Source organism: Sphingoaurantiacus capsulatus (genome assembly GCF_042648405.1).
GTDB classification, from domain to species: Bacteria; Pseudomonadota; Alphaproteobacteria; order Sphingomonadales; family Sphingomonadaceae; genus Sphingoaurantiacus; species Sphingoaurantiacus capsulatus.
In genome coordinates this window covers 54,899-111,418 of record NZ_JBHRXV010000004.1, presented here as the reverse complement: position 1 = coordinate 111,418, position 56,520 = coordinate 54,899, and the positions used below count along the sequence as shown (strand labels likewise).

Genomic DNA, 56,520 nt, shown 5'->3' with positions numbered 1-56,520 from the left:
GCCGCTTCCCCAAGGGCCGCCATTGCCGCCATTGTTATTCTGCCAAGGCATTCACTATCCCGTCGTTGCGACCTGCCGCACGCCTATATACGAAGCGCCCTGCGAGAATGCGAGGGCAGGTCCCCGAAAGGATAAGCATGGTCGATAAAGCGCGGCTGATCGAGGTGCTGGAACGCGCGGCACCGGGTCGCACCAGCGGCGTGACGGTCGGCGCCGACGGCAGTGTCGGCTTCGTGCTGGCGGTCGACGGCATGGAGCGCGGCGCGGCGACCACCCTGCAAGCGGAGGTCGAGCGCGCGGCGCGCAGCGTGCTGGGCGTAACCGGCGTCCGCGCCATCCTCACCGCCGAGCGCGGCGCGGCGCCCGCCGAGCCGGGGAAGTCGATCCGCCACATCCTCGCGGTGGCGAGCGGCAAGGGTGGGGTCGGCAAGTCGACTGTCGCGGCGAACCTCGCCGTATCGATCGCGGCGCAGGGCTACCGTGTCGGGCTGCTCGACGCCGACATCTACGGGCCGTCGGTGCCGACCCTGCTCGGGCTCGAGGGGCGGGCGATGCTCGAGAACAACCGGCTGCAGCCGATGGAAGCGCATGGCCTCAAAGCGTTGTCGATCGGCAACATGACCGACCCGGACAAGGCGGTGGTGTGGCGCGGGCCGATGGCCGCGTCGGCGATGACGCAGATGATCGACAATGCCGACTGGGGCGAACTCGACCTGCTGGTGATCGACCTGCCGCCGGGCACCGGCGATATCCAGCTGACGATGGCGCAGAAGATCAAGCCCGACGGCGCGGTCATCGTATCGACGCCGCAGGACCTCGCGCTGATCGACGCGCGGAAAGCCATCTCGATGTTTGCCCAAGTCGACGTGCAGGTGCTCGGTCTCGTCGAGAATATGAGCGTGTTCGTCTGCCCGCATTGCGGCGAGGCCTCGCACATCTTCGGGGCGCACGGGGCGGAGGAAGAGGCGGCACGGATCGGCGTGCCGTTCCTCGGCGCCATTCCGCTGCATGCCAGCATCCGCGAGGCATCCGACGCCGGCCGGCCGCCGGCGACGGCGATCAGCGAAATCTCGGCGCCCTATCGCGAGATCGCGACGCGGGTGGTGCAGCGATTGAACCTTGCCGCCGGCCGTGCGTCCTGAGCGGCAGGCTCATGACATAGGGAGCGGCCGATGCCCCTCGAAACCGACGACGAGATTCGCGAGCTGCTGAGCTCGACCCGCACCATCGCGCTGGTCGGCGCGTCGGACAATCCGGGCCGCGCCAGCTATGGCGTGATGGAGCGGCTGCAGGCGCACGGCTACCGGGTGATCCCGGTCAACCCGCGGATCACCGGCGAGCATGTCCACGGCGAATATGTGTGGCGCGAACTCGACCAGATCGGCGAGCCGATCGACATGGTCGATATCTTCCGGCGCTCGGAAGACGTCGGGCCGGTGGTCGAGGAAGCAATCAAGGCGGGCGCCAAGTCGATCTGGATGCAGATCGGCGTGGTCAATCACGACGCGGCGGCGCGCGCCGAGGCCGCCGGCCTCAAGGTCGTGATGGATCGCTGCCCGAAGATCGAGATCGCCCAGCTCCGGGTCCCCCCGGTCGCCTGAGCGCGTTGATCGCGGCGATGCCGCGCCCGACCCGCCGCAGCACCTCGCCGTGAATGGCGGGGACGGCGGCGATGACGCCGCGCAGGCGTGGCACCGGCTTGTTGAAACGCAGCGGCGCGCCCTCGCGGTCGGTGATGGTGCCGCCCGCTTCCGACAGAATCAGGGCAGCGGCGGCGATGTCCCATTCGCCCATCGGCCGCCCCTCGAAGAAGGCATCGGCCTCGTCGATGGCGAGCTTGGCGATGCGCAGCGCAAGGCCGTTGGGCTTCTCGACGGCTGCGGCGTCCCAGCGTTCGGGCCAGTAGGAGGCGCCGATGGTGCTGATGTCCGCCGGGATGCGGCAGCCGGCGACCGAATCGCAGCCGCCGATGCGGATGGGCGCGCCGTTGAGCGTGGCGCCCTTGCCGGCTTCGGCGACAAAGAACTGCTGGCGCGCCGGGGCGTAGAGTGCGGCGAGGATCGGCACGCCGTCCTCGACGAGCGCCACCGAGACGGCCCAGCCGGTGCGACCGCGCAGGAAGTCGCGGGTGCCGTCGATCGGATCGACCACCCACAGCCGGCGGCGACCCAGGCGCTCGGCGTCGTCGGCGGTTTCTTCCGACAGCCAGCCATAGGCGGGGCGGGCGCCGAGCAGCCGTTCGTGCAGCAGCCGGTCGAGCGCGAGGTCCGCCTCGCACACCGGATTGTTGGGGCCTTTTTCCCAGGTTTCGACCGCGCCGCCGAAATAGCCGAGCGCCAGCTCGCCGGCGGCTTGCGCCGCCTCTACCGCCAATGTGCGGTCGTCAGGCACCCGCGACCGTCAGGCCGTCGATGCGCAAGGTCGGCACGTCGATCGCGTGACGGAAGCGCAGGTCGTCGGCGGGGGTGAGGTTGAGGAACATGTCCTTGACGTTGCCGGCGATGGTTACCTCGGCGACCGCCGGGCCGAGCTGGCCGTTGTCGATCAGGAAGCCGGCGGCGCCGCGGCTGTAGTCGCCGGTCACCGGGTTGAGGCCCTGGCCGATCAGCTCGGTGACGTAGAAGCCTTGGCGGATATCGGCGAGCAGCGCGTCGCGGCTGAGGGTGCCGGCGGCGAGGTGCAGGTTGCTCGGGCCGGCGCCCGGCGGGCCGGAGATGCCGCGCGAGGCGTGGCCGGTCGGCGCGAGGCCGAGCTGGCGCGCCGAGGCGCTGTCGAGCAGCCAGGTGGTGAGCACGCCATCGTCGACGATCGCGGTCGGGCCGGTCGGCAGCCCCTCGCCGTCGAACGGCTTCGAGCGCAGGCCGCGGCGGCGCAGCGGGTCGTCGAGGATGTGGATGCCGTCGGCGAAGATCTTCTCGCCGAGCTTGCCGAGCAGGAAGCTGGTGCCGCGCGACACCGCGCTGCCGGTGATCGCGCCGATCAGATGGCCGAGCAGGCTTGAGCCGACGCGCGGGTCGAACACCACCGGCATCTGACCGGTGTCGATCTTGCGCGGATTGAGGCGAGCGACGGTGCGCTCGCCGGCGCGGGCGCCGATCTCAGCCGGCGTGTCGAGGTCCGACAGATAGCGCGCCGAATGATAGGCATAGTCGCGCTGCATGCCGGCGCCTTCGCCGCCGATGACGCTCGCCGACAGGCCGTTCGACGAGGTGGCATAACCGCCGCGAAAACCCGTCGAGGTGGCGATGGCGATGGTGGCGCGGCCGGCGCTCGCCGAGGCGCCTTCGGAATTGGTGATGCCCTTGACCGCGCGGGCGGCGTCCTCGGCCTCGATGGCGCGTGCCTTCAGCGCTTCGGCCGAAACATCGGCGGGGTCGCTGAGATCGAGGTCGGGGGCGGCGCCGCGGCTGAGGCGGTCTTCCGGCGCAAGGCCGGCGTAGGAATCCTCGGGTGCTTCGCGGGCCATCGCCATCGCGCGCTCGACGGCGGTTTCCAGCGCACGCGGCGACAGGTCGGAGGAGGAGACGCTGGCCGAACGGGTGCCCGAGAACAGGCGCAGGCCGATCTCCTCGCCCTCCGACCGGCCGATGTCCTCCAGCTCGCCGAGGCGGACCTGAACGCTCGTCGAGGCGTCGCCGACATAGATCGCATCGGCGGCATCGGCGCCGAGGCGCTTGGCGTGATCGAGAGCTTGGGAGAGGCGCGCCAGCGCCGCGTCGACGGTCAGCATGAGGGGCAGGTAAGGCGTCGATCCGCCCACGTCCAGTGGCGGCGTTCCCTCGGTGACCGGAGAGCCCCAGGCTCGATAGCGCAAGTTCAGGACAGATGAGGGGATCGCCCTGCTCGGCGTCGCCTGTCTTTGGCGGACCCTCCGATCGCGGCGGCGTCTAGCTTATGCTTCCGCGCCGGGGCAACGCCTAGATTGTCACTGCGACGAAACATGCCAGGGCGACGAGGAAACCGGTAACCGTGTTGGCGCGGAACAGCCGCAGCGCGCGCGCCGGATCGTCGGATGACAGGGTAGCGACCTGCCAACCGAAGTGCGCCGCTACGAGCGCCAGCGCGGGCCACGCCCAGGGCGACGCGCCGGCGAGGAAAAGCGCGGCAGCGAAGCAGGCGAGGGCGAGCATGTAGAAAATCGCGACGCCGGTGCGGACGCCCCCGCCGAGCCGCCGCGCGCTCGACCTTATGCCGGCGAGCGCATCGTCCTCGATGTCCTGCAGCGCGTAGATGGTGTCGTAGCCGAGCGTCCAGAACACACCGGCGGCATAGAGCAGCAGCACGGGCAGGCCGATCTCGCCGGTTACCGCCGCCCAAGCGACCAGCACGCCCCAGTTGAAGGTGAGGCCGAGCCACGCCTGCGGCCACCAGGTGATGCGCTTCATGAAGGGGTAGCCGGCGACCAGCGCAAGGCTGGCAAGGGCGATACCTTGTGCGATGGGTTGGAGCTGGATGAGCACGACCAGCCCGACGAGGCAGAGCGCGAACAGCCAGTTCCACGCGGCGCGCACCGAGACGCGGCCGCTGGCGACGGGACGGTCGCGCGTGCGTTCCACCTGCGCGTCGAGATCGCGGTCGACGATGTCGTTGTAGACGCAGCCGGCGCCGCGCATCGCGAGGCTGCCGAGCCCGAACAGCAGCAGCAGATATAGGTCGCGGGGCAGGCCGCCGGCGAGCGCCACGCCCCACACGCAGGGCCAGAACAGCAACCAGGTGCCGATCGGCCGGTCGAAGCGGGCGAGGCGGGCATAGGGGCGCCAGGCGTCGGGCAGCCACTCGACCCAGCTGCGCTTCAGCGCGTCGGGGGTGGCGCGGTCGGTCGGTTCCGCAGGGCCTGTGCTCATGCTAGTCGCAACACATGAGCGATGAACCTCTGTCAAGCAGCGGGCCCCGGCTGTTCGTGGACGAAGCCCTTGGCGGCGGCCGCGAGCTGAAGCTGCCGACCGCGCAGAGCCATTATCTGTCGGGCGTGATGCGGCTGAAGGCCGGCGACACGGTGCGACTGTTCGACGACCGCACCGGCGAATGGCTGGCGACGATCAGCGACGCCGGGCGCAAGTCGGTGACCGTCACCATCGGCGCGCAGATCGCGCCGCGCGAGGCGGTGCCCGACCTGTGGCTGTGCGCGGCGCCGATCAAGCGCGGGCGCATCGACTGGGTGGCGGAAAAGGCGTGCGAGCTGGGGGTGGCGAAGCTGCTGCCGGTCCTGACGCGGCGCACCGTCGTCGACAAGCTCAACCTCGACCGGTTGCGCGCCCACATGATCGAGGCGGCAGAACAGTGCGAACGCACCGCGCTCCCTGAAATGCAGGAGCCGGTGACCTTGGCGAAGCTGCTCGACAGCTGGCCCGCCGACCGCCAGCTGATCTTCTGCGACGAGGAGGGCGGCGTGCCGCTGGCGTCGGTGGCGAAGCCGGGCGCCGCGGCGATCCTGATCGGCCCGGAGGGCGGCTTCGACCCGGCCGAGCGGGAGCGAATCCGCGCATTGCCGCAGGCGGTTGGCGTCGGGCTGGGGCCGCGGGTGCTGCGCGCCGACACCGCGGCAGTGGCGGCGGTATCGCTGTGGCAGGCGGCGGCGGGCGACTGGCGCTGAGCGTCACTTGAAAGCGCTGGCGCGGGTCGCGCGGCGCGGCTATGGCGCGAACCATGAGCACGCATGTCGTTTCTTCGGGTGATGAGCAGATCATCGAGTCGCGCGCCGACCTGCTGAAGGTCTTCGAAAAAGGCGAGAAGCCGAAAGCCGACTGGCGCATCGGCACCGAGCACGAGAAGTTCGTTTACAAGACCGCCGACCACCGCGCGCCGTCTTATGACGAGCCCGGCGGCATCCGCGACCTGCTGATGGAAATGACCGCGTTCGGCTGGAAGCCGATCGAGGAGAAGGGCAAGGTCATCGCGCTCGAGGGCAGCGATGGCAATGTCAGCCTCGAGCCCGCCGGTCAGTTCGAGCTGTCGGGTGCGCCGCTCGACAACCTCCACCAGACCTGCGGCGAAACCGGGCGGCACCTCGAACAGGTGTCGGCGGTCGGCGAGAAGCTCGGCCTCGGCTTCCTCGGCTTGGGCATGTGGCCCGACAAGACCCGCGAAGAGCTGCCGATCATGCCGAAGGGCCGCTACGCGATCATGATGCGCCATATGCCGCGCGTCGGGTCGATGGGCCTCGATATGATGCTGCGCACCTGCACCATCCAGACCAACCTCGACTATTCGTCCGAGGCGGACATGGTGAAGAAATTCCGGGTGAGCCTGGCACTGCAGCCCCTCGCCACCGCGCTGTTCGCCAATTCGCCGTTCACGGAGGGCAAGCCCAACGGCTTCCTGTCGTACCGCAGCCATATCTGGACCGATACCGATCCGCATCGCACCGGCATGCTGCCCTTCGTGTTCGACGAGAGCTTCGGCTACGAGCGCTACGCCGACTATATGCTCGACGTGCCGATGTATTTCGCGGTGCGCGACGGCGGCTTCGTCGATGCCGCCGGGCTGTCGTTCCGCGACTTCCTCGACGGCAAGCTCTCCGTCCTGCCCGGCGAGCGGCCGAACCGCGGCGACTGGAAGGATCATCTGTCGACCGCCTTCCCCGAGGTGCGGCTGAAGTCCTTCCTCGAGATGCGCGGCGCCGACGGCGGGCCGTGGGCGCGCATCTGCGCGCTGCCGGCCTTCTGGGTCGGTATCCTCTACGACCAGACCGCGCTCGACGCGGCGTGGGACCTGGTGAAGGGCTGGGGCATCGAGCAGCAGCAGATTTTGCGCGACGAGGTGCCGAAGCTGGCGCTGAAGGCCGCGAACCCTGGCGGCGGCACCTTGCGTGACCTGGGCCGCGAGGTGCTGAAGATCGCCGACGCGGGGCTAAAGGCGCGCGCGCGGCTCGATGCCGCCGGCGACAGCGAACAGGGCTTCCTCAACACGCTGCACGAAATCGTCGATAGTGGCATGACGCCGGCGGATCGGTTGCTGGAGGCCTATCACGGCCGTTGGAACGGCGATCTGTCGCGCGTCTATGACGAGGCGAGCTTCTAAAGCATTCTTTCCCTCTCCCCTCAAGGGAGAGGGGAGTTAGCTCGCCCCGCCTCAAATCGTTACGCCCTGCACTTGATCTGAAGAATCTTATTGCCCTAGAAGCGCGCCAGCGTTGGTAAAGCTTTGGTTCACCGAACCGTAGCTATTGGCGACGCGGGGGGCTTTTTGCGGACGGGGCAGGGAGCGTGACGGTGAATGGTGAGTAGCAAGCAGGCCCCCGAGACCGGTCCCCGTCGTCATGCGACCACGGAAACCGTCGGCCGCCAGCTCCGCGCCGCCTTCGATCCCGTTCCGACCAAGGCCGACGATTTCGCCGACCTGCTGGCGCAACTCGACGCGATCGAGAGCGGCGACGAGCTTACGCCTGCCGAATAGGGCCTACAGCCGCCGCACCGCCGCGTAGAGCGCGATCGCCGCGGCATTCGAGACATTGAGGCTTTCCACCGCCGAGCTGATCGGCAGCTTCGCCAGCTCGTCGCAATGCGCCGCGGTGTTGGGGCGGATGCCTTCGCCCTCGGCGCCGAGCACCAGCGCCGGCCGCGTCTCGCCGAGTGCCTTGTCGAGCGTCAGGTCGACGCCGCCGGTCAGGCCGATGCGCCAGAAGCCGGCCTCGGCGATCTCGTCGAGCGCACGGGCGAGGTTCACCACGCGTACCCACGGCACGATCTCCAGCGTCCCCGACGCCGCCTTGGCGAGCGCGCCGCTCTCATTGGGCGCATGCCGGTCCTGCGTGACGATCGCCACCGCCTCGAACGCGGCGGCCGAGCGCAGGATGGCGCCGACATTGTGCGGATCGGTCACCTGGTCGAGCACCAGCAGCGGATGGCGCGAGCCTTCGGCACCGGCCAGGATGTCGCCAAGCCACGGGCTCTCCAGCGGCTCGACCTCCAGCACCATGCCCTGATGCGGCGAATCGGTCTGCGCCAGCCGGGCGAGATCATGGCCGTCGCCGTACTGCACCTCGAGGCCCTGCGGCACGTCGATGCTGTTCTTGGTCTCGTGGGTCAGCCACAGCTTGCGCTTCACCCGCTCCGGATTGTCGAGCGCGGCGAGCACCGCGTGGCGGCCGTAGAAACGCGGATTGCGCGCGTCGGGGCGGTTGGCGGTGCCATGCTGGCGGTGGGGTCTGCGAGCCATGCCGTCTCCATGACGGCAGCGGATGCGGATCGCAAGCGGCGAAGCCTTGTTGACAGCCCGCCGCCGCTTCGCCACATAGCCCGCCTTCGCGGTGAGCGCCTGTGGACGGGTGGCCGAGCGGTCAATGGCAGCAGACTGTAAATCTGCCGGGTTTTCCCTACGTTGGTTCAAATCCAACCCCGTCCACCACTCCCCGATCTGGCGGGCCTGCCCGCCGAAGCTCGAAGAGCGCAGGCGGGTATAGCTCAATGGTAGAGCACTAGCCTTCCAAGCTTGTGATGCGGGTTCGATCCCCGCTACCCGCTCCAGCCTCCAAGAAATTGGTTTTTTGAAGGCGATTAAATTCGTCTCAGTGGGCCAGTTGTGCTATATTCTTAAATGAGAGTGGTTGGGGATTACTTGGCATCCCAAAGCTCAATTCGGACCTCTGTCTCAGCATTGCTGAGCACGTCCTATATAAGAAGAAGATGCCGGTGTTCGCTAACCTAAGGTTAGCGAGGCCGCAGCTCTCCCTTGGGGACGGTGCGCGAATTCGCGTGCCGTCCTCATTGCAACAATCCCGGCTCCCTTTTTCGTTTCGGTGCGTTTCCCCGGTCTGTTGTCCGGGAGAGCCCTGTGAAACGAGCTTTGCTTGCCGCTGCCCTGATCGCCGCGCCGGCGGCTGCCGCGCCGCTGATGATGCCGGCGGTGCCCGACTATGTGCTGGGGCACACGCAGAAGAACGCCACCGGTGCGATCGCCGAATATGTGCCCAAGGGACAGACGGTGCAGAACTACACGCGGATGATCAGCACCAATCTGCTCGGCGGGTTCGGCAAGGTGCCGTCGCCCGAGCTGATCGCCGAGTTCGCCAAGCGCTATGTCGCGGGCTGCCCGGGCGCCAAGGTAGTGGCGGTGCCGATGGGCAAGGCCGCCGGCGCGCGGATCGACTGCACCCGGCACCCGAAAACGGGGAAGACCGAGACGGTGTTCGCCCGCGCCATTCCGGCGGGCGCCGACCAATATATCGCGCACGTCACCTATCGCTACACCCCGATGCCGAAGGAGACGCTGTGGGCGCGCGACTTCCTCGGCGCGATGAAGATCGGTTGAGGAGGGTTTCCCGATGAAGTTGCGTTTCGCTACTGCCGCCATCGCCGCTCTTGCTGCCTCCGCCGCCATCGCCGCGCCGGCGGCGTGGAACGGGAAGTACGTCTTCGAGGAGGCGCTGGGGCCGAACCTGACCAAGACGATCAACCTGTTCGTCACGCATGAGTTGACGCTCAGCCCGACCGACTGCCGGATCAAGGCGCAGGGCTATCAGACCGACGAGACCATCCTCTGTACGGCGGCGCCGAAGGGGCAGGGGCTCGAACTGCGGTTCAAGAGCTATGGCGACGGCAAGACCGTCAACAAGTACGGCACGAAGATCTATACGGTCGGCGAGCCGCTGCTGACGCTGTCGAAGCCGGGCGGCAAGCTCACCACGACGTGGCAGAGCTACACCCCCAACAAGAAGTCGCCGCCGGGCGCCTATTTCAAGAAGGCCTGATGGCGTCGAGTGGCGGCAGCGCGGCGGTTCCTGACGCGGCGGCAGCGGCGGCGCCCGAGTCCTGGGCGCCGACCGCGTGCCCCTATTGCGGCGAGCCGGGCACCGGGCGCTTCTGTTCGGCCTGCGGCAAGCCGATGGCGCTGCAGTCGACGTCGCGGGCGGAGCTGCGCGAGGTGCTGGGCGTCAAGCTGCCGCCCGTCGCCGCCATCCTCTACACCGCCTGGCTTGCCGTCAGCAGCCCGGCCTGCCTGTCGCGGCGCTGGGTGGAAGGCGACCGGCGCGGGCTGGTGTCGCCGGTGGCGATGATCTCGTCGGTGACCGCGCTCACCGCGCTGATCGGCTTCATCCTGTCGCGCTGGACCGGCAACCGCCCGGCGGGCGTCGACGATACCGAGACGGCGAAGGGCGTGCTCGGCGTCGCCGGCTTCCTTGTCGGCCTGTTTCCCGATGCCTTTGCCGCGGCCGCCGCCGACCCGGCCGCCTTCGCGCAACATTTCAAGTCGACGGGGCAGTTGCTCGTGCTGTTCTGGCCGGTGCTGTTCATCATCCCCGGCTTCGTGATGCTGGCGCCGTGGACGCGGGTGCCGCGGCACAGGGCGCTGGTGATGGCGGCGTTCGAGACGGTGTTCGTGATGCTGCTTGCGGGCCTCCACGGTGCGCTTCAGGCGGTGGAAAGCGTGCGGGGCCTCGGGCTCAGCACCTTGTTCTGGCTCGCGCTCTGGGCGCATTCGGCGGCGCATGTGCGCTTCGGCGCCGAGACCAGCTGGCGCTATGCGCTCTCGCGGCCGCCGCTCGCCGCCTTGATCTTCCTGCCCGTCGTCTACATCTGGGTCACGGGTGTGGCGGCGTTGGCGCTGACGAGCTGGTCGTTGACGGGGTGAATCCCTATTGCGGCCCCCGAAGGCGCCAACTATACACCCCCGTCTCCGGACCCGGAGGAGTGTAGCTCAGTTGGTAGAGCATCGGTCTCCAAAACCGAGGGCCGTGGGTTCGAGTCCCTCCACTCCTGCCACCTTTGCCGTTGCGGCCGAGATGGTTTTCGGGTTCTGAAGGTTCACCGCCAGCCGGCAGCCGCGAAGAGAATCGGCGGTTGCGGGCCGGCTGCTTTTGTTTGTTGGGGAAGGCCACGAGAATGGCGAAGGTTTCGCCCGGCGAGTTCGTCCGGCAGGTTCGGCAGGAGACCGCCAAGGTCACCTGGCCGACGCGCAAGGAGACGATGATCACCACCATCATGGTGCTGATCATGACCACCGTTCTCGCGATCTTCTTCCTCGGCGTCGATCAGATCCTGGGGCGGATCGTCCGCTTCCTTCTGTCGCTCGCGGGCTAAGGGGTAAGTTCGGTCATATGGCGCGCTGGTACATCATCCACGCCTACTCGGGCTTCGAGAACAAGGTCCGCGATTCCATCGTGTCGGAAGCGGCGCGCATGGGCCTCGACCGGCTGGTCGAGCAGGTCGAGGTTCCCGTCGAGAAGGTGACCGAGGTCCACCGCGGCAAGAAAAAGACCGTCGACCGGAAATTCTTCCCTGGCTACGTGCTGGCCAAGCTCGAGATGTCGGACGACGTCTATCACCTCGTGCGCAACACGCCGAAGGTGACCGGCTTCCTCGGCACCAACAACAAGCCGCAGCCGATCAGCGAGGCCGAGGCCGCGCGCATCCTCAACACCAAGGCGGACGAGAGCCTGTCGGCCACCGCCAAGGTGAAGCTGAAGGTCAATTTCGAGATCGGCGACCAGGTGAAGGTCCTCGACGGCCCGTTCGCGTCGTTCAACGGCCTGGTCGAGGAAATCGACTTCGACCGCGGCCGCGTGAAGGTGTCGGTGTCGATCTTCGGGCGTGCGACGCCGGTGGAATTGGACTTCGAGCAGGTTGAGAAGACGAAGTAAGGCGCGAGGCGCACCGAGCCAGCGACGCGAACGCGTAAGCGTTCGTTAGCTGGCGAGTGAGACGCTGACCGCCCGGCCGGCGGGGCGCGGAACTGAGCGAAGGCTGGTCTATACCCTTCGCGTTCGTCCGGAAGCGAAGTGGCGATTGTCTTGCTGCTCCTGCGAACCGCCAGTCGCGTCATGGAGGATGGCCTCCAGATACCCTTCGCCAGCGGCAGTAGCCTTGTCGGCAAAGGTTTGAAAAATCTGTGCCGTCATCACTTCGATATCGTAGCCAGTCGTATCGGCCACCTCTCGGAACGCCGTCTGGTAGACACGCAGGAGCAGTTCCGGCCCGACTGCGCTCCGCGTCAGGGAGCGGAACGCCGATTCACCCACGAGAACAACGACGCCGGGAGCAACCCGTTCGACGGCGGCGCGTGATCTATGCCCTCTTAGCGTATTGCCAATAAGGGCGTCGTAGTAAATTTCTCCCCCATAATAGCTGCGAAGCGCGGCCAGCTGCAGGCCGAGACGCTCGCCGTCACCGCCTTTGGCTGAACCCGTCTTGCTCTTGATCTGGTGGAACTTCGGCGCATCGCCATCCGCCAGCGGCACCTGCAGTAGATCTGCACCCGGGAACGGGTTGGTCAGGACGTTGAGGACGGCTTTATTGGCGCCCGTCGGCTCCGGAACCCGGACGTTACCCCTCATTTCGCCGAGTACATCCTCATGGAGGTGACCCATCAGGCCCTCAATAATCATGAGGGCTTTGTGGGAAACCGTCGCCGACACCGCCTTCTGAAAGTCGCCGGCGCAGACAAGATACTGGGTCGCGGCCAAGATATAGGGGTCGAGCACATCGCCTGGGTTGCGTCCGCATTCGATATCGGAGGCTTGAGTAGGAAAATCTCCTACGACTCCCAAGACCTTGTTCCTGATTTGGCTGACGACCCGATCTGGCTCCGCAAAGGCCCGCTGAAGGTGCAGCCGCTGCGCAACCGCGACGCTGGAGTGCTGCGCGGCATGCCGTGGGGATCCTTGAGATACCAGCAAGTCCAAGAGTATCTGCACCAACTCGGCGAAACTCCGGTCGGCTAGTTCCGAACTGGGCTGCTCATACCATGCCGGCTGAGGCGCGATGGCGAGCTTCGTGGCCTCGAAAACCGCTTCCGCCAAACTGCCGGCCGAACTCATGACCGGGTCTAGTGCCGCATTTTGCGCTGAGGCGATCTTGGTGCGGAAACTTTCAGACAGCCCGTGAAACGGATGGCCTGGCGGGACGAAGCGCATTTCCCTAGGCCACCATGTCAAAGAAGTTGCGGGGCTGAGGAGTTGATTTCTTGTTGGCGGCGGCAGCGCGGAGACGTTTCACCGCTGCTTCCAACATAATTTCGCGATCGTAGGTGATCGGTTTGCGCTGCTCCAGTATGGCGCGCCCAATGGCTGCTCCCAGGGCTACGGGAACAGCGTTGCCGATCTGTAGATATTGCTTGTTCATTGCTCCCGAGAACACCCAATCGTCCGGGAAGCCTTGGAGGCGAGCACATTCGCGAACGGAGAGCGGCCGTGTGCGCGATGGGTGGCACATCGATGTGCCTTTCCGATTTGCTTTTCCAGTAATGGTTGGTGAAGGGGCGTCCCAGGCAAGTCTTCTGAAGAAGCCAGTCTTGCCACCTCCAGCAGCAAAGGAGTTGCCAAGGGCCACGGGCTGAAGCTCCTTCGGGAGCGAGCGCCAATTACCGCCTTCCGGCACAAGGTCGAAGAATCTGGCGACATCGCCGGTGTAAGAAGAGTGAGCCCCCGGTTCGTCCTCAAGATCAGCGATAGCGTCGCGCACCGTGGCGTATGGCAATTCAGCGTAGGGGCCGTTCGTCGGGGTGGGCAACGCGGGGGCGGGGCCGTCGCGCGAACCGATGAGGACAAAGCGAAAGCGCTTCTGCGGGGCGCCATAGTCGGCTGAATCAACGATGCCGAAAGTGAAGCTATATCCCAGCTTCTCCACATCACACAGAATCTGTCGGATTGCCGACCCCCCCATTTCATCTTCCGAGAGGGGGGCATTTCCGTCGATGCCTACGTTGGCGGTGTCGTAGCGTTTCAGGCTCCAATGTTGACCTGGGCGGTCTTTAATCGGCCGATGCCGCAAGGCGGAAGTGGTGATGCTCGCAACGTTCTCCAGCACGAAATACTTGGGTCTTATGACGTTGATCTTGGATAGGAATTCGTAAAGCAGATTGCCTCGGGGGTCAGACAGGCCTGCCCGGTTCCCCCCAGTCGAAAAACTTTGGCACGGTGGACCGCCTACCAGCAGGAAAACATCATCAATGCCGCGAGAGGCGCGATAGCCCGGCCAATCAAACCTGGAGATATCCTGCTCTAGGACCTCGATATTCGGGCGGTTTTGCCGGATCGTTTCGCAACACCAACGGTCGATTTCCAAACATGCAAAAGCGCCCAAACCGACCCGCTCAAGGCCGAGGTCAAGGCCCATGCCTCCGCTGAAGAACGACAAGACGACAGGTCGTTCGGGCGTGCGGGAGTGCGTCATCTGAAACCAAAACTCGAATTGCCAACGGCGACACCCTTAGCACAGCGATCCGGAAGGAGTAGGGGGACGGCTGCCTTGCCCATGGGTCCAACGTGCATTTTGATGAGCAGCCTATCGTTCGGCAGCGAGGCCCGGCTGCACGGCGGTTTCGTCGCCCCCTAGCTTTCCCCCCGACTCCTCGCTATACGCGCCCGCTTCCACCGGCTCCGGCCATGGAATTGCGGGAGGTTGCCCTCGGGTGGCCGCTTGGACCGCTAAACTTGAAACAGAGTGAGTGAACCATGGCCAAGAAGATTACCGGCTATATCAAGCTGCAGGTGCCTGCGGGCAAAGCCAACCCGTCGCCGCCGATCGGGCCGGCGCTCGGTCAGCGTGGCGTGAACATCATGGAGTTCTGCAAGGCGTTCAACGCCAAGACGCAGGATCTCGAGAACGGCATGCCGATCCCGACCGTGATCACCGTCTATGCCGACCGGTCGTTCACGTTCGACACCAAGACGCCGCCGGCGTCCTACCTCATCAAGAAGGCCGCCAACCTGAAGTCGGGTTCGGCGACGCCGGGCAAGGGCTCGGTCGGCAAGATCGCGCGCTCCAAGCTGCGCGAGATCGCCGAGCTGAAGATGAAGGATCTGAACGCGAACGACATCGACATGGCAACGCGCACCATCGAGGGCTCGGCCCGTTCGATGGGCCTCGAAGTGGTGGAGGGCTAAGCCATGGCGAAGCTGACGAAGAAGCAGAAGTCGCAGGCCGGCTCGGTCGACCGCGAGAAGCTGTACGGCGTCGACGAGGCGCTGGCGCTGGTGAAGGCCAACGCCACCTCGAAGTTCGACGAGACCCTCGAGGTCGCGATCAACCTCAGCGTCGATCCGCGCCACGCCGACCAGATGGTCCGCGGCGTCGTGACGCTGCCGAAGGGCACCGGCAAGACCGTGCGCGTCGGCGTGTTCGCCCGCGGCCCGAAGGCCGATGAGGCGCGCGAGGCGGGTGCGGACGTCGTGGGCGCCGAGGACCTGCTCGAGATCGTCCAGGGCGGCACCATCGATTTCGACCGCTGCATCGCCACCCCGGACATGATGGGCCTCGTCGGCCGCCTCGGTAAGGTGCTGGGCCCCAAGGGCCTGATGCCGAACCCGAAGCTCGGCACCGTGACGATGAACGTCGGCGAAGCCGTGAAGGCGGCCAAGGGCGGCCAGGTGGAGTTCCGCGTCGAGAAGGCCGGCATCATCCACAGCGGCATCGGCAAGCTGTCGTTCCCCGCCGAGGACCTGAAGGCGAACTTCGACGCGTTCCTCGACGCGATCGTCAAGGCGAAGCCGTCGGGCGCCAAGGGCAAATATGTCGAGAAGATCGCCTTCTCCTCGACGATGGGCCCGGGCGTGAAGATCGACACCGCCGCGGCGCAGGGCCAGGCGGCGTAAAGCCGATCGTGCCGAAGCCTGCGCTTCGCCCGGAAGAACCAGGAAGAGGCCGGGGCGAAAGCTCCGGCCTTTTCGTTTGAGGATGTGTTGCGCGGCCTTCCCCTCGCCCGCTTGCGGGAGAGGGAGGGGCCCGCCGCGGAGAGCGGTGGGAGGGTGAGGGTGTGCCGGCCCCTCCGTTTCGTCGCTGCCGGCTGAGGCTCGCTGGCGCTCGCACACCCTCACCCAACCCTCTCCCGCAGGCGGGAGAGGGCTTTAGGCCTTGGCTTGCCTTCGCGGCGGCCTTCTACTATACGCGCCGCTCGCTACGGGCTTGCCCGTGGCTGCCGTCCGAGATTGCCGGTGTCCTGCTCCCCTGAGCTTGTCGAAGGGTCGGGACTTAATGTTCGCCAGCATGAGACGGGGAAAGGTTTTACCGGATTGCCGTGGCGCCCTGTGCCCCTCGGTACCTTCCGGGTCTGCTCAAGCGGTGTTCGCGCCGCGCTCGCAGTCATCCGACCCCTCGGACATTCAACCGCCTTGCCGGCTTGCCGGTGGGCATAGTCGTCGTTTCGTGCGTGCACGAAGCGACAAGAGGAGAGTGCATGGATCGAGCTGAAAAAGAACAGCTTGTCGCCAAGCTGAACGCAGTCTTCTCCGAGACGTCGGTTGTCGTGGTGACGCGCAACCTTGGCCTGACGGTTGCTCAGGTCAACGATCTTCGGGGCAAGATGCGCGACGCCGGCGCCAGCTACAAGGTGGCGAAGAACCGCCTTGCTCGCATCGCGCTCGAGGGCACGGACTATGGTGCGATCAGCGATCTGCTGGTCGGCCCGACCGCGCTCGCCACGTCGACCGATCCGGTCGCCGCGGCGAAGGCGGCCGTCGCATTTGCCAAGACGACCGACAAGTTCGAGATCGTCGGCGGCGCGATGGGTTCGCACGTCCTTGACGTGAACGGGGTCAAGGCCCTGGCCGAGCTGCCGTCGCTCGACGAACTGCGTGCGAAGATCATCGGGCTCGTCAATGCCCCGGCGACCAAGCTCGCGCAGCTCGCGACCGCCCCGGCTGCAAAGCTCGCCCGCGTGTTCGGCGCTTATGCGGCCAAGGACGCGGCGTAACTTTTCACATCGCTTGAGACAGGGGCCGATGCCCCGAATGGAGATACAAAATGGCTGACCTTCAGAAGATTGTTGACGACCTTTCGGCTCTGACCGTGCTCGAGGCCGCTGACCTCGCCAAGCTGCTCGAAGAGAAGTGGGGCGTTTCGGCCGCCGCGGCTGTCGCCGTTGCCGGCCCGGCTGCTGGCGGTGGCGCTGCCGCCCCGGCCGCCGAAGAGAAGACCGAGTTCGACGTGATCCTCACCGGCGACGGTGGCAAGAAAATCAACGTCATCAAGGAAGTCCGCGCCATCACCGGTCTCGGCCTGACCGAAGCCAAGACTCTCGTCGAGTCGGCTCCGAAGGCTGTCAAGGAAGGCGTGAACAAGGACGAGGCCGAGAAGCTCAAGAAGCAGCTCGAAGAGGCCGGCGCCACTGTCGAGCTGAAGTAAGCTCGCAGGCACGTCGCCGTCCGCCACGCGGACGGAAATGGTTAAGGGCGGTCCCGCAAGGGGCCGCCCTTTTCCGTTTCGGCGACTCGCGATGGTGCGAGTCGCGCGCGGCGCCGACGTTGACGGCGCACCCGCCAAAGCGCGGCGAATATCAACGGCTTGGCTTTACCAAAGCTTAGGAAAATTGCGTCCAGAAAGGGGCGGATCGAGGGGTCCAAAACGAAGTTACCGATTTGCTAACCTTTTTATGGGACCAAGGGCCTGAGAGCAGACAGATGAGCTCAGGCACCCCTTCTTCGCCCAAGGCGACTGGCAGCAACCGCCGCATGGTCTGGTTGTGGGCGGCGATCATCGGCCTCATCTTCGGCGTCATCGAATTCGGCCAGCCGCTCGAAGACGTGCTGCGCACCACCCGCAACGCCATGCACGCGCGCCAGGCGAGCGGCGACATCGTCATCGTCGCCATCGACAACAAGAGCCTCGAGGCCCACGCCGACTGGCCGTGGCCGCGCCAGCGCCACGCCGGGCTGATCGACGAGCTCAACGACCTCGGCGCCGCCGAGATCGCCTTCGACATCGGCTTCAGCACGCGCACCTCGCGCGCCGACGACCGCGAGCTGATCGACGCGATCAACCGCGCCAAGGGCAAGGTCGTGCTGCCGATCCGGTCGGTGAAGGACGCGATCACCGACCGCCGCGTCGACATCCTGCCCTCGCCCGAACTGCGGCGGCAGGCAGCGCTCGCCAACATCTACGTCCAGTATAATTTCCAGTCGAAGGTCTGGAAGCTGGAATATGCCGCCGACACCGATGGCGTGACCTACCCGTCGCTCGCCGCGCACCTCGCCGACCGGACGGGGCGCGCCGGCGAGAAATACACCATCGACTACTCGACCCGGCTCGACTCGATCCCGGTGATCAGCGCCGCCGACCTGCTCGCCGGCAAGGTCGAGCGCGGGCGCATCGCCGGCAAGCGCATCATCATCGGCGCGACCGCCACCGAGATCGCCAAGACCTACTTCGTCCCAGGCACCGGCCAGGCCCCCGAAGTCTATCTGCACGTGCTCGGCGCCGAGACGCTGCGCCGCGGCACGCCGGTCGAGCTTGGCTGGCTGATGCCGCTGGTGGCGACGCTCGGCCTGCTCGCCGTGTATCAGTTCGTCAGCAACCGCTGGATCGCGCGCGTCGCGGTGGCGGGCGGCTTCGCCATCGCCTTCATCCTGCCCTTCGCCGCCGAGGCGCGGCTGGTGTTCTTCGACAGCACGCCGGCGATGACCGCATTGCTGATCGTCGTCTGCAACCGCTGGTGGAGCGACTTCCGCCAGTCCTACAAGGCGCGCGGCCTCACCAACCCGGTATCGGGCCTGCCCAACCTCAACGCGCTGCGCGAGGTTGATACCGCCGACATGACGCTGGTGGTGACGCGCGTGCACAATTTCGCTGAGATTACCTCGGCGCTGGCCCACGAGGCGGAGAAGATTCTCGTCGAGCAGATCGTCGCGCGCCTCGGCATCGGCTTTGCCGGCGCCACCTTCTACCAGGGCGACGAGGGCATCTTCGCCTGGCTGGTCCGCCGCGAGGGCATGACCGAGCTCGGCGATCAGCTGGAGGCGCTGCACGCGCTCTGTCGCACGCCGGTGTCGGTAGCGGGCGTGCATGTCGACCTCGTCGTCACCTTCGGCGCCGACGCCGGCGACCGCGCGCTGTCCGCCCGTATCGGCTCGGCGCTGATCGCCGCCGACGAGGCCAAGGAAGAAGGGCTGCGCTGGAAGGAGTTCGACCCGGCGAAGCTGAAGGACGCCGCCTGGAAGCTGTCGCTGCTCGGCCGCATCGATTCCGCCATCGATTCCGGCGAGATGTGGGTCGCCTATCAGCCGAAGCTCGATCTCGCGACGCGACGGATCATCGGCGCCGAGGCGCTGGTGCGCTGGTCGCACCCGGAAAAGGGCGAGATCAGCCCCGCCGAATTCATCCCGGCCGCCGAGCAGGCCAACCGCATCGAGAAGCTGACCGCCCATGTTCTCGACGATGCGGTGCGCGCCGCCGCCGCGATAAACGGTCGCGGTGTCGACTTCGACATCGCCGTCAACCTGTCGGCGCGCCTGCTCGACGGCACCGACATCGTCGATCAGATCCGCGACCTGCTGGCGAAACACCGTCTGCCTGCCAACAAGCTGACCCTCGAGGTCACCGAATCCGCGGCGATGGTCAGCAGCAACCAGTCGTTCGAGGTGCTCGAGCAGTTGCGCGCCGTTGGCGTCAACATCGCCATTGACGACTATGGCACCGGCTTCTCGACGCTGGAATATCTGAAGAAAATCCCGGCGACCGAGATCAAGATCGATCGCGGCTTCGTGCGGATGATCGACCGCAGCCACTCCGACAAGCTGATGGTCAACTCGACGATCCAGCTCGCGCACTCGCTGGGCCGCAAGGTTGTCGCCGAAGGCGTCGAGTCGGAGGAAATACTCGAGGCGCTCGCGGCAATGGGCTGCGACGATGCGCAAGGCTACCTGATCGGAAGACCGATGAAACTGCGGGCGCTCATAAAGCAGTTGATTCTGGAATACCGTAAAATTGCTGCATAAGCCGAGTGAAGATTGGCTCGTAACTCCCTGTTAACCATTAAACTCTTGTTAACCACATTCGTTAAGCATAACTTTCGATTCGACTCCGGGGCGCGATTCGATCCCGGAGTCGGTCGAAAGGGAAACATATGGATCGCAAAGTTCTGCGCCCGGGTACGACCCGGTGGAGCTTCTGGGATTGGCTTCTGGGCGGCGGCGCCAACTAAGCGCCGTCGGCTAACAGCCGAGACTAGAGAGGGCCTCAGCCGCAAGGGTGAGGCCCTTTTTGCATCCGGGCAGATCGCCGCCGAAATCGTTACGCCGGCGTATTTTGAAGCCCCGCCGGCAATTGCCCTCTCGACGTGCGGGCCGGCGCCCCCTATATCGCCGTTTCCGATTTTGACGGCAGGCCGCGCGCGTTCGTGTGAGGCCGCCACCGCTTCGGCCCTACGAGAAACGATCCGCGTTGCGCACGGATCGAACGAATAGGGGGCCGGACTAGCGGACGAGACGACGCATTGAACTGTGGTTTCCCAGAGCCGGGGAGCCGCAGTTTTTCGCGTCGTTCGCTTTGTTTGCGTGCCTTTCAGGCGCGCGGGTGGTCCGGGGCGATGAACGCCGGATCGCAACAAATGGCTCCCGCCGGTGCAACGCCGGCAGGTGGAAATACAGCAGCGAGGCGCTATTTCATGGCAACCCAGGCGATGTCGTTCACGGGGCGCAAGCGCATCCGCAAGACCTTCGGGCATATCTCGGAAGTCGTGCAGATGCCGAACCTCATCGAGGTTCAGCGCGAATCCTACGAGCAGTTCCTTCGCTCGCGGCCCGAGGACAGCTATGTGTCGGGGCTGGAGAAGACGCTGCGGTCGGTGTTCCCGATCCGCGACTTCGCCGGCACCGCCGAGCTCGACTTCGTGCACTATGAGCTCGAAGAGCCGAAGTACGACATCGACGAGTGCCGCCAGCGCGGCATCACCTATGCCGCGCCGATGCGCGTCACGCTCCGCCTGATCGTGTTCGAGGTCGATCCCGATACCGAGGCCCGGTCGGTGCTCGATATCAAGGAGCAGGACGTCTACATGGGCGACATGCCGCTGATGACGCCGAACGGCACGTTCGTCGTCAACGGCACGGAGCGCGTGATCGTCAGCCAGATGCACCGGTCGCCGGGCGTGTTCTTCGACCACGACCGCGGCAAGACGCACGCGTCGGGCAAGTTCCTTTTCGCGGCGCGGGTGATCCCGTACCGCGGCTCGTGGCTCGACTTCGAATATGACGCCAAGGACATCGTCAACGTTCGCATCGACCGCAAGCGCAAGCTGCCGGTGACGACGCTGCTCTATGCGCTCGGCATGCATTCGGAAGAAATCCTGAACGCCTTCTACGGCCGCGTCGCCTGGGTGCGTGCCAAGGACGGCTGGAAGGTGCCCTTCGAGGCCGACCAGTGGCGCGGCAGCAAGCCGACGTTCGACGTCGTCAACGGCGAGAGCGGCGAGGTCGTGTTCCCGGCCGGCCAGAAGATCACGCCGCGCGCCGCGCGCAAGGCGCAGACCGACGGCCTCAAGGAGCTGCTGATCCCGACCGACGAGATCTTCGGCCGCTATGCCGCCTTCGACCTCATCAACGAGTCGACCGGCGAGATCTACATCGAGGCGGGCGACGAGCTGTCGGCCGCCAACCTCGAGAAGCTCGACAAGGCAGGCATCGACCGGATCGAGCTGCTCGACATCGACCACGTCAACGTGGGTCCGTGGATCCGCAACACGCTGATGGCCGACAAGGTCGAGGAGCGCGACCATGCGCTCGCCGAGATCTATCGCGTCATGCGCCCCGGCGAGCCGCCGACGCGTGAGACCGCCGAAGGCATGTTCTACGGCCTGTTCTTCGATCCGGAGCGCTACGACCTGTCGTCGGTGGGCCGCGTAAAGATGAACATGCGCCTCGACCTCGATGCCGAGGACACCGTCACCACGCTGCGCCAGGAGGATATCCTCGCCGTCGTGAAGACCCTCGTCGACCTGAAGGACGGCAAGGGCGAGATCGACGACATCGACAACCTCGGCAACCGCCGCGTCCGTTCGGTGGGCGAGCTGCTCGAGAACCAGTATCGCGTCGGCCTGCTCCGCATGGAGCGCGCCGTGAAGGAGCGCATGAGCTCGGTCGATATCTCGACCGTCATGCCGAACGACCTGATCAACGCGAAGCCGGCGGTTGCCGCGGTGCGCGAGTTCTTCGGCTCGTCGCAGCTCTCGCAGTTCATGGACCAGACCAACCCGCTCTCCGAAGTGACACACAAGCGTCGCGTCTCGGCGCTCGGGCCGGGCGGCCTCACCCGCGAGCGCGCGGGCTTCGAGGTCCGCGACGTCCATCCGACCCACTATGGCCGCATCTGCCCGATCGAGACGCCGGAAGGCCCGAACATCGGTCTGATCAACAGCCTCGCGACCTTCAGCCGCGTCAACAAGTACGGCTTCATCGAGACGCCGTACCGCAAGGTCGACGCCGGCCGCGTCACCGACGACGTCGTCTACCTGTCGGCGATGGAAGAGGCGAAGCACACGATCGCCCAGGCCAACGCCGAAGTCGACGGCAAGGGCGTGCTCGTCGAGGACCTGATCTCGGCCCGCGAGGCCGGCGAGTTCCTGATGGCGCCGCGCGATCACATCACGCTGATGGACGTGTCGCCGAAGCAGCTCGTGTCGGTCGCCGCGTCGCTGATTCCGTTCCTCGAGAACGACGACGCCAACCGCGCGCTGATGGGCTCTAACATGCAGCGCCAGGCCGTGCCGCTGATCCGCGCCGAGGCGCCGTTCGTCGGCACCGGCATGGAAGGCACCGTCGCCCGTGACTCGGGTGCCGCGATCGCCGCGCGCCGCACCGGCATCATCGACCAGGTGGACGCGACGCGTATCGTTATCCGCGCCACCGAGGACGTCGAATCCGGCAAGTCGGGCGTCGACATCTACACGCTGATGAAGTTCCAGCGCTCGAACCAGTCGACCTGCATCAACCAGCGTCCGCTGGTGAAGGTCGGCGATATCGTTCGCAAGGGCGACATCATCGCCGACGGCCCGTCGACGCAGCTCGGCGAGCTGGCGTTGGGGCGCAACGCGCTCGTCGCGTTCATGCCGTGGAACGGCTACAACTACGAGGATTCGATCCTCATCTCCGAACGCATCGTGAAGGACGACGTGTTCACCTCGATCCACATCGAGGAGTTCGAGGTGATGGCCCGCGACACCAAGCTCGGGCCGGAAGACATCACCCGCGACATCCCGAACGTCGGTGAAGAGGCGCTGCGCAACCTCGACGAGGCGGGCATCGTCTACATCGGCGCCGAGGTCGAGCCGGGCGACATCCTCGTCGGCAAGATCACGCCGAAGGGCGAATCGCCGATGACGCCGGAGGAAAAGCTCCTCCGCGCCATCTTCGGCGAAAAGGCCTCGGACGTGCGCGACACGTCGCTGAAGCTGCCGCCGGGCGTCTCGGGCACCATCGTCGGCGTGCGCGTGTTCAACCGCCACGGCATCGACAAGGACGAGCGCGCGCTCTCGATCGAGCGCGAGGAGATCGAGCGTCTCGCGAAGGATCGCGAGGACGAGCGGGCCATTCTTGACCGCGCCACCTATGCGCGTCTTCGTGAAGCGTTGCTCGGCAAGGAAGTCGCCGCCGCGCCGAAGGGCATCAAGAAGGGCACCGCCATCGATCAGGCGATGCTTGAGGACAACCCGCGTCGCGACTGGTGGAAGTTCGCCATCGCCGACGATGCCGGCCAGGCCGACATCGAGGCGTTGCAGGGCCAGTGGCAGGACGCGCAGAAGAGCCTCGAGAAGCGCTTCGAGGAGAAGGTCGAGAAGCTGCAGCGCGGTGACGAACTGCCGCCGGGCGTGCTGAAGATGGTCAAGGTCTTCGTCGCGGTGAAGCGCAAGCTGCAGCCGGGCGACAAGATGGCCGGCCGTCACGGCAACAAGGGCGTCATCTCGCGCATCCTGCCGATCGAGGACATGCCGTTCCTCGAGGACGGCACGCATGTCGACATCGTGCTCAACCCGCTGGGCGTGCCGTCGCGCATGAACGTCGGGCAGATCTTCGAGACCCACCTCGGCTGGGCCGCGCGCGGCCTTGGCCGGCAGATCTCGCAGATGCTCGAGGACATCCACGCCAAGGGCTTCGGCGACGGGCAGGCGAACACGCTGCGCTCGCGCCTGAAGACGATCTACGGCGAGCCGCACGAGGCGGAAATCGACGCGCTGTCGGACGAGCAGATGGCCGAAATGGCCTCGAACCTCGCTGCCGGCGTGCCGATGGCCACCCCGGTGTTCGACGGCGCCCGCGAAGCCGACGTGTCGGCGATGCTGGAGCTGGCGGGTCTCGACCCGTCGGGTCAGGTCGAGCTGTACGACGGTCGCACCGGCGAGCAGTTCGATCGCAAGGTGACCGTGGGCTACATCTACATGCTGAAGCTCCACCATCTCGTGGACGACAAGATCCACGCGCGTTCGATCGGGCCGTACAGCCTCGTCACCCAGCAGCCGCTGGGCGGTAAGGCGCAGTTCGGCGGCCAGCGCTTCGGTGAAATGGAAGTGTGGGCGCTGCAGGCGTACGGCGCGGCGTACACGCTCCAGGAAATGCTGACGGTGAAGTCCGACGACGTCGTCGGCCGCACCAAGGTCTACGAGGCGATCGTCAAGGGCGACGACACCTTCGAGGCCGGCATTCCGGAGTCGTTCAACGTGCTCGTCAAGGAAATGCGCTCGCTCGGCCTCAACGTCGAGTTGCAGAACACGCCCGCCGAGGACGCCGCCTGATCCGCTGTTCGCCCGGCGCGCCCTGAAAGGCGCGCCGGCGCGGACGGCCCTCCGCCATCCCGGCGGCTTGTGAATTCTGAGAAGTAAGGACTGGCCATGAACCAGGAACTGATGAACTTCTTCAACCCGGCGGCGAAGCCGGAGACGTTCGATCGCATCCAGATCTCGATCGCGTCGCCCGACCGCATCCGCTCGTGGTCCTTCGGCGAGATCAAGAAGCCGGAGACGATCAACTACCGGACCTTCAAGCCGGAGCGCGACGGCCTGTTTTGCGCCCGCATCTTTGGTCCGATCAAGGACTATGAATGCTTGTGCGGCAAGTACAAGCGCATGAAGTACAAGGGAATCGTCTGCGAGAAGTGCGGCGTCGAGGTGACCGTCTCGAAGGTCCGCCGCGAGCGCATGGGCCACATTGAGCTGGCCGCGCCGGTCGCGCACATCTGGTTCCTGAAGTCGCTGCCGAGCCGCATCGGCATGCTGCTCGACATGCCGCTCAAGGACCTCGAGCGCGTGCTGTACTTCGAACAATATGTCGTGATCGAGCCCGGCCTGACCGCGCTGAAGAAGTTCCAGCTCCTCACCGAAGACGAGCTGCTCGAGCAGCAGGAACTTAACGGCGAGGACGCCTTCACCGCCGGCATCGGCGCCGAGGCGATCCGCAAGCTGCTCGAGGATCTCGACCTCGAGGGCGAGATGGTCGTGCTCAAGGAAGAGCTGGCGACCACCAAGTCGGAGCTGAAGCCGAAGAAGATCATCAAGCGGATGAAGATCGTCGAGAGCTTCATCGAATCGGGCAACCGCCCCGAGTGGATGATCCTCCAGGTCGTCCCCGTGATCCCGCCCGAGCTGCGCCCGCTGGTGCCGCTCGACGGCGGCCGCTTCGCGACGTCGGACCTCAACGATCTCTATCGCCGCGTCATCAACCGCAACAACCGCCTGAAGCGGCTCATCGAGCTGCGCGCGCCGGACATCATCGTCCGCAACGAGAAGCGCATGCTTCAGGAAGCGGTCGACGCGCTGTTTGACAACGGCCGTCGCGGCCGGACGATCACCGGCGCCAACAAGCGTCCGCTGAAGTCGCTGTCCGACATGCTGAAGGGCAAGCAGGGCCGCTTCCGCCAGAACCTGCTCGGCAAGCGCGTCGACTATTCGGGCCGCTCGGTCATCGTGACCGGCCCGGAGCTGAAGCTGCATCAATGCGGCCTGCCGAAGAAGATGGCGCTCGAGCTGTTCAAGCCGTTCATCTATTCGCGCCTCGACGCCAAGGGTCTGTCGATGACCCTGAAGCAGGCGAAGAAGTGGGTCGAAAAGGAGCGCAAGGAAGTCTGGGACATCCTCGACGAGGTGATCCGCGAGCATCCGGTGCTGCTGAACCGCGCGCCGACGCTCCACCGCCTCGGCATCCAGGCGTTCGAGCCGGTGCTGATCGAGGGCAAGGCCATCCAGCTTCACCCGCTGGTCTGCGCCGCCTTCAATGCCGACTTCGACGGCGACCAGATGGCCGTTCACGTTCCGCTGAGCCTCGAGGCGCAGCTGGAAGCGCGCGTCCTGATGATGTCGACCAACAACATCCTGTCGCCCGCGAACGGCAAGCCGATCATCGTGCCGTCGCAGGACATGGTGCTCGGTCTCTACTACCTCTCGATGGAGCGGCAGGAGAAGGAGCCGGAGTTCATCGAGCTTCCGGACGGCACCAAGCAGGAGAAGCTGCAGCTGTTCTCGGACATCACCGAGGTACACCAGGCGCTCGCGGCGAAGGCCGTCACCCTGCACACGCGCATCGTCAGCCGCGTGCCGCAGACCGACGAGCAGGGCCGCAGCTACATGAAGCGCGCGGTGACCACGCCGGGCCGCATGCTGCTCGGCGAGACGCTGCCGAAGTCGCACAAGGTGCCGTTCGAGACCGTCAACCGCCTCCTGACCAAGAAGGAGATCGGCGACGTCATCGACACCGTCTATCGCCACACCGGCCAGAAGGAGACGGTGCTGTTCGCCGACGCCATCATGGCGCTCGGTTTCCGGCACGCGTTCCAGGCGGGCATCAGCTTCGGCAAGGATGACATGATCATCCCCGAGGAGAAGGTGGTGCTGGTCGACGAGACCAAGGCTCTCGTGAAGGACTATGAGCAGCAGTATCAGGACGGCCTGATCACGCAGGGCGAGAAATACAACAAGGTCGTCGACGCCTGGGCGCGTTGCGGTGACCGTGTCGCCGACGCGATGATGAAGCAGATCAGCGCCAAGCGGATCGACAAGGGCCACGAGCGGCAGATCAATTCGATCTACATGATGGCGCACTCGGGCGCCCGCGGTTCGCAGGCGCAGATGAAGCAGCTCGCCGGCATGCGCGGCCTCATGGCCAAGCCGTCGGGCGAGATCATCGAGACGCCGATCATCTCGAACTTCAAGGAGGGCCTGACCGTTCTTGAATACTTCAACTCGACCCACGGCGCCCGTAAGGGCCTCGCGGACACCGCGTTGAAGACCGCGAACTCGGGCTATCTGACGCGTCGCCTCGTCGATGTCAGCCAGGACTGCGTCGTTATCCAGGAGGATTGCGGCACGGAGAAGTTCCTGAAGATGGCGGCGATCGTCGAGGGCGGCACCACCATCGTGTCGCTCGGCGAGCGCATCCTGGGCCGCACCACGGCCGAGGACGTCGTCGACCCGAAGACCAACGAGATCATCGTTGAATCGGGCGCACTGCTCTCGGAAGCCGAGACGGCGCGCATCGAGAAGGCGGCGGTGGTGTCGGTGAACATCCGCTCGCCGCTGGTCTGCGAGACGGTGCAGGGCGTCTGCTCGAAGTGCTACGGCCGCGACCTCGCGCGCGGTACGCCGGTCAACGCCGGCGAGGCCGTGGGCGTCATCGCCGCCCAGTCGATCGGCGAGCCGGGCACCCAGCTCACCATGCGTACCTTCCACATCGGTGGCGCGGCGCAGGTGAGCGAGCAGTCGACCTTGGAATCGCCGGTCGACGGTGTCGTCAAGTACAAGGAAATGAACACGCTGAAGGACAGCCGTGGGCGCCTCATCGCGATGAGCCGCAACGGCGAACTCGCGATCGTCGACATGGACGGCCGCGAGCGTTCGGTTCATCGCCTGCCGTTCGGCGCCACGCTGCTCCACGAAGAGGGCGGCACGGTGTCGAAGGGCGATCGCCTCGCCGAGTGGGATCCGTACACGCTGCCGATCATCACCGAGAAGTCGGGTACGATTAAGTACCAGGACCTCATCGAAGGCGTCTCGCTCAGCGAGAACGTCGACGAGGCCACCGGCATCACCAACAAGGTGATCGTCGACTTCCGCTCGGGCGGCAAGAAGGAGCACGCCGACCTGCGTCCGCGCATCACCCTGCTCGACGAGAGCTCGGGCGAGAGCGGGCGTTACCTGCTGTCGGTCGACGCCATTCTGTCGGTCAACGATGGTGACAAGGTCCATGCCGGCGACGTGATCGCGCGTATTCCGCGCGAAGCCGCCAAGACCCGCGACATCACCGGCGGTCTGCCGCGCGTCGCCGAGCTGTTCGAGGCCCGCAAGCCGAAGGACAATGCGGTGATCGCCAAGATCGACGGCCGCGTCGAATTCGGCAAGGATTACAAGACCAAGCGTCGCGTGATCCTGCGTCCGGAAGACCCCTCGCTGGAGCCGGTCGAGTATATGGTGCCGAAGGGCAAGCATATCGCCGTCCAGGAAGGCGACTTCATCAAGCGCGGCGATTACCTGATCGACGGCAACCCGGATCCGCACGATATCCTCGACGTGCTCGGCATCGAGCCGCTCGCCGAATATCTCGTGGCGGAAATCCAGGAGGTCTATCGACTGCAGGGCGTGAAGATCAACGACAAGCACATCGAGGTGATCGTTCGCCAGATGCTGCAGAAGGTCGAGATCACCAAGTCGGGCGACACCACGCTGCTGGTCGGCGAACAGGTGGACCTCGAGGAGATGAACGAGATCAACGCCAAGACCGGCGGCGAGCCCGCCGAGGGCAAGCCGATCCTGCTCGGCATCACCAAGGCGTCGCTGCAGACCCGCAGCTTCATCTCGGCGGCGTCGTTCCAGGAGACCACCCGCGTCCTCACCGAGGCGGCGGTCCAGGGCAAGATCGACACGCTTAACGGCCTCAAGGAGAATGTGATCGTCGGTCGTCTCATCCCCGCCGGTACCGGCGCGGCGATGAACCGCCTGCGCGTGACCGCCAACTCGCGCGACGCGGCGATCCGCGCGGCGCAGAAGCCGGTGGTCGAAGAGAAGGTCGAGATCCCGGCCGAACTCGCCGCGCCGCAGAGCCCGCTCGCCGAGGTTCAGCCCGAGGAGTAAGGCTCGGCCGAAAGGCCGACAGAAAAGGCCCCGCCGGAGCGATCCGGCGGGGCTTTTTCGTTGGGGGTGATTTTCTCCCGGAAACGGGGAGGGGGACCCTGCGCAGCGGGGTGGAGGGGCAGCGGCGGCGGTTACCCCTCCACCGCCTGCGGCGGTCCCCCTCCCCTTGCAGGGGAGGATCAGGGGTTTGCCTTCTCCACCGCTTCCTCGGCCGCCATCCAGCGCGCTTCGGCGTCGGCGAGCAGCCGGTCGAGCGCGCCGCGCTCGCGCATCAGTTCGCTCGATGAGGCGTTTCGATCGGCACCGGTCGCCGTCTTCGGATCGAACAGCGCCTGGTCGATGGCGCTGCGGCGGGCGGTGAGGCGCGTCACTTCGGCTTCGGCATCCTTGGCCGCCTTGCGCAGGCCCTGGCTGCGCTCGCGCGCTTCGGCGGCGAGGCGGCGCTCTTCCTTCTTGTTGACGGCGGGGCCGCCGGACTTGCCGCCGCCGCCGCTAGTGCCGCCCTTGCCGAGCACCATGTCGGTATAGTCGTCGAGACTGCCGGCGAAGTCGGTGGCGGTGCCGCCGTCGACCAGCACCAGCCGGTCGGCCGCCGCCTCGACCATGTGACGGTCGTGGCTGACGATCACCACCGCGCCTTCATAGTCGTTGAGCGCGCGGACCAGCGCCTCGCGCGCGTCGACGTCGAGGTGGTTGGTCGGCTCGTCGAGGATGAGCAGGTGCGGCGCCTCGCGGGTGATCAGCGCCAGCGCGAGGCGGGCGCGCTCGCCGCCCGACATCTTGCCGACCTGCTGCGTGGCCATGTCGCCGCTGAAGCCGAAGCGCCCGAGTTGCGCGCGCACCGCCGCCGGGCTCGCGCCCTTCATCAGCCGGGTCATATGCTCCAAGGGCGTGTCGTCGCGCTGAAGCTCCTCGACCTGATACTGGGTGAAATAGCCGACGCGCATGCGGCCGGCGGTGGCGAAATGCCCCTCCATCGGCTTGATCTGCGCGGCGAGCAGGCGGGCGAGCGTGGTCTTGCCGTTGCCGTTGCGGCCCAACAGCGCGATGCGCTCGTCGGGGTCCATGCGCAGGTCGAGCCGCGACAGGATCACCTTGTCGCCATAGCCGGCGGCGGCCATGTCGAGCTGCACCAGCGGGGGTTTGAGCGGCGGCGGCGACGGGAAGTCGAACACCAGCGACGGGTCGTTCACCACCTCGGCGATCGGCTGCATCCGGGCCAGCGCCTTGGCGCGCGACTGCGCCTGCTTGGCGGTCGAGGCGCGCGCCGAGTTGCGGGCGATATAGTCCTGAAGCTTAGCGCGCTGCGCCTGCTGCGCTTCGCGGGCGGCGGCCAATTGCGCGGCGCGCTCGTTGCGCTGCCGCTCGAAGGCATCATAGCCGCCCGGGTAGAGGGTGATCTTGCCGCGCTCCAGATGAAGGATGTGATCGACGACGTTGTTCAGGAGGTCGCGCTCGTGGCTGATCACCACCATCATGCCGCGGTACGACTTGAGGAAGCTTTCGAGCCACAGGGTCGCTTCGAGGTCGAGGTGGTTGGACGGCTCGTCGAGCAGCAGCAGGTCGGGCTGTGAGAACAGCAGCGCGGCGAGCGCGACGCGCATCTTCCAGCCGCCCGAGAAGCTGTCGAGCGGCCGGTGCTGCATGTCCTCGTCGAAGCCGAGGCCCACGAGGATGCGCGCGGCGCGGGCCGGCGCGGTGTGCGCGTCGATCGCGGTCAGCCGCTCGTGGATGTCGGCGATGCGGTGCATCGCGTCCTCGTCCTCGCCCGAATGGTCGAGGCCCTCTTCCTCGGCGAGAAGCGCGGCGCGTTCGAGGTCCGCGGCGAGCACCGTTTCGAACGGCGTCGCGGTGCCGCTCGGCGCTTCCTGCGCGATATAGCCGATCCGCAGCGCCTTCGGCATCTCGATGCCGCCCTCGTCGGTCTCGCCGGAACCGGCGATGAGGCGCATGAGCGTCGACTTGCCGGCGCCGTTGCGGCCGATCAGGCCAATGCGCGAGCGACCGGGTAGCGCGGCGGTGGCGCGGTCGAGGATGGTGCGGCCGCCGAGGCGCACGGTGATGCCGTTCAGGTTGAGCATGGCGGGGCCTCTAGCACAGGGTTTCGCCTGGTTCGACCGCTGACCTGCCAAAAGCGCGATGTTGCCCAAAATGGGCGTGTTCAGAGCGCGCCGGCGGAACAGGCGCCGCTACACAGCGCATTCGATTACACCGGGGTAACGAGGTTGCGTTGCGTTGCGTCGCCAGCTTCCCGGCAAGTCCAACACAGGGCGAACGCCCGCTTTGAACCCCGGGGAATTCCATCGATGCTGAACCGCCGTCACCTGAAGCAGGCGCTCGTCGCCAGCGCGTCTTTCGCCGCGCTCGTCGCCGCCAACCCGTCGTTCGCGCAGGAAGCGGCCCCCGCCGCTGATGCCGCCGTCGTCGACGACAGCGGCATCGAGGAAATCGTCGTCACCGCGCAGCGGCAGGCGGAATCGCTTCAGGACGTGCCGATCGCCGTGACCGCCTTTACCGGCGAGACGCTGGCGGCGCAGCAGATCGAGAACACCGCCGACCTGCAGCTGTCGCTCCCCAACATCACCTTCACCAAGACCAACTTCACCTCGTCGAACTTCTCGATCCGCGGCATCGGTGAATCGGTGGTCTCGACCTCGGCCGACCAGGGCGTCGGCGTCCATATCAACGACATGCCGGTCAACAGCCCCCGCCTGTTCGAGATCGAGTTCTTCGACCTCGAGCGGCTGGAGGTGCTGCGCGGCCCGCAGGGCACGCTGTTCGGTCGCAACGCCACCGGCGGCGTGGTCAACCTGATCACCGCGCGCCCGAAGCGCGACTTCGGCGCCTCGGCGGATGTCGAATATGGCAACTACGACTCGCTGAAGCTCAACGGCATGATCAACGTGCCGGTCGGCGAGACGCTCGGCTTCCGCGTCGCGGGCATTTACACCAAGCGCGACGGCTACACGAAGAACCTGTTCGACGGATCGGACATCGACGGCCGTGACAGCTATGCGCTGCGCGGCACCGTGCGCTGGGAGCCGACCGACACGACCAGCATCGACCTGATCGGCCAGTATTTCCGCGAGGATTCGAACCGCTCGCGCATCCAGAAGCAGCTCTGCCGCCGCGACCCGAGCGGCGTGCTCGGCTGCTCGCCCGACCGCCTCGCCAACGAGACGGTCAACGGCAACTCGACGCTCGCCGGCATCGCCACCAGCGCCGAGTTCCTGCGCATCGCCGGCGCCGCGCCGCTGGCGCCGTTCGCGCTGGGCAGCGTCTATGGCGCTGACGCCTATGCGGGCGTCACGGTGCCGGGCGACCTGCGGACGGTGAATCTCGACTACAGCCCGACCTACAAGGCCGACGAGACCATCCTGATGGCGAAGCTGGAGCATGACTTCGGCAACATCACCTTGAACGTCACCGGCGGCTATCAGGACACCTCCGTCCGCTCGCGCACCGACTACAACCTCACCGTCGGTAACTCGCTCGCCACCAACCCCGGCTTCAACGCGTTCCGCGCGCTGTTCCCGACGGCGGGCCGCGTGACGCAGGGCGCCAACATCTGCGTGTCGGACGTGAACAGCGGCTTCGCCGGCTATATCGGCGGCTTTCAGGACCGCTGCTCGCCGAACCCGATCGAATATGACCAGTCGAACCTCGGCGCGCGCCAGTACAGCTTCGAGGCGCACATCGACTCGCAGTTCGACGGGCCGTTCAACTTCTTGTTGGGGGGCATCTATTTCGACACCAAGTCGGACAGCGATTACTATATCGCCGCCTCGGCGCTCGACTATGCCTCGGTGCTGCTCGGCGGCGGCGTCGGCGGCCAGGCTTCGCCGATCTATGACAACCAGGTCGGCGAATATCGCCTGAAGGCCTATGCGGCGTTCGGTGAAGGCTATTACGAGGTCAGCGACCAGGTGAAGCTGACGCTGGGTCTCCGATACACCGTCGACGACAAGTCGGTGAGCGACCGCCAGTCGCCGCTGCTGACCGCCGGCCGCGTGCCGTTCGGCACCACCACCATCCCGGCGGCGTTCCGCGAGAGCGACGTGAAGTTCGAGCGGCTCACGGGCCGCGCCGTCATCGACTGGAAGCCCAGCGACGACAGCCTGCTCTATGCGTCCTATTCGCGCGGCTACAAGGGCGGCGGCATCAACCCGCCGTTCAACCCGGCGCTGTTCGCCGCGCCGGTCAACTTCAAGCCCGAGACGATCAACGCCTTTGAAATCGGCAGCAAGAACGTGCTGCTCGACGGCACGCTGCGCGCCAACGTCACGGCCTTCTACTACGACTACAAGGACTATCAGGTCAGCCGGATCATCAACCGCACGTCGTTCAACGACAACACCGACGCGACGGTCTACGGCCTCGAGGGCGAGTTCATCGTGGCGCCGATCCGCGCGCTGCAGTTCAACATGAACGCGTCCTATCTGAAGACCAAGATCAAGGATCTGCAGCTGGTCGATGCGCGCGATCCGTCGGGTGGCCGGTCGGACGTGGTGATCATCAAGGACCTGACCAACGCGTCCAACTGCGCCGTCGTGCCGACCGCGGCCGGCGCGCCGCGTGCAGACGCGATCGTCAACGCGGTCAACGCGGCGATCGGCCTGCGCCCGACGCAGGCGATCCAGGGCACCAGCACCACCGGCGCCTTCTCGGTGTGCAGCGCGCTGCAGGGCGCGCTGGCGACCACCGGCGTCAACCCGGCGCTGGCGGTGAGTGCGGCCAATCCGGCGTTGTCGAACCTCTACACCGTCTCGGACGGCGTCGCGGTCGACCTCAGCGGTAACGAGCTGCAGAATTCGCCCGAGTTCAAGTTCGCGGTCGGCGCCCAGTACACGCACGACTTCGAGAACGACATGAGCCTCGTGGCGCGTGTCGATTACTCGTTCACCGGCGACTATTATGGCCGCAACTTCAACCGCAACATCGACCGGATCAGCAGCTACGACGTGATGAACGCGCAGCTGACGCTGAACGGACCCGACCAGCGCTGGTACCTGCGCGGCTTCGTGCAGAACCTGACCAAGAACGATGCGGTGACCGGCATGTACGTGACCGACCCGGCGACGGGCCTGTTCACCAACGTCTTCACCCTCGAGCCGCGCCGCTACGGCATCGCCGCCGGCGTGCGCTTCTAAAAGACCCCAGCCACCTTCACGATCCTCCCCAAGGGTTCAGAAAACGGCTGGCAAACTGGGCGGGCTTCCTCAACGGGAAGTCCGCCCATTCTTTTCCCGGCGATGATTGGGGGCGAGGCGGGAGCCTCAGGCGGCGCGCTTGTCGTCCTCGACGAGGGCCAGCGGCGCGCCGTTCATCGGCACCATGATGCCGGCTTCGCTGAACACGGTCGCGAGGCGCGCGATCTCGCCCGCCTGCTTGCGCAGCATCTGATAGACGATCGGCTTCTGGCCGATGCCGTTGACGAAGGTGAGCACGCCGCGGCGGTCGCGCTTCAGGATGCCCTCGCCGATCAGCGCGTTGACCTTGCGCCGCGCCGTCTCGCGCGGCAGGCCGGTAGCGATCGAGATCGACGCGACGTTGCACGGGCTCATCAGCTCGTCGGGCAGGGTCTGCCGCAGGTCGGCGATCTCGCCGGTCTCGTCGTTGCGGATGGCGCGTTCGAGCGTGCTGGCGACGACGGCGAGGATGATCATTACCCGGTCGTTGTCCTCGCCATAGACGCGGCGATACTCCTCGACGATGCGGAGGCCGGAAATGGCGAGCTGCAGCCCGATCTTGCGGAGCTGCATGTCGGCGCGGGCGTCATCGATCTGGAACTTCATCGTTTCGCCCCTAGCGTGCTGGGGGGCGAAGGCAAAGGGCGCGTAGTGACGCGCCCCCGCCGCAGGCCGTTTCAATTATAGTCGAGAGACACCCTGAGCACGCCGACATAGTCGCCGGCGCTGGCGGCATTCGCCACCGGCTGGTCGAGCGCGAGGCCGAGGCGGGCGCCGCCGCTCCCCGTTGAATGGACGACGGTGCGCACCGCCAGCTCATCGGCGCGGGCGAGGCCGTAGAGGCTCAAATGCGTCGGGACGGAAAGCGACAGGCTGCGGCCTTCGCGGTCGACACCGGCGGTCGGCAGGCCGACGAGCTTCGGCATCTCGGGCGCGGCGGTCGTCAGGCTATGCGTTGGCCCCATCGGCGAGGGGACGTACATTCCAGCATCGACCGCCTCCGGCCAGGCGAAGGCCAGCGCGAACGCGAGGGGCAGGGCATGCGTCAGGCGCACGGCGGAAGCATGAGACATCGGGGGCAAGGCTCGCTTCTTTCATCGTCATCATCTGCCGAACCACCGTGGCCGGCAACCACGGGGAATAACGGTGCCGTAACGGAAAGCTTGAGGGGCGGGGCTTTCGGAATCGCAACGATCGCGGGTAAAAGCCGCGAAATGCAGTCCTCAGAACTTCGAATTGCCCTGTTCACGGGCAACTACAATTACGTCCGCGACGGCGCCAACCAGGCGCTGAACCGCCTTGTGCGCTATGTCGAAAGCCAGGGCGCGACGGTGCGCGTCTATTCGCCGACGACCGACACGCCCGCCTTCGAGCCGGCGGGAACCTTGGTGTCGATCCCATCGGTGCCGCTACCCGGCCGCGGCGAATACCGGCTGGGCTTCGGCCTCGCCGGCGGCGCCAAGGCCGACGTGAAGCGCTTCGACCCGCATGTCGTGCACATCGCGTCGCCCGACATCGTCGGCCACCGCGCCGCGACTTGGGGCCGCCGCAACGGCGTGCCCGTCGTGGCGAGCGTCCACACGCGGTTCGAGACCTATTTCCGCTACTACCGCGGCGCCTGGCTGCAGACGGTGGGCGAGACAATCCTACGCCGGCTCTATCGCCGCTGCCACGAAATCTACGCGCCGAGCGAGAGCATGGCGGCGGTGCTGACCGACCAGCGCATGTCGCGCCGTGTCGCGATCTGGAGCCGGGGCATCGACAAGGTGATGTTCAACCCGGCGCGCCGCGACCTCGAATGGCGCCGGTCGATCGGTATCGGCGACGACGAGGTGGTTGTGCTGTTCGTCGCGCGGCTGGTGCTCGAAAAGGGCCTGGACGTGCTGGCGGCGACGCTGGCCAAGCTCGACGAGCGCGGCGTGCCCTACAAGGCGCTGGTGGTCGGCGAGGGACCGGCGCGGCCGTGGATCGAGGCGCAGGCGCCGCAGGCGATCTTCGCCGGCTACCAGACGGGCACCAATCTCGCCCGCGCCTATGCGTCGTCGGACCTGATGTTCAACCCGTCGTCGACCGAGACGTTCGGCAACGTGACCTTGGAAGCGATGGCGAGCGGCCTGCCGGTCGTCGCCGCGCGCGCCACCGGTTCGCTGAGCCTCGTTGCCGACGGCATCAACGGCATCCTGACCAGCCCCGACGATGTCGATGCCAGCGCCGATGCCATCGCTTATTATGTCGCCAATCCGGAAGCGCGCGCGACGGCGGGTGCGGCGGGGCTGGCGGCGGCGCAGCGCTATGACTGGGACCGCATCAATCAGGGCATGCTCGACCGCTATCTGCGCGTCGCCGAGGTGGGGCAGCGGCTGAAAAAGAGCTGATGCTGCCGACACCTAAGTGGAAATACAGGTCGTAGTTTCCCGCAATCGTGATCGTTACGCTGCTGGTGCATTCAGCGGTTGTCGGACGGGCCTTGACCCTGAAGACGCCTCGCACCGGCCTCCCCTGTTCCGGATTTCGACGAGGCTCCTTGTTGAGTAGCGTTTGCGTACCCAGCGGGATCCTGCACCTGACGGCTTAGTCCAAGCTTTCAGGTGCGGGGTCCCGCTTTTTTCGGGGCGCATGATTCTCGAACAGCCGCACCGCCGTCAGCAGCGCGACGCCAATCGCCGTCGTCGCCGCCACCAGCGCATATTGGCCGGCACCCGAGGCCACGCCGACGGCGGTCGCCAACCACAGGTTCGCCGCCGAGGTCATGTTCTTCACCCCGCCGCCGCGGTTCACGAAGATCATGCCGGCGGCGATGAAGCCGATCGCCTGCGCGAGGCCCTGCACGACGCGCAAAGGGTCGGTGGCCGGGTCACCCGCCGTCCAGAGCTGCACATGGATTTCCAGCGCCGAATAGGTGATCGCCGCCGAACTGAGGCTGACCAGCGCATGGGTGCGCAGGCCCGCCGGGATGCCCTTCAGCTCGCGGTCGAGGCCGAGGATGAGGCCGACGACGGCGGCGACGCCGAGGCGTAGCAGCATATCGGGGATCGACAGGTTCAGATCGGCGGCGGTCATGATGGGGAGACGGCTGCGCCGCCCCGACGGTTCCCGCTTTCTGTCATCAAAGTGTCATGGAGGTGCGTGGCACCGAGGGCGTGCGGCGGCGTTGACTCTTGCACCCTGAATCGAACAAAACAGGAACAAATGACCATGAGTCGAGTCGCCACGGAACCGACCTCGCTGTCCGATCTGCGCCAGGTGGTGGCGCGGATCGAGGGACATCCGCGGCTGCTCGCCGCCGAGGAAGCGGCGGGCGAGGCGGCATGGCGACTGGGCGTGGCCGAGGTGGATTTGGCGCTCGGCGGGCGGCTGGCGCGGACGCTGCACGCGCTGCGCGCCGCGGAGATCGGCGACGTGCCGGCGGCGCAGGGGTTCGCGCTGGCGATGGCCTCACAAAGCGCCAGCCGCGGCGGGCTGCTGTGGGTGTCGACGGCGAGGCACGCGCATGAATGGGGGCACCCTTATGCCCCCGGCCTCGTCCGCTACGGCTGCGACCCCGCGCAGCTGCTGGTGGTCGAGGCCAAGAAGGCGTCGGAGGGCGGCTGGGCGCTGGAGGAGGCGCTGAAGTGCGGTGCCTTCGGGCTGCTGATCGGCACCGGCCTCGCGCTCGACTTCACCGCCTCGCGGCGGCTGGCGCTGGCGGCGGCGGAGCGGGCGACGCCCTGCCTGCTCGTCGATGGGCCGGGGCAGGATCTGCCGTCCGCCGCCTCGACGATCTGGCGGGTCGCGGCGCGCCTGTCGGGCGGGGACATTTATGATGTCGAGGCGCCGGGGCTCCCGCGCTGGCGCGTCGAACTGGCACGGTCGCGGGGCAGCGCCCCGGCCGGCCCTTGGGAGCTTGACTGGGATGAGCAGACGCATCGTTTCGCTCTGGCTGCCGCACCTGCCGATCGAGCGGCTGCGCCGGAAACGGGGCCGCGCGCACCGGCCGTCGCGGGTGCCGTTCGCGCTGAGCGAGGCCGGGCCGCACGGGCTTGAGGTCGCGGCGCTGAACGCCCCCGCCACCGCGCTCGGCCTGTTCGCCGGGCAGCGGCTCGCCGACGCGCGCGCGATGGTGCCCGAGCTTCATATCGAGCCGATCGACCGCGAGGCCGATGCCGATTTCCTCGCGCGGCTCGCCGGCTGGTGCCTGCGCTTCACGCCGGTGGTGGCGATCGACGGCCGCGACGCGCTGTTCCTCGACATCGAGGGGGTGAGCCATCTGTTCGGCGGCGAGAAACGGCTGCTCGGCGAACTCACCGAGCGGCTGCGCACCATCGGCCTCAGCCCGCAGGCGGCGATCGCCGGCACGGCGGGGGCGGCCTGGGCGCTGGCACGCTTCGACAATGGCCGGATCGTCGCGTCCGATCGCGCGGCGACACGGGAGGCGCTGGCGCCGCTGCCGGTTGCCGGGCTGCGGCTGTCGGCGGCGAACGTCGATTTGCTCGCGCGCTTCGGGCTGCGGCGGATCGGCGAACTGCTGGGGATCGAGCGGCGGGCGCTGACCGCGCGGCTGCGCGACGACAGCGTGCTGCGGCTCGACCGCGCGCTCGGCGACGCGCCCGAGCCGCTCGACCCGATCGAGCCGCCGGCGCCGCACCGCGTCGTTCGCCGCTTCGCCGCCCCCATCCTCGAGGCGGCGCAGATCGAGAACTGGCTGGAGCTGCTGGCGAAGCAACTGGCGGCGAAGCTGCGGGCGGCGGGCCTCGGCGCGCGGCACATGCGTTTCGGCGCGACCTGCACCGACGGGGAATCGAGCGGCTTCGAGCTGCGCTTCGGGCTGCCGACCCGATCGGTCGCGCATGTCATGCGACTGGCGCGCGACCGCATCGAGACGATCGTCCCCGGCTTCGGTATCGACGCGCTGCGGCTGGAGGCGCTGCTGGTCGAGCCGCTGTCGGTCGAACAAGCCGGGCTGATGGCCAGCCGCGAGGCGCGCGACCGGCTGGCCTATGCCGATCTGGTGGCGAACCGGCTGGGGCGAGAGCGGGTGTTCGGGATCGCCGCGCACGGCAGCCATATTCCCGAGCGCGCCGCCCGCCATGTCGCGCCCGCCGAGGCCGAATGGAGCGACGCGCCGGGGCGCGGCAACCGCCCGCCGCAACTGCTCGATCCGCCCGAGGCCGTCGAGGTGGCGCTTGCCGAAGTCCCCGATGGCCCGCCGCAAGCGTTCACCTGGCGGCGTATCCGCCATGACGTCGCCCGGGCCATGGGCCCCGAGCGCATCGCCCCCGAATGGTGGCGCCGCGAGGAGCGGCCTCGGGATTATTTCATTGTCGAAGGCGACGCCGGCCGCCGCTTCTGGCTGTTCCGGCGCGGCGTCTTTGGCGACGAGCCGCCGCCGAGCTGGCACATGCACGGCCTGTTCCCGTGACCGGCTATGCCGAACTGCAGGTGGCGACGGGCTTCTCGTTTCTGGAGGGGGCGAGTCATGCAAACGAGCTGGTCCCTCGCGCCGTCGAACTGGGCCTCGCGGCGATCGGTGTTACCGATCGCAATACATTTGCGGGCGTCGTGCGCATGCACAAGGAAGCCCGGCTAATCCGCGATTACCCGCTGATCGTCGGCTGCCGGTTGGTGCTTCGGGACGGCGCCGAAATGTTGGCTTGGCCGACAGATCGCGATGCGTTCGGTCGCTTATGTCGGCTGCTTACGCGTGGTAAAATGCGGGCGCCCAAGAACAAATGCGATCTCGGTATTGATGATGTTGCCGAGTTTTCGCAGGGGACAGTTTTCGCGCATCTGCCACGCTTCGACATTGAGGCGGGCGTTGGCCCGGCGGCCCGTCAGCTTCACCTACTTCGTGAACGATTGCAGGGGCCGCTCTATCTGGTCGCCAATCACCTCTATCAAGGCGACGATCGTCGACGCATCGCCTTCCTCGACCGTACGGCGATCACGGCAGGTGTTCCCCTGCTCGCGACGAATGATATCCGCTACCACGATTCTTCGCGTCGCGAACTGGCTGATGTGGTCACCTGCATTCGGGAAAAATGCAAACTCATCGATGCCGGCTTTCATCTGGCGGCGAATGCCGAACGTCATCTGAAGCCACCCGCGGAGATGGCCCGATTGTTCAAAGGTTATGAGCATGCGCTGAGGGCAACGCTGAATATCGCCGAGGCGTGCCGCTTCGACATGCGTCAGGTTTCCTACCAATATCCAGACGAGCCGGTTCCTCCGGGTCTTTCACCTCAGGCTCACCTTGAGAATCTGGTTCGTGAGGGCGCGCAGCGTCTATTTCCGGCTGGCATTCCGGCCAAGGTGGAAAAGAGCATCAACGACGAATTGACCTTCGTCGCCAAGCGAAACTACGCCCCTTATTTTCTCACCGTCCACGATATCGTTCGATGGGCGCGCAACCCCGATAACGGTAATCCGCCCATTCTCTGCCAAGGGCGCGGGTCCGCTGCCAATTCGGTGATCTGCTTCTGCCTCGACATCACCAATGTGAACCCGGTCGAGGTCGACCTGCTGTTCGAACGTTTCCTGTCAGCGGATGAAAGCGGCACCGACCCGCCCGATATCGATGTCGATTTCGAGCATGAGCGCCGCGAAGAGGTCATCCAATATATCTACGGTCGCTATGGGCGCGACCGGGCCGGGATTGCCGCGACGGTCATCCATTTTCGGCCGCGCCTGGCGTTGCGCGAAGTAGGCAAGGTTCTGGGCCTGACTGAAGATGTCACCCGTGCTTTGGTCAGTACGATCTGGGGTTCCTATGGCAGCGGCCCCGACGAGGAGCGCCTCACCAAAATCGGCATGTCGCCTGACGATATGCGCATTGCCAAGACGTTGGAATTGGCGGGGTTATTGAACGGCATGCCGCGCCATCTGTCGCAGCATGTCGGGGGCTTCGTCATCACGCGCGGATTGCTCGAGGAAACTGTCCCCATCGGCAACGCAGCGATGGAAAACCGGACCTTTATCGAATGGGACAAGGACGACATCGATGTCTTGAACATCTTCAAGATCGATGTGCTCGCCTTGGGGATGCTGACCTGCATCCAGAAGAGCTTCGATCTGATCAAGGCGCACAAAGGGAAGCGCATCGATCTGAAGTCGCTCGAGCCGACCGACACCAAGGTCTACGACATGATCTGTGCGGCAGACACGATCGGCGTCTTCCAGATCGAGAGCCGGGCGCAGATGAACATGCTGCCGCGGCTGAAGCCGCGAAAATGGTATGATCTGGTGGTCGAAGTCGCAATCGTTCGCCCGGGACCGATCCAGGGCGATATGGTTCACCCCTATCTTCGCCGGCGTGATGGATTGGAAAAAGCGCTATATCCGCCGCGGAAAGATGGCGGCGATAACGAATTAGAGCCAATCCTCAACAAGACGCTCGGCGTGCCGCTGTTTCAGGAACAGGCAATGCGGATCGCCATGGTGGCGGCGGAGTTTTCGCACGAAGAAGCGCATGAGCTCCGCAAGGCGATGGCGACTTTCCGCAATCGCGGCATCATCAGCAACCATGAAGAACGGATGGTCGAGCACATGGTGAAGCGCGGCTACGACCGCGATTTTGCCCAGCGCTGCTTCAACCAGATCAAAGGTTTCGGGGAGTATGGCTTCCCCGAGAGCCACGCGGCCTCGTTTGCGCACCTGGTTTACATCTCGTCGTGGATCAAATGCTTCCACCCCGAGGTGTTCTGCGCCGCTCTCCTGAACTCGCAGCCGATGGGCTTTTACGCGCCGGCGCAGATCGTGCGGGATGCGGAGGAGCATGGGGTGGAGGTTCGGCCGCCGTGCATCAATGCATCGGACTGGGATTGCACGCTGGAGCCGCAGGGCGGCGGGCGGTTCGCGGTGCGGCTGGGGCTGCGGCAGATCGATGGGCTGGCGGAGACCGCCGGCGAATGGATCGCGGCGCATCGGGGTGACGGCTACCGTGACTTCGACGATTTCCTCCACCGTGCCGACCTCGGCATCAAGGCGCTGAACGCGCTGGCGAAGGCCGATGCCTTTCATTCGCTGGGGCTCGACCGGCGGCAGGGGCTGTGGGCGGCGAAGAAAGTGGTGACGTTGAAGCCGTTGCCGCTGTTTGCTGAACAAGGCGAGCGGCGGGCCGATCCGACGGTGGCGCTGCCGCTGCTCACCGCCAGCGAGAATGTCATCGACGATTATCGCGCCACGCGGCTGTCGCTGCGCGGGCATCCGATGGAGTTTCTGCGGCCGATCTATGCGCGCCAGGGGGTGATGACCTGCGCCGAGGTGGCCAAGGCGAAGCATGGCGCGCGCATCTGCGTGGCAGGCGTCGTGCTGATCCGGCAGCGGCCGGGCGGGTCGGGGGTCGTGTTCATCACCGTCGAGGACGAGACCGGCATCGCCAACATCGTCGTCTGGCCGCGGCTGTTCGAGCAGTTCCGCCCGGTGGTGATGGCGGCGCGGGTGATGGTGATCCAGGGGACGGTCGAGCGGCTCGACCGCGAGCGGGCGCCGAAGCCCTTGCACCCGGTGGAGGGCGAACATGGCCCGGCGGTGCCGATCGTCCATATCGTCGCGCGGTCGATGCGCGACGTGTCGCATGACCTGACCCGCCTGTCCGACCAGGAGGCGCCGATGCCGGTGGCGCCCGCCGACCATGTGAAGCGGCCGCTGCCCGGATCGTGGCAAACCGGCGGGCGGCACCCGCGCGATGTGCGGGTGGTGCCGAAGAGCCGGGATTTCCACTGAGATATCCTCCCCGGAACGGAGAGGGGGGCCCTGCGCAGCAGGGTGGAGGGGCCGGCGCTTCCACCCCTCCACCGCCTGCGGCGGTCCCCCTCCCCTTCCAGGGGAGGAGCGGGTGGCACCTTGTCCCCCGCGCTCAGCAGTCCTATATCAGAGGTGCCGGGCTTGCCCGGATATGGCGATAAATGGCGTCGTGAAATAGGCGCAGCGGACCCGGGGGCGGTACCCGGCGGCTCCACCAGTTTTCCAACGTTTGCCTGCCGGGTTGTCGCCCGCAGGCCGGCGGAACGAGGGGGCCGAACTAGGATCGACGTGTGTTGAAAGACGAATGCTTTCGCCCGGCCTGAATGAGCCGTTAAACCGTTCAAATCCACAAATGCCAACGACAACGAGGCATTCGCGATTGCAGCGTAACTAAGTCCTAACGGACGAAGTTAAACTGGCCAAAAGCGCGGTAGGGACCACACCGGGCAACAGAAGTGGAAACCGGCGGGCTGGGGAGCCCCGAGCAACAGAAGCTCCCCACCTTTCCCAAATTTTAAGCGTCCGCCGCCGGCTCGTCGTTGAGCTGGATGCCGCTCAGCTTCCACGACAGCAGCCCGCTGCGATGGAAGATCAGCTCAGGCGCGCGCGCGTCATTCTCGTTGACCAGCCGAAATTCGGAGAGGCCGCGCCAGTCGACGGTCGTGTTCTCGAACAGCTTCCTGATCGACGAGGGGTTGGACGGGTCGACGTCGCGCAGCGCCGAATCGCGCATGCGTTCGAAAATCAGCTTCAGCGCCTCAGGGCTGACCGCGCCGTCGACCATGCGGTCGGCGAGCAGCATGCCGAGCGCCATGCCCGCCGCGCCTGCGGTATCGCCGACATCGCCGCGCTCCTCGATCGCGCCGAGCATCTCCTCCTGCACCGAGGATTTCATGTCGTTCCGGATCGCTTCGAAATCGACGTAGGACGCGAATTTGGCGTCGTCGCGCTCGGCCACCGCCGCCGACATCTGCGCCAGCGTATAATAGGGCGAGGCGGCAAACAGCCCGCCGGCCAGCGCCGCGGCGATCACCAGCCAAACCATCAACCGGCCCATTCACTTCCTCCCCGCTTCGATTGCGGGCGCGACGCTACAGGACCGCGCCCGCCAGCCGAAGCCCTAATCTTCCCCGCGAGGCCCCTATCTTCCCCGCGAGGGTGGATGGGATTTTTCGTCGCTGCCGCTTGACCGGCCCCTCCCGCCGCGCCACCTAGGCGGCGACCGCTGGGAGCCCCTTCATGAACAGCGAAACGCCGCCCGAAAGCCTCATTCCGTACGACGAGATCGTGCAGGAAGCCTTGCGCTCGGTCGTGCGGCGCGTGCTGACCGACATCGAGGCGGCCGGCGGGCTGCCCGGCAATCATCATTTCTACATCGCGTTCAAGACGCGCGCGCCGGGCGTCGATCTGCCGAAGCATCTGTCGGAGCGCTATCCCGACGAGATGACCATCGTCATCCAGCACCGCTATTGGGATCTGCAGATCCTCGAGGACCAGTTCTCGATCGGCCTGTCGTTCAACCAGGTGCCGGCCAAGCTAACCATCCCCTATTCGGCGATCACCGGTTTCGTCGATCCGGCGGTCAATTTCGCGCTGCAGTTCCAGGCGCCGGTGATCGAGGACGAGGACGGCGAGGAGGCCGAGCCCGCGCCGGTGCCGCTGACCGCCGAAGAGGTCGCCGCCCGCGAGGACGGGTCGAACGTCGTCACGCTCGACGCGTTCCGGAAAAAATAGCTGGCCGGAAAAAGTGACGGGCACCCGCACCGAAACCGACAGCTTCGGCCCCATCGAGGTCGCCGACAACGCCTATTGGGGCGCACAGACCCAGCGATCGATCGAGAACTTCCCCATCGGCGGCGAGCGCATGCCGGTGCCGCTGATCCGCGCGCTCGGCGTCGTCAAGCAGGCAGCGGCGCGGGTGAACGCGCGCTCGGGCGCGCTCGGCGCCGACATCGCGCCGACGATCGAGCAGGCGGCGGGCGAGGTGGCCGCCGGCGCGCATGACGACCAGTTTCCGCTGGTGGTCTGGCAGACCGGGTCGGGCACCCAGACCAACATGAACGCCAACGAGGTGATCGCGGGGCGGGCCAACGAACTGCTCGCCGGCACGCGCGGCGGCAAGACGCCGGTGCATCCGAACGACCACGTCAACATGGCGCAATCGTCGAACGATACCTTCCCGACCGCGATGCACGTCGCGGCGGCGCGCGAGGTGGCCGACCGGCTGATCCCGGCGCTCAGGCATCTCCACGCGGCGCTCGATGCCAAGGCGAAGGCCTGGGCCGACCTCATCAAGATCGGCCGCACGCATATGCAGGACGCGACGCCGATGACGCTCGGCCAGGAGCTGTCCGGCTATGCCTGGCAGGTGAGCGACGGCATCGCGCGCGTCGAGGCGGTGCTGCCGCGGCTGCACCGGCTGGCGCAGGGTGGCACCGCGGTCGGCACCGGCATCAACGCGCCGGCGGGCTTCGGGAAGGACATCGCCGCCGAGATCGCGACGACTACCGGCCTGCCGTTCGAGACCGCGCCCAACAAGTTCGAGGCGCTGGCCAGCCACGACACGATGGTCGAGCTGTCGGGCGCGCTCAACGTGCTGGCGGTGAGCCTCAACAAGATCGCCAACGACCTGCGGCTGCTGGGCAGCGGTCCCCGCGCGGGTATCGGCGAGCTGGCGCTGCCGGAGAACGAGCCGGGCAGCTCGATCATGCCGGGGAAGGTCAATCCCACGCAGTGCGAGGCGCTGACGATGGTGGCGGCGCAGGTGATGGGCAATCACGTCGCCGTGACGGTCGGCGGCGCGCAAGGCCACCTCGAGCTCAACGTGTTCAAGCCGGTGATTGCCTACAATGTGCTGCAGTCGATCCGGCTGCTGGCGGATGCCGCTGTGTCGTTCGCCGACCGGGCGGTGGCGGGCATGGAGCCCAATCGCGACCGGCTGACCGAACTGGTCGAGCGCTCGCTGATGCTGGTGACGGCGCTCGCGCCCGAGATCGGTTACGACGCCGCCTCGAAGATCGCGCGGCATGCGCATGCCAAAGGCCTGTCGCTGCTCGAGGCGGGGCTGGAACTGGGCCTCGTCGACGAGGAGACGTTCCGGCGGGTGGTACGTCCCGAACAGATGCTCGGCGAGGCCTAGCGTTTCCGTCGTATCCTCCCCTGGAAGGGGAGGGGGACCGCCGGAGGCGGTGGTGGGGTGGAGACGGCGTGACCCCTCCACCCTGCTGCGCAGGGTCCCCCTCCCCGTGCCGGGGAGGATTATCAGCGAGCTACTGTAGGCTGCCGACGATCTCGGGCAGTTCTGCCGGCGAGGCGCACAGCACTGCCGCGCCGGCTTCTTGCAGTTCCTCGCGGCTGCCGTAGCCCCAGAGCACGCCGACGGTCGGGATGCCGTGGCGCCTGGCGGCGGTGACGTCCGAACCGCGGTCGCCGATCATCACGGCGTGCGCTGGATCGAAGCCTTCGACGTCGATCATGTGCGCGATGAGGTCGCCCTTGTCGTCGAGCCTACCCTCGAGATCGGGGCCGTAGATGCCGTCGAAGCGCGCCGACAGGTCGAAATGATCGAGGACGCGGGTGGCGAAATGCTGTGGCTTGGCGGTGCAGACCAGCAGCCGCGCGGGCCGCGCCCTCAGCACGGCGAGCGCGTCGAAGATGCCATCGTAGACCGCGGCGTCGAACAGGCCGCCGGCGCCATAATGCTCGCGGTAGGCGGCGACCGCCGCCTCGACGTCGCAGCCGTCGCCGAGCAGGCGCGGGAAGCTGTGGCGCAGCGGCGGGCCGATCACCCAGCGCAGCTCCTCGGGGGCGGGAGGTACTTGCCCGAGCGTCGTCAGGGCGTGGCGGACGGCGGCGATGATGCCGGCGGCGGGGTCGGTGAGGGTGCCGTCGAGGTCGACGAGAATCGTGTCCATGGCGCGCCTCATGGCATGGGTGAGCCGCCGCGTCAGCCTTGACCTTGGGCGTCGCGCACCGCATCACCGCGCCGTGACCGTCGACGACCCGCTCGAAACCCCGCCGCCGCCGCGCCGCGGCCTGATGTTCGTGCTCGCCTCGCCCTCGGGTGCCGGCAAGACCTCGATGGCGAAGCGAATCCTCGCCGAGGATGCCGACATTTCGCTGTCGGTTTCCGCCACCACGCGCGGGCCGCGCGTCGGCGAAAAGGACGGCGTCGACTATCATTTCATCGATGACGCGGCGTTTGACGGCCTCGTCGAATCCGGCGCGCTGCTCGAATGGGCGCATGTGTTCGGCAAGCGCTACGGCACGCCGCGCGAGCCGGTGCGCGAGGCGCTGTCGCACGGCAAGGACATATTGTTCGACATCGACTGGCAGGGCACACAGCAGCTGAAGGCGCGCGACAGCAAGGACGTGGTCAGCGTCTACATCCTGCCGCCGTCGTTGCCCGAGCTGGAGAAGCGGTTGCGTTCGCGCGGCACCGACAGCGAGCAGGTGATCACCGACCGGATGAGCCGCGCCGCCAGCGAGATCAGCCACTGGGGCGAGTATGACTATGTGCTGGTGAACGACGACTTCGATACCTGCCTCGACCAGATCAGGTCGATCCTGCGCGCCGAGCGGCTTCGCCGCAGCCGCTGCAAATCCTACCTCTCCGAATACGTCCGCGACATGCTTGCGCAGGGGCTTTGAACCGTCGCGCCCGTAACCAGATTAGACGCGCAGACGATTTGACGATCCGGAGACGACCAACGTGCTGAAGAAAGCCTGGCTGTTGCTGGTGGGCGGCGTTGCCGGCCTTGCCCTTGCCTTCACCATCGACGGGCACAGCCCGACCGCGACCGCGCAACAGGCGGCGGCACTTGCCGCGCAGGCCGCCGGGGCGCAACCCGAGCGCGCGGTGCCGGCCAACCCGGCGCAGCTGATGATGTCCTATTCGCCGGTGGCGAAGCGCGTCTCGCCCGCGGTGGTCAACATCTACACCGAGCGGGTGACGCAGCAGCGGCCCAACGCCTTCTACGACCTGTTCTTCGGACAGGGGCGCATGGCGCGGCCGCGCGTCGAGCAGTCGCTGGGCTCGGGCGTGATCGTCGAGGCAAGCGGCCTCGTCGTCACCAACAACCATGTCATCGAGGGCGCGACCGAGATCCTCGTCGCGCTTGCCGACCGCCGGCAATACAGCGCCAAGCTGCTGTTCGCCGACCCGCGCACCGATCTCGCGGTGCTGCAGATGGACATCAAGGGCGCGACCTTGCCCGTCGCGCGCCTCGGCGATTCGGATCGGGCCGAGGTCGGCGACGTCGTGCTCGCCATCGGCAATCCGTTCGGCGTCGGCCAGACGGTGACGCACGGCATCGTCTCCGCGGTGGCGCGCACCGGGGTCGGCATCTCCGACTATCAATTCTTCCTGCAGACCGACGCGCCGATCAATCCGGGCAATTCGGGCGGCGCGCTCGTCGCGATGGACGGCTCGATCGTCGGCATCAACACCGCGATCTTCTCACGCTCGGGCGGCTCGAACGGCGTCGGCTTCGCGATTCCCGCGAACATGGTGCGCAGCTTCCTGCAGCAGGCGAAGACCGGAAAGCTGGTCAGCGCCTGGATCGGCGTCGAGGGCGAGCCGGTGACGCCGGATACCGCGACGCGCGTCGGCCTCGACCGACCGATCGGCGTGCTGGTCACTGGTGTGACGGCGGGTTCCCCCGCGGCGGCGGCGGGCCTGCGCGCCGGTGACGTGATCTACGCGATCGACGGCAAGGAGGTCGGCGACCCCGGCATGCTACGCTACCGCATGGCGACGCAGACGGTCGGCGAGACGGTGACCGCGACCTTGGTGCGCGATGGTGCTGCGCGCAACGTGCCGCTGCGTCTTGCCGCGCCGCCCGAGACGCCGGCGCGCAGTCTGACGACGGTGGCTGGCAACAATCTGCTGGCGGGCGTGACGGTCGGCAATCTGTCGCCGGCGTTCGCGCAGGAACTCGGCGCGGGACTGCCCGAGCGCGGCGTGGTGGTGGTGCGCGTCGACCCCCGCGCGCCGGCGGCGCGGCTTAACTTCCTGCAGCCGGGCGACATCATCGATGCGCTCAACGGCCAGCGCGTGGCGACGGTCGGCGATGTGCAGCGGCTGGCGACCGATGGCAGCGGGCTGGTGGTGCGGCTGAGCCGCGGCGGGCGTCAGGCGGAATGCACCTTCCGGCCGCCGAGCCAGGTCTTCTGCCGGAGCTAAATCCCCTCTCCCTTGAGGGGAGAGGGAGGGGCCCAGCGAAGCTGGGAGGGTGAGGGTGATCTCCGGGCGGGCTCGATGGTGAGGTCGGCCGCAAGCCGCGGCATCACCCTCACCTTCCCACCGCTGTGCGGCGGGCCCCTTCCTCTCCCCTCAAGGGAGAGGAGAAACTAGTGCTTTTGCGCGTCCTTGGCGGCGGGCACGGCAGGCAGTGACACGACCAGTCTCTCGATCATCCGCGCGGCGCGGGCCGGGCGGCTGTCGCCGCTGACGATCAGGCGGTAGGGGCCGTCTTCGCCAAGCGGGGCGCCGTTGCACTGGGTGGCGACCAGCACCGGCGCCTTGCCGAGGCTCTTGTCGATCTCGCCCAATGAGAAGGTGACGCGGTAGCCGTCGCGGGCCATGGCGGTGACGGTGCCCGCCAGCAGCGGCCCGCGCAGCTTGTCGCCCGCCGGCGCACCGGCTTTCGCCAGCAGGTCGGCGAGCCAGACGCCGGTGCAGTCGAGCTTCTTGCCGTGGGCGTCGATGCCGGCGGTGGCGGCCGGAAGGGCTGCGAGTGCTGCGGCGTCGAACGGCTGCGGCGCGCCGAGGCCTTCGACGGTCAGCGTCGCGGCCTGCGCCGCCGCAGGCGCAGCGAGCGCGAGCAGCAGCGCCGCGCGGATCATTCGAACTCCATGATGACGGCGTCGACGGCGAGGCTTTCGCCCGCCTTGGCGCGCACCGCCTTCACCGTGGCGGTCTTCTCGGCGCGGAGGATGTTTTCCATCTTCATCGCCTCGACGATGGCGAGCGCCTGGCCGGCCTCGACTCGGTCGCCTTCCTGCGCCGAGATCGACACGACGAGGCCGGGCATCGGGCAGAGCAGGAACTTCGAGAGATCGGGCGGGATCTTCTCGATCATGTAGCCGGCGAGCTCGGCGGCGCGCGGCGTCATCACCCGCACGTCGTGGATCGCGCCACGCAGTGTCACGCGGTAGCCGACCGCGCGCCGTTCGACCTGCGCCGCGACGCGGCGGCCGTCGACGGTGGCGACGAAGCTGGCGGCGCCGGGTTTCCACGCGGTCTCGATCTCATGCTCATGGTCGCCGTGGCTGACGATGAAGCGGTCGCCCAAGGATTCGACCTTGACCGGCACCTTCTCCTTGCCGATCGCCACCACCCAATCCTCGCCATAGACGGCGCCGTGGCCGGCGAGCTGGTTGTCGATCATCGATTCCCGCTCGATGCGGATACCGTGGATCGCGGCGGCCAGCGCGATGAGGTCGTGGCGGGTCTCGTCGGAGACGGCGGCCCCGGTGAAGCCGTCGGGATATTCCTCGGCGATGAAGCCGGTGGTGATGTTGCCGCTGCGGAAGCGCGGATGCTGCATCACCGCCGACAGGAAGTCGATGTTGTGGCCGATGCCGCGCAGGACGTAATCGTCGAGCGCGCCGACCTGCTTGTCGATCGCCTCCTCGCGGGTCTTTCCGTGGGTGATGAGCTTAGCGATCATCGGATCGTAGAACATCGAGATCTCGCTGCCCTCGACGACGCCGGTATCGACGCGCACGCCATTTTCGGCGACGGGCGGCTGGTAGGCGGTGAGACGGCCGATCGACGGCAGGAAGCCGCGATAGGGGTCTTCGGCATAGACGCGCGTCTCGACGGCCCAGCCGTTCAGTTTCACGTCGTCCTGCGTGAAGGTCAGCTTCTCGCCATAGGCGACGCGGATCATCTGTTCGACGAGGTCGAGGCCGGTGATCGCCTCGGTGACCGGATGCTCCACCTGCAGGCGGGTGTTCATCTCGAGGAAGTAGAAGCCCTGGCCGGTGGTGTCGGTGCCCGACACGATCAGCTCGACGGTGCCGGCGCTGTAATAGCCCACGGCGGCGGCGAGGCGAACCGCCTGCTCGCCCATGTTCTTGCGCATCGCGGGCGTGACGAAGGGCGACGGCGCCTCCTCGACGACCTTCTGGTGACGGCGCTGAATCGAGCATTCGCGCTCGCCCAGATAGACGATGTTGCCGTGCTTATCGCCAAGCACCTGGATTTCGATGTGGCGCGGCTGCTCGACGAACTTCTCGATGAACACGCGGTCGTCGCCGAAGCTGGCGAGGCCTTCGCGCTTGGTCGCCTCGAAGCCTTCGCGAACGTCGGCTTCGGAGAAGGCGAGGCGCATGCCCTTGCCGCCGCCGTCGGCCGAGGCCTTCATCATCACCGGATAGCCGATGTCGTTGGCGATGCGGACGGCATGCTCGGTATCGTCGATCTCGCCGACATAGCCGGGGACGACGTTGACGCCGGCCTGCTTGGCCAGCTTCTTCGACTCGATCTTGTCGCCCATCGCGGCGATCGCGTTCGGCGGCGGGCCGATGAAGGCGATATTCTCTTCGGCCAGGCGCTTGGCGAACCATTCACGTTCGGAGAGAAAGCCATAGCCGGGGTGAACTGCTTCGGCGCCCGTCGCCTTGCACGCCGCGATGATCGCTTCGCCGAGCAGGTAGCTTTCGGCGGCGGGCGGGGGCCCCAAGCGGACGGCCTCGTCGGCCATCTGCACGTGCAGCGCCGCGGCGTCGGCATCGGAGTAGACCGCCACCGTCTGGATGCCCATGCGGCGGGCGGTCTTGATGACGCGGCAGGCGATCTCGCCCCGGTTGGCGATCAGGATCTTCTTGAACATCGTCGCAACGACCCTCCCTCAGGTCGCGCCCCTTCAAGCGGGCGGGGGCGGGTACGTCAAGCAATTGCGGACGCGGTTTCGACCGGCGGGTAGGGCAGGCTCCGCTTTTTGACGGGGCGCAACTTTCGTTCGCGCATCAAGGTGGACGCGATTCAAAGCTTGCGCGGCTATTCGGCCGCGAACGTCAGCGCCTCGACCTTGTTGCCGTCGGGATCGCGCAGGAAAGCGCCGAAGTAGTTCGCGTCATAGTCGGGGCGAACGCCGGGCTCGCCGGCATCACTTCCACCATTGGCGAGCCCGAGCCGATGGAACTCGCGCACCGCCGCCCGGTCGCGCGCCTGAAACGCGACATGGACGCCATTGCCGACCGACGCCGGATGGCCGTCGACCGGTGTCTCGACGCTAAACTGGATGTCGCCCGAGCCATAGTCGAGCGCGGTATCGCCCGCGGCCAGCAGCGGCATGCCGAGCAGCGCCATCAGCGGATCGTAGAAGGACCGCGCCCGGGCGATATCGTTCGAGCCGACGGAGACATGGTGGATCATGGCGTCGAAACCGGCCGATCGTCGCGGCGGTTCCGTGCTAGCCGTCGAGCGTGCTGCGGTAGCGGCGGCTGCCGGCAACGCGGGTGCCGTCGGCGAGGATGGCCTCGAAATCGCCCGAGGCGTTGGTTTCGATCGAGCGCACCGCGTCGCGCCGCACCAGCCGTGAGCGGTGGATGCGGACGAAGCCGTGCGGTGCCAGCTCCTGTTCGAGCGCGGCGAGTGTGATGCGGTGAAGCAGCGGGCCGGTTTCGGTGTGCAGCTCGACATAATTGCCGGCGGCTTCGGCCCAGCGGAGATCGGCGGGGGCGAGCCAGAGGGTGCGGCTGCCGTCGCGGACTTCGAGGCGGGTGGGTTCGGGGGCGGGCGTTGCCGCCACCGGCGTTTCGTCGGCGCGGTGCGCGAGCCAATGGATGACCGCCAGCGTCAGCGCGAGCGTCACATAGTCGACGGCATCCTTGCGCCACTCATAGAGCAGGATGGCCTGCACGCTGTCCGACGGGCGGTAGGGTGAGCCCATCGCCGCGTGGATGATCTGGCGCAGCCCCATCATGATGCCGACGTGGAGCAGCGATACGGGCAAGGTCATCAGCAGGTGCGTGGCGACGGTCGCCCGCCACGACAGCCACGGCGGGCGCAGGCGAAGAACGGCGACGGCGATCAGGGGCAGTACGGCCAGCCAGCCGACGACACTGGTCGCCTCCCAAGTCCACGGCATCCAGTCGGGAACGTCGCTGCCTTCGCGCGCGAGTTCGTCGATCAGGCTCGATGAATTGACGATCAGGTGAACGATCATGAAGCCGGCGATGATCGCCAAACCGATCAGCCAGACGCGGGGCGCGCCGCCGCTCATCCCGCGCCACCCGCCGTTCATCACTGGCCCGTCCGCCGACATCCCATGCCTGCCGCCACTCGCCCCTCTCGCCTCGTCATCCGGCGCGTGCCACGATTAGCCATCGCCGTGTCGGCTGCAAGGGATGAGGCGGAACATGGAACGGCATTACGGGCTCGACTGGCTGCGCATCGGCGCGTTCGGGCTGCTGATCTTCTATCATATCGGCATGTTCTTCGTGCCGTGGGACTGGCACGTAAAGACAGCCGAGCCGATGGACTGGGTGCAGATCCCGATGCTCGCCACCAACGCCTGGCGGCTGGCGCTGCTGTTCCTCGTCTCGGGCGTCGCGTCGCGCTTCCTGCTCGACAAGATGGCGGCGCCGGGCCGCTTCGCCTGGCAGCGATCGGGCCGTCTGCTGATCCCGCTCGCCGCCGGCATCATCCTGTTCGTGGCGCCGCAGCCCTGGGCGGAGATGCAGGCGAAGTTCGGTTACCGCCAAGACTTCTGGCATTTCTGGACGCACGACTATTTCACCTTCCGTATGGTCGGCGACGGCATCGCGCTGCCGACCTACAACCACCTATGGTTCGTCGCTTATCTGTGGCTCTACACGATCGTGCTGGCGCTGTTCGCGGCGCTGTTGCCGGCGGGCGCGAAGGCGGCGCTGCAGCGCGGGTTCGAGCGGCTGTTCAGCGGGGCGCGGCTGCTGTGGCTGCCGATCCTGCTGCTGTGGCTGGCGCGGGTGACGCTCTACCCGATCTTCGGCGATACCCATGCGCTGGTCGACGATTGGTATAATCACGTCGTTTACGGCGGGCTGTTCCTGTTCGGCGTGGGGTTGGCGAAGAGCGAGGCGCCGTGGCGGGCGATCGCGGCGCTGTGGAAGCCGGCGGCGCTGTTCGCGGTGGTGGGTTACTTCGCGATCGTCGCCTACGAGCTTTACTACGGCGACGGTGACGCGACCGAGCCGGGGCTGACGCTCGTCCGCCTGCTGCGCGCCGCGCATATGTGGGGCGCGATCGTCGGGCTGCTGGCGCTGGCGCAGCTCCGCCTCAACCGCGACGCGCCGATCCGGCGCTATCTGACCGAGGCGGTATTTCCCTATTACATCGCGCACCAGACGATCATCGTCGTCGTCGGCCACGCGCTGACGCCCTATCGCCTGAACCCCGGCACGGAGTTCGCGATCATCCTGGCGGCGACGGTGGCGGGGTGCTGGGCGACATATGCGGTGGCGCGGCGGGTGCCGATGCTGGGGCTGCTGCTCGGGTTGAAGTGGAAGGGGTCGGCGGCCAAGCCCGCGGCGGCTGCTGACTGACCTAGTCCGTCATCCCCGCGAAGGCGGGGACCCAGTACGCAGCAAAAGGCGCTCGCGGTAGCGAGCAGGTTGTTCGCCTGGACTGGGTCCCCGCCTTCGCGGGGATGACGTCAAAGGGATGGGTTGCAGCGCGACTACAACGGAATGTTGTCGTGCTTCTTCCAGGGGTTCTCGAGGCTCTTCGTCCGCAGCTTCCGCAGGCCGATGGCGATGCGGCGGCGGGTGGAATGCGGCATGATCACCTCGTCGACGAAGCCCTTCGAGGCGGCGACGAACGGGTTGGCGAAGCGGCGCTCATACTCGGCGGTGCGCTCGGCGATCTCTTCGGGGCTCTTGCCGCGGAAGATGATCTCCACCGCGCCCTTGGCGCCCATCACCGCGATCTCGGCGGTCGGCCACGCGTAGTTGAGGTCGCCGCGCAGGTGCTTCGACGCCATGACGTCGTAGGCGCCGCCATAGGCCTTACGGGTGATGACGGTGATCTTCGGCACGGTCGCCTCGGCATAGGCGAACAGCAGCTTGGCGCCGTTCTTGATGATGCCGTTGTGCTCCTGCGCGACGCCGGGGAGGAAGCCCGGCACGTCGACGAAGGTGACGATCGGAATGTTGAAGGCGTCGCAGAAGCGCACGAAGCGCCCGGCCTTCTTCGACGAGGCGATGTCGAGCACGCCCGCCAGCACCATCGGCTGGTTGGCGACGATGCCGACGGTCGAGCCCTCGATGCGCGCGAAGCCGATGATGATGTTGGCGGCGTGGCTCGGCTGAAGCTCGAAGAACTCGCCCTCGTCGGCGACCTTCCGGATCAGCTCGTGCATGTCGTAGGGCTTGTTCGCCGACGGCGGCACGAGGGTGTCGAGGCTGTGCTCGATCCGCTCCGGGTCGTCATGCGTCGGGCGGAACGGCGTCGCCTGCTTGTTGTTCAGCGGCAGGAAGTCGAAGAACTGGCGGGTGCGCATCAGCGCCTCGACGTCGTCTTCCAGCGCCAGGTCGGCGACGCCCGACTTGGTGGTGTGGGTGACGGCGCCGCCCAGCTCTTCCTGGGTGACGATCTCGTTGGTCACCGTCTTCACCACGTCGGGGCCGGTGACGAACATGTAGGACGAGTCCTTCACCATGAAGATGAAGTCGGTCATCGCCGGCGAATAGACCGCGCCGCCCGCGCACGGCCCCATGATGAGGCTGATCTGCGGGACGACGCCGGAGGCGAGCACGTTGCGCTGGAACACCTCGGCATAGCCGCCGAGCGACGCCACGCCTTCCTGGATGCGGGCGCCGCCCGAATCGTTGAGGCCGATGACCGGCGCGCCGACCTTCATCGCCATGTCCATGATCTTGCAGATCTTCTGCGCATGCCGCTCGGAGAGCGAGCCGCCGAACACGGTGAAGTCCTGGCTGAACACGAAGACGAGGCGGCCGTTGATGGTGCCTGAGCCGGTGACGACGCCGTCGCCCGGGATCTTGGTCGCCTCCATGCCGAAGTCGACGCAATTGTGCTCGACGTACATGTCGAGCTCCTCGAAGGAGCCGGGGTCGAGCAGCACTTCGAGCCGCTCGCGCGCGGTGAGGCGGCCCTTGGCATGCTGCGCGTCGATGCGCTTCTGCCCGCCGCCCATGCGCGCGGCTTCGCGCTTCGCCTCAAGCTGCTCAATCACTTTCAGCATCCGACCCTCCCATGGATGGAGAGCCGCTTAGCAGGCGTCCGGCGCGCCTGTCACCCCGTGACGGTTGTGAGCCTGACGCGGCTTCATGCTATGGCACGGCGATGTCGGAGGATCAGGGTACCGTCTATCGTCACCGGCTGCCGACGCGGCTGTGGCACTGGCTGAATGCGGTGGCGGTCTTCTGCCTGCTGATGAGCGGGCTGATGATCTTCAACGCGCACCCGATGCTTTACTGGGGACAGTATGGCGCCAACGCCGATACCCCGGCCTTGAAGATCGGGTCGGACGGCAAGCGCGGCTATCTGCGGATCGGCGGCTGGGAGGTGACGACCACCGGCGTGCTTGGCCTCTCGCGCGGGCAGGACGGGCGGCTGCAGCGGCTCGCCTTCCCGCACTGGGCAACGATCCCCAGCAATTACAATCTCGCCGATGGGCGGCGCTGGCACATCCTGTTTGCCTGGGTGCTCACGGTGGCGGGCATCGCCTATCTCGCGGTAAGCTTGGCCAACGGCCATGTGCGGCGCGACCTGCTGCCTCGGCGCGACGAGCTGCGGCCACGGCATCTGGCGCGCGAGATCGCCGACCATGCGCGGCTGCGCTTCCCGAAAGGCGAGGCGGCGGCGCGCTACAACAGCCTGCAGAAGCTGAGCTATGTCGGA

The 56,520-nt window shown here is 66.7% G+C and carries 46 protein-coding genes, 3 tRNA genes and 1 other RNA gene (2 of these 50 only partly in view); 32 read left to right on the top strand and 18 right to left on the bottom strand.

What is annotated here, in order from left to right; all coding sequences use genetic code 11:
• Window positions 1-51: the 5' end (the start) of an FtsH protease activity modulator HflK gene (gene hflK / locus ACFOMD_RS05720; protein ID WP_380858198.1), read on the bottom strand. 1,014 nt of this gene lie to the left of the window's left edge; 51 of the gene's 1,065 nt are visible here — the first part of the coding sequence; its start codon is at window positions 49-51; its stop codon lies off the left edge, out of view.
• Window positions 52-137: 86 nt separating this feature from the next.
• Here hflK and ACFOMD_RS05715 point away from each other — a divergent pair, with 86 nt between their 5' ends.
• Both ACFOMD_RS05715 and ACFOMD_RS05710 read left to right on the top strand, forming a co-directional pair.
• A complete protein-coding gene (locus ACFOMD_RS05715) occupies window positions 138-1,142 on the top strand; it encodes an Mrp/NBP35 family ATP-binding protein (RefSeq protein WP_380858195.1) in 1,005 nt (334 codons plus the stop codon).
• 30 nt (window positions 1,143-1,172) lie between these two features.
• Complete coding sequence (locus ACFOMD_RS05710) at window positions 1,173-1,601, top strand: CoA-binding protein (protein WP_380858192.1); 429 nt, start codon at window positions 1,173-1,175, stop codon at window positions 1,599-1,601.
• Here the strand turns inward: ACFOMD_RS05710 and ACFOMD_RS05705 are convergent.
• The 3 genes from ACFOMD_RS05705 to ubiA all read right to left on the bottom strand — a co-directional run bounded on the left by ACFOMD_RS05705 (window position 1,534) and on the right by ubiA (window position 4,844).
• Window positions 1,534-2,391 (bottom strand): 3'(2'),5'-bisphosphate nucleotidase CysQ, encoded by an 858-nt coding sequence (locus tag ACFOMD_RS05705; RefSeq protein WP_380858189.1) that lies wholly within the window; start codon window positions 2,389-2,391, stop codon window positions 1,534-1,536. The genes ACFOMD_RS05710 and ACFOMD_RS05705 overlap by 68 nt on opposite strands.
• Window positions 2,384-3,730, bottom strand: coding sequence for a TldD/PmbA family protein (locus ACFOMD_RS05700; protein WP_380858186.1), 1,347 nt, complete (start codon window positions 3,728-3,730; stop codon window positions 2,384-2,386). The genes ACFOMD_RS05705 and ACFOMD_RS05700 overlap by 8 nt, the downstream gene beginning before the upstream one ends.
• Before the next feature lie 187 nt (window positions 3,731-3,917).
• Window positions 3,918-4,844 carry a 4-hydroxybenzoate octaprenyltransferase gene (gene ubiA / locus ACFOMD_RS05695; protein WP_380858183.1) on the bottom strand — a complete coding sequence of 309 codons (927 nt, stop codon included), beginning with the start codon at window positions 4,842-4,844 and terminating at the stop codon, window positions 3,918-3,920.
• Between the two features lie 14 nt (window positions 4,845-4,858).
• Between ubiA and ACFOMD_RS05690 the strand changes: the two genes are divergently transcribed.
• From ACFOMD_RS05690 to ACFOMD_RS05680, 3 genes are all read left to right on the top strand, one after another.
• A complete protein-coding gene (locus ACFOMD_RS05690; protein WP_380858180.1) occupies window positions 4,859-5,593 on the top strand; it encodes a 16S rRNA (uracil(1498)-N(3))-methyltransferase in 735 nt (244 codons plus the stop codon).
• A 53-nt stretch (window positions 5,594-5,646) separates the two neighbouring features.
• Complete coding sequence (locus ACFOMD_RS05685; protein WP_380858177.1) at window positions 5,647-7,020, top strand: glutamate--cysteine ligase; 1,374 nt, start codon at window positions 5,647-5,649, stop codon at window positions 7,018-7,020.
• Between the two features lie 195 nt (window positions 7,021-7,215).
• Window positions 7,216-7,395 carry a hypothetical protein gene (locus ACFOMD_RS05680; RefSeq protein WP_380858174.1) on the top strand — a complete coding sequence of 60 codons (180 nt, stop codon included), beginning with the start codon at window positions 7,216-7,218 and terminating at the stop codon, window positions 7,393-7,395.
• A gap of 3 nt (window positions 7,396-7,398) precedes the next feature.
• On the opposite strand, the gene rlmB is transcribed toward ACFOMD_RS05680, so the two are convergent.
• Window positions 7,399-8,157 (bottom strand): 23S rRNA (guanosine(2251)-2'-O)-methyltransferase RlmB, encoded by a 759-nt coding sequence (gene rlmB / locus ACFOMD_RS05675; RefSeq protein WP_380858171.1) that lies wholly within the window; start codon window positions 8,155-8,157, stop codon window positions 7,399-7,401.
• A gap of 103 nt (window positions 8,158-8,260) precedes the next feature.
• Between rlmB and ACFOMD_RS05670 the strand changes: the two genes are divergently transcribed.
• The 8 genes from ACFOMD_RS05670 to nusG all read left to right on the top strand — a co-directional run bounded on the left by ACFOMD_RS05670 (window position 8,261) and on the right by nusG (window position 11,578).
• Window positions 8,261-8,346, top strand: a tRNA-Tyr gene (locus tag ACFOMD_RS05670).
• Window positions 8,347-8,391: 45 nt separating this feature from the next.
• Window positions 8,392-8,465 (top strand) — tRNA-Gly (locus ACFOMD_RS05665).
• A 307-nt stretch (window positions 8,466-8,772) separates the two neighbouring features.
• Complete coding sequence (locus tag ACFOMD_RS05660) at window positions 8,773-9,249, top strand: hypothetical protein (protein WP_380858168.1); 477 nt, start codon at window positions 8,773-8,775, stop codon at window positions 9,247-9,249.
• 13 nt (window positions 9,250-9,262) lie between these two features.
• The gene (locus ACFOMD_RS05655) at window positions 9,263-9,688 is read left to right on the top strand and encodes a DUF5991 domain-containing protein (protein WP_380858165.1); all 426 of its coding nucleotides are present in this window, start codon (window positions 9,263-9,265) and stop codon (window positions 9,686-9,688) included.
• Entirely contained in the window at window positions 9,688-10,569 is an 882-nt protein-coding gene (locus ACFOMD_RS05650; protein WP_380858162.1) for a hypothetical protein, read from the top strand. The genes ACFOMD_RS05655 and ACFOMD_RS05650 overlap by 1 nt, the downstream gene beginning before the upstream one ends.
• Before the next feature lie 55 nt (window positions 10,570-10,624).
• Window positions 10,625-10,700, top strand: a tRNA-Trp gene (locus ACFOMD_RS05645).
• Window positions 10,701-10,820: 120 nt separating this feature from the next.
• Entirely contained in the window at window positions 10,821-11,018 is a 198-nt protein-coding gene (gene secE, locus ACFOMD_RS05640) for a preprotein translocase subunit SecE (protein ID WP_380858159.1), read from the top strand.
• A gap of 17 nt (window positions 11,019-11,035) precedes the next feature.
• Window positions 11,036-11,578: a transcription termination/antitermination protein NusG gene (gene nusG / locus ACFOMD_RS05635; protein WP_380858156.1), complete on the top strand. Its 543-nt coding sequence runs from the start codon at window positions 11,036-11,038 to the stop codon at window positions 11,576-11,578.
• Window positions 11,579-11,686: 108 nt separating this feature from the next.
• Here the strand turns inward: nusG and ACFOMD_RS05630 are convergent, their stop codons facing one another.
• Both ACFOMD_RS05630 and ACFOMD_RS05625 read right to left on the bottom strand, forming a co-directional pair.
• The gene (locus ACFOMD_RS05630; protein WP_380858153.1) at window positions 11,687-12,850 is read right to left on the bottom strand and encodes a hypothetical protein; all 1,164 of its coding nucleotides are present in this window, start codon (window positions 12,848-12,850) and stop codon (window positions 11,687-11,689) included.
• 4 nt (window positions 12,851-12,854) lie between these two features.
• A complete protein-coding gene (locus ACFOMD_RS05625) occupies window positions 12,855-14,108 on the bottom strand; it encodes a DNA cytosine methyltransferase (RefSeq protein WP_380858150.1) in 1,254 nt (417 codons plus the stop codon).
• A gap of 281 nt (window positions 14,109-14,389) precedes the next feature.
• Between ACFOMD_RS05625 and rplK the strand changes: the two genes are divergently transcribed.
• From rplK to rpoC, 7 genes are all read left to right on the top strand, one after another.
• The gene (gene rplK / locus ACFOMD_RS05620; protein ID WP_380858147.1) at window positions 14,390-14,821 is read left to right on the top strand and encodes a 50S ribosomal protein L11; all 432 of its coding nucleotides are present in this window, start codon (window positions 14,390-14,392) and stop codon (window positions 14,819-14,821) included.
• 3 nt (window positions 14,822-14,824) lie between these two features.
• A complete protein-coding gene (gene rplA / locus ACFOMD_RS05615; protein ID WP_380858144.1) occupies window positions 14,825-15,529 on the top strand; it encodes a 50S ribosomal protein L1 in 705 nt (234 codons plus the stop codon).
• Window positions 15,530-16,110: 581 nt separating this feature from the next.
• Window positions 16,111-16,626, top strand: a complete 516-nt coding sequence (gene rplJ, locus ACFOMD_RS05610) for a 50S ribosomal protein L10 (RefSeq protein WP_380859577.1) — start codon at window positions 16,111-16,113, stop codon at window positions 16,624-16,626.
• Window positions 16,627-16,676: 50 nt separating this feature from the next.
• Window positions 16,677-17,057: a 50S ribosomal protein L7/L12 gene (rplL, locus tag ACFOMD_RS05605; protein WP_380858141.1), complete on the top strand. Its 381-nt coding sequence runs from the start codon at window positions 16,677-16,679 to the stop codon at window positions 17,055-17,057.
• Window positions 17,058-17,332: 275 nt separating this feature from the next.
• Window positions 17,333-19,645, top strand: coding sequence for an EAL domain-containing protein (locus ACFOMD_RS05600; protein WP_380858138.1), 2,313 nt, complete (start codon window positions 17,333-17,335; stop codon window positions 19,643-19,645).
• 668 nt (window positions 19,646-20,313) lie between these two features.
• Window positions 20,314-24,432 carry a DNA-directed RNA polymerase subunit beta gene (gene rpoB / locus ACFOMD_RS05595; RefSeq protein ID WP_380858135.1) on the top strand — a complete coding sequence of 1,373 codons (4,119 nt, stop codon included), beginning with the start codon at window positions 20,314-20,316 and terminating at the stop codon, window positions 24,430-24,432.
• A 96-nt stretch (window positions 24,433-24,528) separates the two neighbouring features.
• Window positions 24,529-28,755: a DNA-directed RNA polymerase subunit beta' gene (gene rpoC, locus ACFOMD_RS05590; protein ID WP_380858132.1), complete on the top strand. Its 4,227-nt coding sequence runs from the start codon at window positions 24,529-24,531 to the stop codon at window positions 28,753-28,755.
• 179 nt (window positions 28,756-28,934) lie between these two features.
• On the opposite strand, the gene ACFOMD_RS05585 is transcribed toward rpoC, so the two are convergent.
• Window positions 28,935-30,836 (bottom strand): ABC-F family ATP-binding cassette domain-containing protein, encoded by a 1,902-nt coding sequence (locus ACFOMD_RS05585; protein ID WP_380858129.1) that lies wholly within the window; start codon window positions 30,834-30,836, stop codon window positions 28,935-28,937.
• A gap of 225 nt (window positions 30,837-31,061) precedes the next feature.
• Between ACFOMD_RS05585 and ACFOMD_RS05580 the strand changes: the two genes are divergently transcribed.
• Window positions 31,062-33,905 carry a TonB-dependent receptor gene (locus ACFOMD_RS05580; RefSeq protein ID WP_380858126.1) on the top strand — a complete coding sequence of 948 codons (2,844 nt, stop codon included), beginning with the start codon at window positions 31,062-31,064 and terminating at the stop codon, window positions 33,903-33,905.
• A 126-nt stretch (window positions 33,906-34,031) separates the two neighbouring features.
• Here the strand turns inward: ACFOMD_RS05580 and ACFOMD_RS05575 are convergent, their stop codons facing one another.
• Window positions 34,032-34,550, bottom strand: a complete 519-nt coding sequence (locus tag ACFOMD_RS05575; protein ID WP_380858123.1) for a hypothetical protein — start codon at window positions 34,548-34,550, stop codon at window positions 34,032-34,034.
• Window positions 34,551-34,621: 71 nt separating this feature from the next.
• Entirely contained in the window at window positions 34,622-35,017 is a 396-nt protein-coding gene (locus tag ACFOMD_RS05570) for a hypothetical protein (protein ID WP_380858120.1), read from the bottom strand.
• Window positions 35,018-35,158: 141 nt separating this feature from the next.
• Here ACFOMD_RS05570 and ACFOMD_RS05565 point away from each other — a divergent pair, with 141 nt between their 5' ends.
• Window positions 35,159-36,319: a glycosyltransferase family 4 protein gene (locus tag ACFOMD_RS05565; RefSeq protein ID WP_380858117.1), complete on the top strand. Its 1,161-nt coding sequence runs from the start codon at window positions 35,159-35,161 to the stop codon at window positions 36,317-36,319.
• Window positions 36,320-36,515: 196 nt separating this feature from the next.
• Here ACFOMD_RS05565 and ACFOMD_RS05560 read toward each other — a convergent pair whose 3' ends face one another.
• Complete coding sequence (locus ACFOMD_RS05560) at window positions 36,516-37,004, bottom strand: MgtC/SapB family protein (protein ID WP_380858114.1); 489 nt, start codon at window positions 37,002-37,004, stop codon at window positions 36,516-36,518.
• Between the two features lie 129 nt (window positions 37,005-37,133).
• On the opposite strand from ACFOMD_RS05560, the gene ACFOMD_RS05555 reads away from it, so the two are divergent.
• The 4 genes from ACFOMD_RS05555 (at window position 37,134) to ssrA (ending at window position 43,129) form a co-directional block, all read left to right on the top strand.
• Complete coding sequence (locus tag ACFOMD_RS05555) at window positions 37,134-37,967, top strand: ImuA family protein (RefSeq protein ID WP_380858111.1); 834 nt, start codon at window positions 37,134-37,136, stop codon at window positions 37,965-37,967.
• Entirely contained in the window at window positions 37,927-39,342 is a 1,416-nt protein-coding gene (locus tag ACFOMD_RS05550; RefSeq protein ID WP_380859574.1) for a Y-family DNA polymerase, read from the top strand. The genes ACFOMD_RS05555 and ACFOMD_RS05550 overlap by 41 nt, the downstream gene beginning before the upstream one ends.
• The gene (locus ACFOMD_RS05545) at window positions 39,339-42,644 is read left to right on the top strand and encodes an error-prone DNA polymerase (RefSeq protein WP_380858108.1); all 3,306 of its coding nucleotides are present in this window, start codon (window positions 39,339-39,341) and stop codon (window positions 42,642-42,644) included. Before ACFOMD_RS05550 ends, ACFOMD_RS05545 begins: the two co-directional genes overlap by 4 nt.
• A gap of 116 nt (window positions 42,645-42,760) precedes the next feature.
• Window positions 42,761-43,129, top strand: a transfer-messenger RNA (tmRNA) gene (gene ssrA / locus ACFOMD_RS05540).
• A gap of 50 nt (window positions 43,130-43,179) precedes the next feature.
• Here the strand turns inward: ssrA and ACFOMD_RS05535 are convergent.
• The gene (locus ACFOMD_RS05535; protein WP_380858105.1) at window positions 43,180-43,722 is read right to left on the bottom strand and encodes a DUF2939 domain-containing protein; all 543 of its coding nucleotides are present in this window, start codon (window positions 43,720-43,722) and stop codon (window positions 43,180-43,182) included.
• Between the two features lie 182 nt (window positions 43,723-43,904).
• Between ACFOMD_RS05535 and ACFOMD_RS05530 the strand changes: the two genes are divergently transcribed.
• Both ACFOMD_RS05530 and fumC read left to right on the top strand, forming a co-directional pair.
• The gene (locus tag ACFOMD_RS05530) at window positions 43,905-44,399 is read left to right on the top strand and encodes an SspB family protein (RefSeq protein ID WP_380858102.1); all 495 of its coding nucleotides are present in this window, start codon (window positions 43,905-43,907) and stop codon (window positions 44,397-44,399) included.
• 13 nt (window positions 44,400-44,412) lie between these two features.
• Window positions 44,413-45,804, top strand: a complete 1,392-nt coding sequence (gene fumC, locus ACFOMD_RS05525) for a class II fumarate hydratase (RefSeq protein ID WP_380858099.1) — start codon at window positions 44,413-44,415, stop codon at window positions 45,802-45,804.
• Between the two features lie 130 nt (window positions 45,805-45,934).
• Here fumC and ACFOMD_RS05520 read toward each other — a convergent pair whose 3' ends face one another.
• On the bottom strand, window positions 45,935-46,579 hold the full coding sequence (locus tag ACFOMD_RS05520) for an HAD hydrolase-like protein (RefSeq protein ID WP_380858096.1): 645 nt from the start codon (window positions 46,577-46,579) through the stop codon (window positions 45,935-45,937).
• A gap of 124 nt (window positions 46,580-46,703) precedes the next feature.
• Here ACFOMD_RS05520 and gmk point away from each other — a divergent pair, with 124 nt between their 5' ends.
• Window positions 46,704-47,315 carry a guanylate kinase gene (gene gmk / locus ACFOMD_RS05515; protein ID WP_380859570.1) on the top strand — a complete coding sequence of 204 codons (612 nt, stop codon included), beginning with the start codon at window positions 46,704-46,706 and terminating at the stop codon, window positions 47,313-47,315.
• 61 nt (window positions 47,316-47,376) lie between these two features.
• The gene (locus ACFOMD_RS05510) at window positions 47,377-48,849 is read left to right on the top strand and encodes a Do family serine endopeptidase (protein WP_380858093.1); all 1,473 of its coding nucleotides are present in this window, start codon (window positions 47,377-47,379) and stop codon (window positions 48,847-48,849) included.
• Between the two features lie 167 nt (window positions 48,850-49,016).
• On the opposite strand, the gene ACFOMD_RS05505 is transcribed toward ACFOMD_RS05510, so the two are convergent.
• The 4 genes from ACFOMD_RS05505 to ACFOMD_RS05490 all read right to left on the bottom strand — a co-directional run bounded on the left by ACFOMD_RS05505 (window position 49,017) and on the right by ACFOMD_RS05490 (window position 52,921).
• A complete protein-coding gene (locus ACFOMD_RS05505) occupies window positions 49,017-49,511 on the bottom strand; it encodes a hypothetical protein (RefSeq protein WP_380858090.1) in 495 nt (164 codons plus the stop codon).
• A complete protein-coding gene (locus ACFOMD_RS05500) occupies window positions 49,508-51,505 on the bottom strand; it encodes an acetyl-CoA carboxylase biotin carboxylase subunit (RefSeq protein ID WP_380858087.1) in 1,998 nt (665 codons plus the stop codon). The genes ACFOMD_RS05505 and ACFOMD_RS05500 overlap by 4 nt, the downstream gene beginning before the upstream one ends.
• A gap of 167 nt (window positions 51,506-51,672) precedes the next feature.
• Entirely contained in the window at window positions 51,673-52,050 is a 378-nt protein-coding gene (locus ACFOMD_RS05495; protein WP_380858084.1) for a VOC family protein, read from the bottom strand.
• A gap of 37 nt (window positions 52,051-52,087) precedes the next feature.
• On the bottom strand, window positions 52,088-52,921 hold the full coding sequence (locus tag ACFOMD_RS05490) for a LytTR family DNA-binding domain-containing protein (RefSeq protein ID WP_380858081.1): 834 nt from the start codon (window positions 52,919-52,921) through the stop codon (window positions 52,088-52,090).
• Window positions 52,922-53,036: 115 nt separating this feature from the next.
• Here ACFOMD_RS05490 and ACFOMD_RS05485 point away from each other — a divergent pair, with 115 nt between their 5' ends.
• A complete protein-coding gene (locus tag ACFOMD_RS05485; RefSeq protein WP_380858078.1) occupies window positions 53,037-54,200 on the top strand; it encodes an acyltransferase family protein in 1,164 nt (387 codons plus the stop codon).
• Between the two features lie 134 nt (window positions 54,201-54,334).
• Here ACFOMD_RS05485 and ACFOMD_RS05480 read toward each other — a convergent pair whose 3' ends face one another.
• Complete coding sequence (locus tag ACFOMD_RS05480; RefSeq protein WP_380858075.1) at window positions 54,335-55,861, bottom strand: acyl-CoA carboxylase subunit beta; 1,527 nt, start codon at window positions 55,859-55,861, stop codon at window positions 54,335-54,337.
• Between the two features lie 101 nt (window positions 55,862-55,962).
• Here ACFOMD_RS05480 and ACFOMD_RS05475 point away from each other — a divergent pair, with 101 nt between their 5' ends.
• Window positions 55,963-56,520: the 5' portion of a cytochrome b/b6 domain-containing protein gene (locus tag ACFOMD_RS05475; protein WP_380858072.1), read on the top strand. It continues 252 nt past the right edge of the window; 558 of the gene's 810 nt are visible here — the first part of the coding sequence; the start codon lies at window positions 55,963-55,965; the stop codon falls past the right edge of the window.

Excerpts from the sequence above, each read along its gene's own strand:
- ACFOMD_RS05715 (WP_380858195.1), top strand. The coding sequence starts at position 138 with ATGGTCGATAAAGCGCGGCTGATCGAGGTGCTGGAACGCGCGGCACCG.
- ACFOMD_RS05710 (WP_380858192.1), top strand. The coding sequence starts at position 1,173 with ATGCCCCTCGAAACCGACGACGAGATTCGCGAGCTGCTGAGCTCGACC.
- ACFOMD_RS05700 (WP_380858186.1), bottom strand. The coding sequence starts at position 3,730 with ATGCTGACCGTCGACGCGGCGCTGGCGCGCCTCTCCCAAGCTCTCGAT.
- ubiA (WP_380858183.1), bottom strand. The coding sequence starts at position 4,844 with ATGAGCACAGGCCCTGCGGAACCGACCGACCGCGCCACCCCCGACGCG.
- ACFOMD_RS05690 (WP_380858180.1), top strand. The coding sequence starts at position 4,859 with ATGAGCGATGAACCTCTGTCAAGCAGCGGGCCCCGGCTGTTCGTGGAC.
- ACFOMD_RS05685 (WP_380858177.1), top strand. The coding sequence starts at position 5,647 with ATGAGCACGCATGTCGTTTCTTCGGGTGATGAGCAGATCATCGAGTCG.
- ACFOMD_RS05680 (WP_380858174.1), top strand. The coding sequence starts at position 7,216 with ATGGTGAGTAGCAAGCAGGCCCCCGAGACCGGTCCCCGTCGTCATGCG.
- rlmB (WP_380858171.1), bottom strand. The coding sequence starts at position 8,157 with ATGGCTCGCAGACCCCACCGCCAGCATGGCACCGCCAACCGCCCCGAC.
- ACFOMD_RS05655 (WP_380858165.1), top strand. The coding sequence starts at position 9,263 with ATGAAGTTGCGTTTCGCTACTGCCGCCATCGCCGCTCTTGCTGCCTCC.
- ACFOMD_RS05650 (WP_380858162.1), top strand. The coding sequence starts at position 9,688 with ATGGCGTCGAGTGGCGGCAGCGCGGCGGTTCCTGACGCGGCGGCAGCG.
- secE (WP_380858159.1), top strand. The coding sequence starts at position 10,821 with ATGGCGAAGGTTTCGCCCGGCGAGTTCGTCCGGCAGGTTCGGCAGGAG.
- nusG (WP_380858156.1), top strand. The coding sequence starts at position 11,036 with ATGGCGCGCTGGTACATCATCCACGCCTACTCGGGCTTCGAGAACAAG.
- ACFOMD_RS05630 (WP_380858153.1), bottom strand. The coding sequence starts at position 12,850 with ATGCGCTTCGTCCCGCCAGGCCATCCGTTTCACGGGCTGTCTGAAAGT.
- ACFOMD_RS05625 (WP_380858150.1), bottom strand. The coding sequence starts at position 14,108 with ATGACGCACTCCCGCACGCCCGAACGACCTGTCGTCTTGTCGTTCTTC.
- rplK (WP_380858147.1), top strand. The coding sequence starts at position 14,390 with ATGGCCAAGAAGATTACCGGCTATATCAAGCTGCAGGTGCCTGCGGGC.
- rplA (WP_380858144.1), top strand. The coding sequence starts at position 14,825 with ATGGCGAAGCTGACGAAGAAGCAGAAGTCGCAGGCCGGCTCGGTCGAC.
- rplJ (WP_380859577.1), top strand. The coding sequence starts at position 16,111 with ATGGATCGAGCTGAAAAAGAACAGCTTGTCGCCAAGCTGAACGCAGTC.
- rplL (WP_380858141.1), top strand. The coding sequence starts at position 16,677 with ATGGCTGACCTTCAGAAGATTGTTGACGACCTTTCGGCTCTGACCGTG.
- ACFOMD_RS05600 (WP_380858138.1), top strand. The coding sequence starts at position 17,333 with ATGAGCTCAGGCACCCCTTCTTCGCCCAAGGCGACTGGCAGCAACCGC.
- rpoB (WP_380858135.1), top strand. The coding sequence starts at position 20,314 with ATGGCAACCCAGGCGATGTCGTTCACGGGGCGCAAGCGCATCCGCAAG.
- rpoC (WP_380858132.1), top strand. The coding sequence starts at position 24,529 with ATGAACCAGGAACTGATGAACTTCTTCAACCCGGCGGCGAAGCCGGAG.
- ACFOMD_RS05585 (WP_380858129.1), bottom strand. The coding sequence starts at position 30,836 with ATGCTCAACCTGAACGGCATCACCGTGCGCCTCGGCGGCCGCACCATC.
- ACFOMD_RS05580 (WP_380858126.1), top strand. The coding sequence starts at position 31,062 with ATGCTGAACCGCCGTCACCTGAAGCAGGCGCTCGTCGCCAGCGCGTCT.
- ACFOMD_RS05575 (WP_380858123.1), bottom strand. The coding sequence starts at position 34,550 with ATGAAGTTCCAGATCGATGACGCCCGCGCCGACATGCAGCTCCGCAAG.
- ACFOMD_RS05570 (WP_380858120.1), bottom strand. The coding sequence starts at position 35,017 with ATGTCTCATGCTTCCGCCGTGCGCCTGACGCATGCCCTGCCCCTCGCG.
- ACFOMD_RS05565 (WP_380858117.1), top strand. The coding sequence starts at position 35,159 with ATGCAGTCCTCAGAACTTCGAATTGCCCTGTTCACGGGCAACTACAAT.
- ACFOMD_RS05560 (WP_380858114.1), bottom strand. The coding sequence starts at position 37,004 with ATGACCGCCGCCGATCTGAACCTGTCGATCCCCGATATGCTGCTACGC.
- ACFOMD_RS05555 (WP_380858111.1), top strand. The coding sequence starts at position 37,134 with ATGACCATGAGTCGAGTCGCCACGGAACCGACCTCGCTGTCCGATCTG.
- ACFOMD_RS05535 (WP_380858105.1), bottom strand. The coding sequence starts at position 43,722 with ATGGGCCGGTTGATGGTTTGGCTGGTGATCGCCGCGGCGCTGGCCGGC.
- ACFOMD_RS05530 (WP_380858102.1), top strand. The coding sequence starts at position 43,905 with ATGAACAGCGAAACGCCGCCCGAAAGCCTCATTCCGTACGACGAGATC.
- ACFOMD_RS05520 (WP_380858096.1), bottom strand. The coding sequence starts at position 46,579 with ATGGACACGATTCTCGTCGACCTCGACGGCACCCTCACCGACCCCGCC.
- gmk (WP_380859570.1), top strand. The coding sequence starts at position 46,704 with ATGTTCGTGCTCGCCTCGCCCTCGGGTGCCGGCAAGACCTCGATGGCG.
- ACFOMD_RS05505 (WP_380858090.1), bottom strand. The coding sequence starts at position 49,511 with ATGATCCGCGCGGCGCTGCTGCTCGCGCTCGCTGCGCCTGCGGCGGCG.
- ACFOMD_RS05500 (WP_380858087.1), bottom strand. The coding sequence starts at position 51,505 with ATGTTCAAGAAGATCCTGATCGCCAACCGGGGCGAGATCGCCTGCCGC.
- ACFOMD_RS05495 (WP_380858084.1), bottom strand. The coding sequence starts at position 52,050 with ATGATCCACCATGTCTCCGTCGGCTCGAACGATATCGCCCGGGCGCGG.
- ACFOMD_RS05490 (WP_380858081.1), bottom strand. The coding sequence starts at position 52,921 with ATGAACGGCGGGTGGCGCGGGATGAGCGGCGGCGCGCCCCGCGTCTGG.
- ACFOMD_RS05485 (WP_380858078.1), top strand. The coding sequence starts at position 53,037 with ATGGAACGGCATTACGGGCTCGACTGGCTGCGCATCGGCGCGTTCGGG.
- ACFOMD_RS05480 (WP_380858075.1), bottom strand. The coding sequence starts at position 55,861 with ATGCTGAAAGTGATTGAGCAGCTTGAGGCGAAGCGCGAAGCCGCGCGC.